The organism is Pseudomonas fluorescens (assembly GCF_902497625.1).
GTDB lineage: Bacteria > Pseudomonadota > Gammaproteobacteria > Pseudomonadales > Pseudomonadaceae > Aquipseudomonas > Aquipseudomonas fluorescens_BQ.
In genome coordinates, this window is sequence record NZ_CABVGX010000037.1 from 1 (window position 1) to 57,671 (window position 57,671).

Here is a 57,671-nt window from a genome sequence, read left to right on the forward strand (position 1 = left end):
GCTGCTACAGAGCGCGGGTTTTGTCTGACTGATTGGCATCAGGCTCAGAAACCCAGGCTCAAATGTTCAGCAATCGGACCGAGCGCCAGTGCCGGCAGGAAGGTCAAACCGCCCACCAGCAAAATGGTCACGGTCAGCAACGTCACGAACAACGGGCCATGGGTGGGGAAACTGTTCGGGCTGATCGGCGCGGCTTTCTTCATCGCCAGGCTGCCGGCCAGCGCCAGCACCGGCAGGATGTAGCCGAAACGGCCGAGCAACATGCCGAACCCGAGCATCAGGTTGTGAAACGCGGTGTTGGCACCGAAGCCGCCGAACGCCGAGCCGTTGTTGGCGCTGGCCGAGGTGTAGGCGTACAGCAACTGACTGAAACCGTGCGCGCCGGGGTTGCTCACCGATGCCACCGGGCCCGGCAGGCTGGCGGCAATTGCGCCGAATACCAATACGCCCATGGGCATCACCAGCAGCGTCACCACGAGCAACTGCACTTCCCTGGCCTGGAGTTTCTTGCCGAGGTATTCCGGGGTGCGGCCGATCATCAAGCCGGCGAGGAACACCGCGATCAGCACATTGAGCAACATGCCGTAGAGCCCCGCGCCGACGCCGCCGAAGATCACTTCGCCAACCATCATGTTGACCATCGCCACCATGCCGCTCAGCGGATTAAGGCTGTCGTGCATGGCGTTGACCGAGCCGTTCGATGCAGCGGTGGTAGTCACCGACCAGAGCACGGTGGCCGTGGTGCCGAAGCGCACTTCCTTGCCTTCCAGCGGCGCGGTCTGTTCGACGGCGGCGTTGTTCAGGGTCGGGTTCGGTTGATATTCGGCCCACAACGAAGTGGCGCCGCCGATCAGGAACAGCGCGAGCATGCAGGCGATGATCGCGCGGCTCTGACGCAGGTCTTTGACGTAATGACCAAAAGTGAACACCAGCGCGGCCGGGATCAGAATGATCGAAGCCATCTCGAACAGATTGCTCCAGGCAGTCGGGTTCTCGAACGGGTGCGCCGAGTTGACGCCGAAGAAACCGCCACCGTTGGTGCCCAGTTGCTTGATCGCAATCTGGCTGGCAGCCGGGCCTAGCGGGATCACCTGATCGACACCTTGCATCGTCACGGCATTCACATACTGCGCGAAAGTTTGCGGCACGCCCTGCCAGACGAGGTACAGCGCCAGCAACAGGCACAGCGGCAACAATCCGTAGAGTGTGGCGCGGGTCATGTCGACCCAGAAGTTGCCGAGGGTGCGGCTGGATTTGCGCCCGATGCCGCGACACAGCGCGACCAGCACGGCCAGGCCGGTGGCGGCGCTGACGAAGTTCTGCACGGTCAGGCCGACCATTTGGCTGAGGTAGCTGAGCGTGGCTTCGCCGCTGTACGACTGCCAGTTGGTGTTGGTCATGAAGCTGACGGCGGTGTTGAACGCTTGCGTCCACTCCTGGCCCGGCAGGTTCTGCGGGTTGAGCGGCAGGTAGTTCTGCAACAGCAGGATCGCGAACAACAACACAAAACCGGCGAGGTTGAAGGCGAGCAACGCCAGGGCGTATTTCTGCCAGCTCTGTTCGCTCTGCGGATCGACACCGGCGACGCGATAACAACCGCGCTCGACCGGTCCGAGCACCGGTGACAGCCAAGTGCGCTGGCCTTCCATCACCTTGTAGTAGAACCGTCCAAGAAAGGGAGCCGGAATCAATACCAAACCGAAGAAGGCCAGAATCAGCCAATAGTCATAACTGTGCATTAGCCGCCCCTAGTTCCGGTCCGCGCGCAACAGCGCCACCAACAGATAAATGAACAGCCCCGCTGCCAGCATCAGCGACACCCCGTCCAGAATGCTCATGGGTCAATCTCCGTGTTACGGCGTATTGCCGCGTGTGGAGGTATTGTCGGGAGGGAGGGTGTAAAGGCGCGAGATCGAGGGGGTGGGCGGGGTATAAAGAATGTGTAAAGAGTGTTGCGGTGTCTGGGCGGGCGAATTTCAACTGTGGGAGCGAGCCTGGCGGCGATGGCGGTGGGTCAGCTGATGTACATATCGCCTGACACGGCCTCATCGCGGGCAAGCCACGCTCCCACAGGGGAACGCGGTCAGTTCAATGACGGCGATCCACTGTGGGAGCGAGCCTGCTCGCGATGCGGTCTTCGATTCAGCCTGATCCGCCCGAATGTACTCGGTCCACTGTGGGAGCTGGCCTGCCGGCGATGGCGGTGGGTCAGCTGATGTACATATCGCCTGACACGGCCTCATCGCGTGCAAGCCACGCTCCCACAGGGGAACGCGTTCAGTTCAATGACGGCGATCCACTGTGGGAGCTGGCCTGCCAGCGATGGCTTTGTCTCAGGTGATTAGATTTTTGCCAGTGAAAGTATCCGCTTCTGACTACTCTTGCAGCTCGACAAATTCCAAATCGGATCAACACTTCTATTGCACTCCCCCGCCGCTGCCGACAAGCTATGCCCATTTGCGTTATCGACTTCCGAAAAAGGCTGGCCAACATGCGTATCCTCATCACCGGCGGTGCCGGTTTCATTGGCTCTGCGCTCATCCGCGAGCTGATCCAACACACCAGCCATGAAGTGCTGAACCTGGACAAGCTGACCTACGCCGGCAATCTTGAATCGTTGACCAGCATTGCCAACGACACGCGCTATGAATTCGTCCAGGCCGACATCATCGATCAGGCGACTGTCAGCGCCGTGCTCGCGCGGTTCCAGCCACACGCGATCATGCACCTGGCGGCTGAATCCCACGTCGACCGTTCCATCGACGGTCCGTCGGATTTCATCCAGACCAATATCGTCGGTACCTACAGCCTGCTCGAAGCCGCCCGAGGCTACTGGCAGACCCTCGCCGAGCCGGAAAAAAGCGCGTTCCGTTTCCACCACATCTCCACCGATGAAGTCTACGGCGACCTGCACGGCGTCGATGACCTGTTCACCGAAACCACGCCTTACGCGCCAAGTTCGCCCTACTCCGCCAGCAAAGCCGCGTCCGACCACCTGGTACGCGCCTGGCACCGCACCTACGGCTTGCCGGTGCTGCTGACCAACTGCTCGAACAACTACGGCCCGTTTCACTTCCCTGAGAAGCTGATTCCGCTGGTCATCCTCAACGCCTTGGCAGGCAAACCGCTGCCGGTCTATGGCAACGGCCTGCAAGTGCGCGACTGGCTGTTCGTCGAAGACCACGCCCGCGCCCTGTTGAAAGTCGTCACCGAAGGCCAGATTGCCGAAACCTACAACATCGGCGGTCACAACGAACAAACCAACATCGACGTGGTACGCGGCATCTGCGCGCTGCTCGAAGAACTGGCGCCGCAGAAACCTGCAGGCATCGCGCACTACGCCGACCTGATCACCTTCGTCCAGGACCGCCCGGGCCACGACCTGCGCTACGCCATCGATGCCAGCAAGATCGAACGCGAACTCGGCTGGGTGCCGCAAGAAACCTTCGAAACCGGCCTGCGTAAAACCGTGCAGTGGTACCTCGACAATCTGCAATGGTGCCGTCGGGTTCAGGACGGCAGCTATCAGGGCGAACGACTGGGCGCCATCAATCCAAAGGAGTTGCTCGCATGATCAAGGGAATAGTTCTGGCGGGCGGTTCGGGCACGCGTCTGCATCCAATCACGCTCGGCGTGTCGAAACAGCTGCTGCCGGTGTACGACAAACCGATGATCTACTACCCGATCTCGGTGCTGATGCTGGCCGGCATCAAAGACATTCTGGTGATCTCGACACCACAGGATCTGCCGCAATACCGCAATCTGCTGGGCGATGGCAGCCAGTTCGGCGTGAGCTTCAGCTACGCCGAACAGCCGACCCCGGATGGCCTGGCCCAAGCGTTTCTGATCGGCGAAGCATTCATCGGCAATGACCCGGTGTGCCTGATCCTTGGCGATAACATCTTCCATGGCCAGCACTTCGGCGAGCAGCTGCAAAGTGCGGCGAAACGCGCGTCCGGCGCGACCGTGTTCGGCTATTGGGTCAAAGACCCCGAGCGCTTCGGCGTGATCGACTTCGACAGCGATGGCCGCGCCCTCTCCATCGAAGAAAAACCGAAAACGCCGAAATCCAGCTACGCCGTTACCGGCCTGTATTTCTACGACAACGACGTGATCAAGATCGCCAAAGCGGTCAAGCCTTCGCCGCGCGGCGAGCTGGAGATCACCGACGTCAACAATGCCTACCTCGAACGCGGCGATCTGCAGGTTGAACGCTTCGGCCGCGGCTTCGCCTGGCTCGACACCGGCACCCACGACAGCCTGCTCGAAGCCTCGCAATACGTGCAGACCATCGAGCATCGGCAAGGCCTGAAAGTCGCCTGCCTCGAAGAAATCGCTTACGAAAACAAATGGATCAACCGCGGGCAATTGCTGGAGCGCGCGCGCTACTTTGGCAAGACGGGATACGGTCAATACCTCGCGAAGCTGGCGGGCGAAGACCAATGATCCTTCTGTGCGCGGATGACACTCCTAAAGCGGAAAACCTGAGCGTATGAGAATTTTGATCAGCGGCCAGCACGGCCAGGTCTCCCGCGAATTGCAGCGCCGACTGGGCAGCATCGGCGAAGTGATCGTGCCCGGCCGCGAGCAGCTCGATCTGCTGCAACCCGAGCAGATTCGCCAGCAGGTGCGCACGATTCGCCCCGATCTGATCATCAACGCGGCGGCTTACACCGCCGTAGATCTTGCGGAAAGCGAAGCGGACGCAGCCTTTGCCATCAACGCCACGGCGCCCGGTATTTTCGCCGAAGAAGCGCTGGCGCTGGACATTCCGCTGATTCATTACTCCACCGATTATGTGTTTGATGGCACCAAGGTGGGCGCGTACACCGAAGACGATCTGCCTAATCCGCTAGGGGTTTATGGTGCAAGCAAACTCGCGGGCGAACGGGCCATCACCGATGTACGGGGCAAGCATTTGATCCTGCGCACCAGCTGGGTTTACTCGACCCATGGGCGCAATTTTCTGCTGACGATGCAGCGGTTGCTGCAGGAGAAGCCTGAGTTGCGGGTTGTTGCGGATCAGATCGGCGCGCCAACCTGGGCGGGTACGATTGCCGAGAACACTTTGGCGCTGATCGAACGCTGGCAATCGGGCTCGTCCTCCTGGGGCACCTATCACATGACGGCTCAGGGCCAGACTTCATGGTTCGGTTTTGCCCAGGCGATTGGCGAGGCGTTACGTGAGCAGGGGAAACCCTGTGCGCAGTTGCTGCCGATTCCGTCCAGCGACTACCCGACGCCTGCTGCTCGGCCGCTGAATTCGTGTCTGGATTGCGGTCGGTTAGTGCGGGATTGGGGGGTACGTCAGCCGGACTGGCAAACCGCGTTGCGTGAGTGTCTGACCGAACAAAAGTAGACGTCGAGTTCAATCTGTAGCCAATCATTGAAACACCACTGATCCTGTAGGAGCCGGGCTTGCCCGCGATAGGGCCGTGCCTGCCACCATCCGTGCTGACTGAACCACCGCCATCGCGGGCAAGCCCGGCTCCCACAGGGATTGGTGGTGTCAGAACCTGCGCGTTTTGTAGGAGTGAGCCTGCTCGCGATAGGGCCATGCCAGCCAAAATCCGTGCTGACTGAACCACCGCCATCGCGGGCAAGCCCGGCTCCCATAGGGATCGGTGGTGTTAAGGCCGCGCATTCCCTGTGGGAGCGGGCTTGCTCGCGAAGGCGGCATCACGGCCAACACTGCCCTCAACTGACGCACAAAATCTCCTCATCCCACACAAATCATCCCCGATACGACCCCTTCCAGCGCTTTACGACCTCCTCCAGCACACTGGCACGCCCACTGCACGCGCCCTTCCCCGAGCTTTCCAACCGTTCAGGGAGCAAACGCATGAACACACAACTCAAACCCACGCTGGGCACGTTGCACCTGTGGGGCATTGCGGTCGGGCTGGTGATTTCCGGTGAATACTTTGGCTGGAGCTATGGCTGGGGGGTGGCCGGTACACTCGGTTTTCTGGTCACGTCGTTCATGGTCGCAACGATGTACACCTGCTTCATCTTCAGTTTCACCGAGCTGACCACTGCGATTCCCCATGCCGGCGGGCCGTTTGCCTACAGCCGGCGCGCCTTCGGCGAGAAAGGCGGCCTGATCGCCGGCCTCGCGACGCTGATCGAATTCGTCTTCGCCCCGCCCGCCATTGCCCTCGCAATCGGTGCCTACCTGAACGTGCAATTTCCTGCACTCGATCCCAAACATGCAGCGGTCGGCGCGTACATCGTGTTCATGGGTTTGAACATCCTCGGGGTCAAGCTCGCAGCGACGTTCGAACTGGTGGTCTGCGTGCTCGCCGTCGCTGAATTGCTGGTGTTCATGGGCGTCGTTGCGCCAGCGTTCAGCTTCAGCAACTTCGCCCTGAACGGCTGGGCCGGTTCCAACGAGTTTGGCGCCCCGGCGATTGCCGGAATGTTTGCGGCGATTCCGTTCGCGATCTGGTTTTTCCTCGCCATCGAAGGCGCGGCCATGGCGGCCGAGGAAGCCAAAGATCCGAAACGCACAATCCCCAAGGCTTACATCAGCGGCATTCTGACCCTGGTGGTGCTGGCGATGGGCGTGATGTTCTTTGCCGGTGGCGTCGGTGACTGGCGCACGCTGTCGAACATTAACGATCCGCTGCCGCAAGCGATGAAAACCGTGGTCGGGGAAAACTCCGGCTGGTTGCACATGCTGGTGTGGATCGGCCTGTTCGGGCTGGTAGCGAGTTTCCACGGGATCATTCTCGGCTACTCGCGACAGTTCTTCGCGCTTGCCCGCGCCGGTTACTTGCCGGCATCACTGGCCAAACTGTCGCGTTTCCAGACGCCACATCGCGCAATCCTCGCGGGCGGCGTGATCGGCATCGCGGCGATCTATAGCGACGGTCTGATCAATCTTGGCGGCATGACGCTGACGGCGGCGATGATCACCATGGCCGTATTCGGTGCCATCGTGATGTACATCATGAGCATGCTCAGCCTGTTCAAGCTGCGCAAAACCGAGCCGAACCTGGAGCGCACCTTCCGCGCGCCTTGCTACCCCCTGGTGCCCATCATCGCGCTGGTGCTGGCGACGGTCTGCCTGGTGGCGATGGCATGGTTCAACACGCTGATCGGGCTGATCTTTCTCGGCTTCATGGCGGTGGGTTTTGTGTATTTCATGCTGACCGCACAACTGCGTGCAGATGCGCCGGCTGATGCGATGCTGACCGGTTTATAAAAACACCGCCGCGTCCGAAGCGGCCAGGCATAGAATGGAACCACTGCGACCATCAATCGCTCATAAGTGATATGCACGATCGGCTGGCGAATTGCGCCAGCCGGCCTGCCCTCAAGGAGAGCCCTATGCCCTGGTATGCCTGGTTAATTTTGGTTGTTGCAATCGGTTCGATAGTGGGTGGTCTGATGATGTTGCGCGACACCGCCAACAAGGTCGATCTGACCGATGAGCAACGCAAACGGGTTGCTGAACGCAATGCGCAAGCGGATGCCAAGGACGCCCAGGACCGCTGAAGCACCCGCAACGATTAATTTGTAGCAGCTGGCGAAGCCTGCGTCCGGCTGCGCAGCAGTCGTAACCAATCAACTTGTAGCAGCTGGCGCAGCCTGCGTCCGGCTGCAAAGCAGTCGTAACCAATCAACTTGTAGCAGCTGGCGAAGCCTGCGTCCGGCTGCAAAGCAGTCGTAAACGATCAACTTGTAGCAGCTGGCGCAGCCTGCGTCCGGCTGCGCAGCAGTCGTAAACCCAGCGAACACTGTTTATCTGACAAACCGCGGGAGCTAACTTTCTACGACTGCTACGCAGCCGGACGCAGGCTGCGCCAGCTGCTACATGTTCCTGCGCGCAGCTGACGTTGTGGTTATTTTTCCCAATCCGCCTTCTCAATCTTCAACCCATGCATCCCGGCATACGCCGCACGCTCCGGCTGGCTCCAGCCCTCCAGCAATGAATCCTCCAACCGATAAATCTCCACCCCCAGCGGACGACAAACGCTTAGCGGGTCCTGCGCCTCCGGCCCCCACATCGCCAGCGACAAATCCCCTCCCGGGCACGTCGAAAGCGCACACAACAGATCAATCTCGGCAAAAAACTCCAGGTAATCGCCCTTCTTCGCCGGACACGCCTTCATGAAATACATGTCGTCATGATTCAAACCAGTGCATTGGAAGATATTCAAAACATCATGCACATCAAACTCAGTCAGACCATGCGGCAATACCGCGCGCGTCAGGTTCGAGTGACAGTGATGATGAAAATCTTCACCGGTGAGCATCTTGTTCACATACGGGTCACAGCGAGTGCCGAGCAAATCGTGCAACCGTCCGCCATGCTCATCGATGCCGTAACTCGCCAGGCTGTCATCGGTAATCGTTACCAGCGGCCGCAGGAAAGGCAGATTCGACCACAGCCGGTCATGAGTGCTCACATGCGCGCCCTGCAACTGCCGGGTGCGCGCCGCCCATAACCGTTCCCGCGGATCGTTGGCATTCCATACGTTGAAATCACCAACCTGAGGGCCAACCGGTGTGGTCACGCGAAACACATGCCCGGCCGGAACCTTCCAGGCGCGGCCCGTACGGATCGGAACTTCGAACTGCTCGATCAGCGTACGATCTTCTTTATTGTCGCGAATCCTTTCATAAAAAGCCTTGTCCACCTGCAACGCAGAGCCTTTGCTGACTTGATAGGCCGCCGGATAGTCTTTGTACATGGCACAAGATCCTTGATCAGTGACGGGTAAACGCTGTTACACAGCGAACGCTGTCCGAACAGGTAACCACTATTCGTGCCACCCGCAATCATTGCCCCAGATCAGCATCGACGTATCTGCGTAGTTTTTTAGAAGTAAAAGTACAATCACCATGCAATTTTCATTGGTTAAAATGGAGCATTGTTGCGGAGAGGAGCTTGGCCTGCGTGGGCAACAAAGCCCGACCAGCGATGCCGTGCTCAACACCAGGCTGGAACAAGTGGAAGGCACGCTCAAAGGCGACGATATCAGCGAACGTGCACTCGTCATCATGTCGACATTGATTGGTGCGCTGACGCTGTCACGCAGCGTCAAGAATCCCGTGCTGGCTCAGAAGATTCTCGACGTTGCGCGTGACTTCCTCAAAAAGCAGCAGAGCTGAAAATCAGTGATGTTTTGGGGCATGTGCAATTGTTGCTCATCAAGCCGGCACCAGTGCCTGTAACAACACCAACTTTCTTTCCAGCTGTTCAACGTGTGCTTTTTCAGCTCGGAGCGCCGAACGTAGTTCTTTGTTTTCCTGCTCCCAAATCCGCGCCCAACGCGTTGTGATCCTGCAAGCAACCGCCATTTCCCAAATTTCCCGCAACCTCAAGTATTGAAACAGCAGCACCAAAGCAATCGCGCTCAATACCAATAGAGCTATTGCCGAAATCGCATCCGTCATCGTCATTTCCATATCCTTTACGTAGGTTCGGGTGGCCCCGAAGACAGCCGAAGAATATGTAGTCTTTTACGACACGTATAGAATGTATACTTGCACAGGTAAACAAATCACTCATATGGAAATGGCATGAAACGCGATCAAGACATCACCACAGTCAGGTGGGATCTGGCACTTCGCTACCGCTTAATAGAGACAGTAGCCTGGTGGGAAGGCCGGCTGACAACGGGCCACTTGATCCAGAGCTTCGGCATCAGCCGGCAGCAGGCGTCGAAGGACATCAACGCTTACATCAACGACCATGCGCCCGAAAACCTTACATATGACAAGCAGATCAAGGGCTATGTACCCAGCCCCAAGTTCAAGCCTCGCTTTATTGATGACAGCGCGAACGCTTACCTGCACCTGCTGAATCAAACTCACTCCCGCGCCGAACACGTCGAAGGATTAGCGCTGGCTTATGCGCACACACTGGTACTGGAAGTGCCCGACAGGACGATCCGTCCGGAAATCCTGCGCCCGCTGCTCAAGGCTTGCCGGGATGGTTTGAGGCTGGAGGTGGAGTACGTCTCGCTGGCAAATCCCATCACGGAGATTAGGCTAATCGCGCCGCACACGCTGATTTATACCGGGATGCGGTGGCACGTTCGGGCGTACTGCGAGAAGAACGGCCAATACCGCGATTTCGTCCTGAGTCGCCTGCGCGGCGTTCCGGAGTTGCTCGGCCAATCCCCTAATCTCATCGTGGACGATATCGACTGGAATACTGAAGTGTCGGTGATCATCGAACCCGACTCGCGTCTCAGACCAGAACAGAAAGAGATTATTGAAGCGGACTACGGCATGAAGAATGGCGCACTGATAATTCCCACCCGCAGGGCGCTGATGGGGTATGTGCTGCAAAGATTTCAAATCGATCCGAAAAAACTTGACCCAAAACCGGCTGCACAGCAGATCGTGGTCAAGAATCTGGATGAATTAAAGCCGTGGCTGTACGAGTGATACGACAGTGCTGACACGCCCGCGCGTCGGCACTGTCGTCAGAGAGCGCGCCTCAGCGCGCGGCCAGTCCAGTCAGATGATCCCGGCGATGTTCAAACTCAGCGCAACACTGGATATCACGGCGATGCCAGCAACAACTGCCACCGTACGCACGAGTTTAGAGTATTGGCTCGCACTCAACGCCGCCTGTTCCTGCAACTGGGCAAGTTGAGTCCCTGAGGCTTGCTTGAATTCCTTGAGCTCCGCGACACGCTGCAAGTCCAGTTGCTGGGTCATTTGCAAGGTTGCCAGAATTTCCTGAATCGCCTGATTCTGGTTTTGATCCGTAATCGCCTTTTCCTGCAGCCGCTCGTCGATCGATGCCAGACGCTCGGACTTGCTCTGCAACAACTTGTCGATGGAAGCCAGACGTTCGGTCTTGGTCTCCAGCAATTTGTCGATGGACGCAAGTCGCTCGGTCTTGGTCTCCAGCACCGAATGAATCTGGCCGATGTCCTTACCCTGCCGCGCGACGATCTCAGCCTTGTGGTTCAATACTGTTTTGATACTGGCGATATCGTTACGGCTTTGCTGGACGACTTCAGCCTTGGCGGAAAACTCCAGCTTGAGACTGTCAATATCCTGTTTGTTGAGATCGATGCGAGTCTGAGTCGACTTCGACCCTTCGGCAATCTTGCAGAAAATGCCATGAGCCCTGTCGGCAAACGCCTTACCCGTTGCGCTCAGTTCCTGAGTACGGCCTTCGGAGTCTAGCCAACCGTTTCTAGCACTGGTCTCAAGCTCACTGATGACCGCCGCGAGAAAGGAATAGCTCATCGTGTTAAGCGTGATGATTTCCTGAATTAGCCCCAGCATGAGCTCATTGATTTTGTTCTGGGATTTGGAGATATCTACCAGATCGCTCTTGGAACTGCTGAAAATGCTCTTGAGCGCTCCCCGCCCCTCTACGCGCTCAATATTGCTATTCGAATCCTCAATGCTGCGCTCAATGTCTTTGATGACATTGAGCAGATCCGACGCAATGGTCGTGGGCGTCATGTTGGTCTGGGTGATCAGTTCCTTGGTACTCATGAAAACAGCTCCATCAAATCATCGAGTTTGTTAACCGCGTCGCGGTAATCCTTGACCTGAACGTCGGTCACGGCTTTCTTTTCCTGCACTTCGTTCCAGCTATCGGAGAACTGCACGCGCAGTACTTCGGCGGTCACGGTCATGTTCTGGTAGGCGTTATCGAGCAACAGTACCGATTGCTTGATTTTCAACAGCCCCACCGTCTGACCACGATGAATATCCGCGACCTGCTTGTTCTGGAAACTGATCGAGTCACGCATACGATCAAACGCCATGACCGTGAAGAGCGTGAGAGTGCCGGTCAGGATGCCCGTGATAACCGGGGCAAGCGTCGCAGCAAAGGGCAAGAACACCGGGATGGCCTCCAAAGCCTTCTGAATCACTTCCTCCAGCGCCAGGCCGACGCACAGGGCAACCGATGCGCCAAATATCTTCATGACCTCAAGCGCGATCTCGCCCGCAGGCGTGCCTTGCGGAGGAAACATGATCAACTTGGCAGCGCGAACGAGCGAGAGAACGACCTCACGAATGATGCGAACCAGATTCTTGGCGGTGGTGATGAAAGAGTTGATGACCAACGTTACCAAGGTCGAAATGAACCCGCTCAAACCTGCGCTGAGACCTTCTTTGAGATATTCGGACCACTTCTTTTTAACCCGTTCGAATGTGGCGTGGATGCGATCTTTAACCAATTCCATCAACGACTTTGCGCCGTTGAATCCTTCGCGAACCAGATAACGCACATCGTCAACTAGGTCAGTGATCAGGTCTTTGAGCAGTAAGCCGAGTATTTGTCTGGCAATCAGTTTGGACGATGTTTTCGCACCTTCGACCATGAACTCACCGGCTTGCTTGTAGAACACAGCCTTGTTCTGCGTACTGTCGACCGCACGCGTTGCCGTGCGGTGTCTTTCGATCAACGTGTCGGGATCGACTTCGTAGTATTGAGCGTTAGTCTTGCTAGGATCTTTGGTGCTGGGCTCGGCCGCCCACTTCAGCAAGTCTTTCTCCCCCTTCGAGGAGTTCATATTGAAACCGGTCAGCACGACGTTGTCGTCCAACGTCGCCGTGTCTACGCGCTCCTCGCGAGTCTGCCCGAGATGTCCTTTGGCGGAACGCTCGATGCTACTGGCGCTGACGACGTGGTCTCGAGCGGAAATGCGCGGACCTTCCGGAAACTCAGCATCAACTTTATAGCCGTCGTAGAACTTGCCATCGGCGCTGCGCATGTCGTCATGCTGGCGGTCGAGCGCCTTGTCATAATCATCTCGGTTGAAGGTCGATTGATTGGCTTGCTGCCACGCTGTGTGGCGGGCGCCATCGGCATCGTTGGCGACCACACCCTTATCGAAGTTGTGCAACGTGGTGATATCGCCACCGTCACGGTCCGCGAACATCGCCCGAGTCAAACCGAACGGCCCCATCAACTGGTCGATCATCATGCTTTGAAAAGCGTCGACAAATTGCGCCTGCTGCTGCGCATTGGGAGCAGCGTTGATCTGTCGAATCATCTCTTCGACCTGATCATCAATATGGACTATCAGATCATTGGAGCTGGTGTGCATAGCGTTCCCTTGCGGTGTGTCGTCGAGCATCTTCGCGCACGCCGTCCCTTCCGAGAGAAACAGGGGCACAAATGCGTTAGCGCGAAGCCTCGATCCTTGATGGCAGAAATGACGCTGTAGCCGTGACGGTTATGCAGATAACGGCAGCCTGGAGGGAAACTTTAGAGGGTAGTGCGGCAAAAAGCTATCACCGCACCCGTCGAGGTATTTGCAGGGGGGGAGGAACATTCAGACTCGTACTAACCCGCCCAACGCTTGAACAACACGCTGGCATTCACCCCGCCAAAACCGAAGCCATTGGACAGTGCATACTCGATCGCCATCGGCCGCGCCTGCCCTTGCACAATGTCCACCCCATCCGCCGCCGGGTCCGGGTTATCCAGATTCAGCGTTGCCGGTACAATCTGGTCACGAATCGCCAACAGCGTAAAGATCGCCTCCAGCCCGCCCGCTGCACCAAGCAAATGGCCCGTGGCCGATTTGGTCGACGTCACCGCGATTTTCTTCTCCGCACCAAACAACGCCTTGATCGCCGCCAGCTCGCCCAAATCGCCAACCGGCGTCGACGTCGCATGCGCGTTCAGATGCTGAACCTGCGCCGGTAAAACGCCCGCCTGAGCCAACGCCAGCGACATCGCCCGACGCGCGCCACTGCCGTCTTCCGGCCCCGCTGTCAGATGATAAGCATCGGCGCTGGTGCCATAACCCACCAGTTCCGCCAACGGTTGCGCGCCGCGGGCCAATGCATGCTCCAGAGACTCAATCACCAGAAGCCCGGCGCCCTCGCCCATCACAAAACCGTCACGATCACGATCAAACGGTCGCGAAGCGCGCTCCGGCGTGTCGTTGAAGCCACTGGACAACGCACGCGCCGCGGCAAAACCGGCCAGACTGACGCGATCAATTGCCGCCTCCGCCCCGCCGCACACCGCAATGTCCGCCTCGCCGCAACGAATCAACCGCGCCGCATCGCCAATCGCCTGAACACCCGCCGCGCACGCCGTCACCGGGGCGCCCAACGGACCTCTGAAACCGTGCTGGATCGATACATGCCCCGCCGCCAGATTCACCAAAAACGAAGGGATGGTGAACGGCGATAACCGTCGCGGGCCACGGCTGTCGGTAGTGCGCACCGCATCGGCAATCGCGCCAAAACCGCCGACGCCAGAACCGATGATGGTCGCCGTGCGTTGTTGGCCTTCATCGTCTTGTGGTTGCCAGCCGGCCTGCGCCAGCGCCTGACGCGCCGCCTCCATGGCGAACATGATGAAGCGGTCCATTTTTTTCTGCTCTTTAGGCGGCGTCGCCAGGTCCGGATCAAATCCAGCCTCGGCATCTTCCGCGATCGTTGGCACCGTACCGCCAACCTTGGCCGGCAAATCCGCCACGACCTCATCCGGCAGTTTGCGCAAGCCAGACTGCCCGGCCAACAACCGCGCCCACACCGCCTCGACTCCGCTACCCAGCGGAGAAACCAGGCCCATTCCTGTTACAACCACACGACGATCACTCATACCGCAATACCCTCAAGCCAATGGAGAACACCTCACTTGTAACGCGAGGCGGCTTTGCTTTTGGACAGGTTCGGCGCCATCACAAAACGTGCCGCGACAAATGCATCCCAATCTGCAGCATCGGGCAGCGACGGAATGGTGATCAGTTCACCCTGGTCCAGACCGGCCAGTGAGGCATCAACCATCTCATCCACGTCCATCACCATGTCCGCCGGGATCTGCGTCGCATCAACGCCCGACCGCTCCCAGATCTCAGTGCGCGTCACACCCGGCAACACCGCCTGCACCTTCACGCCGGTACCGTTCAATTCCGCATTCAGCGACTGAGTCAGACTCAGAACATACGCCTTACTGGCGCTGTAGGTGGCGTTGAAACGCTCCGGAAAAAGCGCCACTACCGAGCCAATGTTGATAATCGTGCCCCTCCCTGCCTTGGCAAAACTTGCGGCGGCTGCCGAGGCCAGGCGCGTGACGGTGGTGACGTTGAGTTGGATCAGACGGTCGAGCTGGTCTAGATCTGCGTTGGCCAGCAGACCGTCGGCGGCGACACCGGCGTTGTTGAGTAAGAGCGTGATGCTGGAGTCGCTGCGCAGGCGTTGTTCGAGTTTGAGTACGTCGTCTTTTTGGGTGAGGTCGGCTTTTAAGACTTCGACCTGGATGTTGTGATCTGCCCGGAGTTTGGTGGCTGCGGTCTGCAGGCGGGGTTCGTCGCGGGCTACGAGGAGAAGGTCGAAACCGCGTGCGGCCAGGCGTTGGGCGTAGATTGCGCCGATGCCGGAGGATGCGCCGGTGATAAGCGCTGTGCCTTGGGGTTGGTGGGAGTTCATTTAGGTGGCCCTATGAGTTAACCGGTATAGGTGAAAAAGATGTGCGGAAATATTATAGGCGTAATTTTGTGTTAATATGACAGTCATAATTTTTCATTTCTGACGAACGGTCTCAAGGGCAGGTCTGTTCGGCCGTAACAACGCATACAACGGGGTCGAGGCTACCGGATCACGTACACCGAAACCTTTATGCGATAAGCGTAGCCATTAAGTCATTTTCGGTAAGATTATTTACTGGATGATGATGTTTAAGGGAATACGGGTATCAGCAGCTCAAAGGAATTTTTCGCTAGGAAGCGTCTATTTCAACTGTTTCAGCCCTTTCCGCGCTTGCGATTTTGCTACCAATGCGCAAAAATGAAATGGTAACCATCTACACTTTTCTTACCGTAAGGCCAAAACTTCCAATATTTATTGGAGGCAAAGTCATTGATTTTGAGCGCGCAATGAATACTCCAGCAACCGTACTGTACAACAACAAACTCGAAGAAATTGAAATAACGGAGATTGTAAAAAGCATTTGGAAGCAGCGAGCCATTGTTCTACTGTTTACTGGGATCGGATTTGCTGCTGCCGCCACGTACGCAACTTTTGTCACCCCGGAATACGAAGTTAGCACTACAATAAAACCAGTTGGTATTACAGTTCTAGACCAGCTTAACGAATCTGGCCTTTATAATCTCTCGCCTCAGGATGCATTGAAGCGTGTCGGTTCCGCTATGGAATCCTACGACGTTCGGGTGAGATTTTTCACAGCCTATCCACAGTATCTGGATCCTATACGCGGCGCGGGCCAGTCTATCGAACAAGCGGTAGAATCATTCAACAGAAATGCTTTCTCGCTCGCGCAAATCGATCCAATCAAAAGTGGAAGTCTATCGCCGGCCATTAATCTAACCCTACGCTATCCACAAGGTGTAGACGGTGTAGGCATCGTTAAAGATTTCACATCTTTTGTGGTTGAAGGAGAAAAAAACCGAATCGAATCCAACTTGAAGACATTGATCGTTAACAGGGTCGACAAGATCGAGAAAGAGTTAAAATCCTCGGAAGCTGCTTATGAAGCGAATACCAGCTCTAGCATCGCAGGCCTTCTAGAGAAAGACAGAATCAAGAAACAGAACCTCCAGGACGAATTGAAAGCGTTGCGACAGCAACTGCAAACTCGTAAACAGAACCGCGTCAAAGAGCTTGACGAAGCTATCAGCATTGCCAAACAACTCGGTATCACGAAGCCTTCAACACCCTCCTCTCTGGGTGATTCCGGGAATGCCCGTGAAGGGAATTCGATTCGTACCGAAGTCAACAACCGCCAAATCCCACTCTATTTCATGGGGCAGTTGGCGCTAGAAGCGGAACGGTCAACACTGCTTTCCCGTCGCTCGGACGACTTTACTGAGCCCCGGATTGATGACATTCAAAAAGAACTGAGCATGCTCAACTCCAATCGTGAAGTTGATGCCTTGAATGCGCGTGAGAATAAAGAACTATTTCTTAAAGGATTTGCGGAAAGCCAAGGAAACCTTACGCGGCTAAAAAATCTCAATATAGATTTGGACCAGTTTCAGCTAGTGCGCATCGATAAGCCAGCTTCCGAGCCACAATCGCCGGTAAAGCCGAAGAAGGCGCTGATAGTCGGTTTAGGTCTACTGTTGGGCTTCACTCTTGGCGTTGCTCTGGCGCTAATTCGCAGAATGGTTCGACCCGCTTGAGCATTCTTTAACACAGCTCGGGAATGAAAGGCCAAACGGGCGGCCTTTCATTCCATTCTCCCCTCAGTTCGCTTCGAGCTTCCCGCGATTCCTGTCAAGGATGGCTTTGCCGATTCCTTTGACTTCCAGTAGCTCGTCTACTGACGCAAAAGGCCCGTTAATGTCGCGATACGCGACAATGGCCTTAGCCTTCGCTTCCCCCACTCCCGCCAGTTCGCGTTGTATGGTTTCCGAATCAGCGCCGTTAAGGTCGACCTTGGCACCAGGCGTCGAAGCCACCATGGATTGAGCGCTAGATACCGCGCCAGCCGGCGTAGTCGCAGGCGCGGAGTAAGCAAAGCCCGTAAAGCTGGACAGCGCTGCGAAAATCAGAGAGTTGAACAGGGTTGTTCGCATAGTTGAAGCTCCATCACATGTTGAGAAAGCAGCTTTTCCGAAGCTGCCTCTCAAATTTAGGTGATGTGTGGAGCCTGTCAAAAGTGTGTCTATTGCTGGATGTGAAGTACTCAGGGCTCCAGTCGGCGCTGCTGGTAAATCCAGTCAACAATCTCACCATCGGGAGAGTACCCACTGACTGTCTCGCGCAGTAGCTGGCGAACACGCGCGTAATCATCCTGATCAACGGCGCTCAACAATTCCTTGAGTTTCCCTTTGAGGACATCCCATGCGAGCAGGTCTTCATTGGCACTCATGATCATTGGATGCCGGGTGACTGCCACGTTGTCGCCGATGAGTAATTCTTCATAGAGCTTCTCGCCAGGGCGCAGACCGGTGAACTCAATTGAAATATCTCCATGTAGATTCTTTTCAGATCTGACGCTTAATCCGGAGAGGTGGATCATTTTTTCGGCAAGCTCGACGATCTTCACGGGCTCGCCCATGTCGAGCACGAACACATCGCCCCCTTGCCCCATCGAGCCCGCTTGAATCACCAACTGCGCGGCCTCGGGTATGGTCATGAAATAGCGGGTAATCTTCGGATGGGTAACGGTCAGTGGCCCACCAGACTTGATTTGCTTGTGGAACAACGGGATCACTGAGCCAGAAGAACCCAATACGTTGCCGAAACGCACCATGGTAAAGCGTGTTTTGTTCACGTGGGCAACGTTGGTTTTATCGCCGAATAATACGGGAGCGAGCTCGCGACTGAGCGCCTGAAGTGTCATCTCAGCGAGCCGTTTGGTGCTCCCCATGACGTTGGTTGGGCGAACGGCCTTGTCCGTAGAGATCAAAACAAAGTTAGAAACATTTGCTTTCAGCGCTGCTTGCGCAGTGTTGAGCGTGCCAATCACATTGTTCAGCACACCCTCTGCGATGTTGTGTTCGACCATGGGCACATGCTTGTAGGCCGCAGCGTGATAGACGGTATCTACACGCCAAGTTTTCATTACGTCCAGCAACTTCTCTGGGTTACGCACCGACCCAAGAATCGGCAAGAGCCGAACCGACAGGGACTCGCGGACGACGCGCTGCTCCAATTCCGAGAGGATTGAATACAGGTTGAACTCGCTGTGTTCAAACAATATGAGCGTGGTCGGATGCAGAGTGAGAATCTGCCTACACAATTCCGAGCCGATGGATCCACCCGCCCCCGTGACCATGACGGATTGGCTCTGAATGCAATGCTCTAGCAAGTCGGCTTGTGCCGGTACAGCATCGCGACCCAACAGGTCAGCGATATCGACCTCTTGGATGTCATCGACTTTGACTCGGCCACTTGCAAGATCCATGAAGCCTGGAACGCTTCGGACATGGAGCGGATAGCCTTCCAGAAAGCCGAGTATTTCACGACGACGACCGCGGGTAGCGGAGGGAATCGCCAGCAATATCTCTTGCGCTCCCGTTTGGTCAATCATCTGCTGAATGTGCTTCGGCTTGTATACCTGGAGCCCGGAGATAATTCGGCCGGCAATACTGTTATCGTCGTCGATAAAAGCAACCGGACGCATAATTCGTCCCATGCGGAGCGCAGCGACAAGCTGGTTGCCGGCTGCCCCGGCCCCGAAGATAGCAACCCTCGGCAGTCCGTCATCGCGGTTCGTGAACGGTACGTGCTGGGCCGCCGCGAACCAATCACCCAGGAAATACTGCCGCATGGCCAGTCGCAGACCACCAACCATAATGAGGCTCAGCCACCAGTAGTTGAAGATAATCGAACGGGGGACGATGTTCTGGTGGTTGCTGTACCAGTAGACGATGACGCCAAGTATCAGCGAAGACAAGCTGACAGCCTTGATGATGGCAATCAGCGCGTCATTGCCAAAATAGCGCATGACAGCACGATACATGCCAAAGCGTACGAATAACGGAATCGCGACAATTGGAGCACTGATAAACAACCATGTGTGCGCGAGGAGCGGATTGACCATGTCATCGATGCCGAGCCGGACCAGAAAGGCCAGCCACAAAGCAATCCAGACCAGAACAATGTCAGTCGAAACTTGAATCAACCGTTTTTGGCGGCGCGGCAACCCCAGCAAAAAAGCTCGTAATCTGTCCATTAATCCTTCAAACACCTTCCCCGCTCCTAAACTGGATTTGACTTGGTCATTGTACCTACTCGAACAGCACAGACACCTGCTAAATCGCCAATCACACCTCAACTGCCTGAAGTAGAAACGGCGCGCTCGAGTTGCCCAGCATGGAATTTCACCGCGAGTATGATCAACGGCACATATGCAACTACGAGTCCGAGAGCGCCATCAAGCCCCCAAACAGCCACACAATAAGCGATAGGCAGCAGCCAGAACAAATTGATAGCGGCGACGGCCAGCGTGACGGGCAAATGCTTGCCAAACTGCCGAGAGGCGAACTGGTAGGCGTGGCTGCGATGGGCTTCATACACCTTATCACCCCGGATCAACCGACGTAGCAGAGTGAATGTCGCATCGACGATGAACGCGCCCAAAAGAATCAACCAGCCCCAAAATAGCTGTGATGATTGCCAGGCAGCCTGCAGAGAGAGTACGCCCAAGGCAACGCCGAGGAACCCGCTTCCCGCATCCCCCATGAAAATGCGTGCTGGCGGGAAATTCCAGTAGAGGAAACCTAGAACCGCCATTGCCAGAATCAGCGGCCCCCAGATCAGCGCTGGCACACCAGTAATCCAGTACAGTAAACAGGCGCTAAGGCAGACGCACAGCGCCTCTACACTGGCAATGCCGTCTATCCCGTCCATGAAATTATAGAGATTCAGTAACCAGACCAAATAGACGGCAGCAAGAATGTGGCCAAACCAGTGCAGATCCAAGCTTAGCCCGAAGACCACGAGCGGCGGAAATCCCCCTATCCAGAATAATGCCCACAGCGCAGCACTGAAATGGCCAAGCAATCGCCAGCGGGCAGCTATGTGACCGTGATCATCCATAAACCCGACTACGGCTACTAAAGCTCCCGCCCCGCCTATACCAATCAAATGGAGCCATGGAACCAAACCGGAGAATCCGAGAATGGGGAGAGCGATGAGGAAGGCAATCACGATCGCCACGCCCCCGCCGCGCGGAGTCGGGATGGAGTGAGAGCTACGCGCATTGGGAATATCGATAATGCTACGGCTTATCGCATAACGGCGTAACACTGCCGTCAAAACCAAGGAAAGCACCGCAACAGCTGCTACTAGCCACAGATAAATCATTGTTATTGATTTTCCCGAAAATGTAATGCGGTGGCTGCCAACGCTTCATCCACGCTAACTGGGGGTTCCCAGCCTAAGAGTGTGCGCGTTTTTTTAATATCCACTTGTAGCGACCCGCATAGCCGTTGGGAGAGAGCCTTTTTGCCCAATAACAGCGCTCCGCGCTCCAGTATCCAACTGGGCACCGGAATGAGGCGAGCAGGCTTGTGAAGCGCGCAGGCCATCCTGCTCAGCAACGCGGTGGTGGACAAATCTTCCCCATCGCTTACCAAGAAGGTCTGATTGGCGGCAGCAGGGTGACCGATACAGGTGATGACCAGGTCAACCAAATTATCCAGTGCAACAAGACTGCGATTATTGTGGATCGCACCGAAAGGCAGTGGAACGCCCTTATCCAACCAGCGCATCATGCTGAGAAAATTCGCTTTGACCCCAGGCCCGTACACCAGAACCGGACGGATGATGACGATCTCCATCGCCGTTTCTTTGGCTAATTGACGAAGCGCTTGCTCCGCTTCCATTTTTGAAACGCCATATGGATCTGCAGGCGCGGGTTCGTCATCGCCAGTGTAAGCGGTACCTGGAGCGGTCCCCTCCCCGTTCACCTTGATTGAACTAATGAAGATAAAACGTCTTGCACCTGCGGCTTCCGCTTGGCGCGCGAGGTTCAAAGTGCCTTCAACGTTGACCTTCCGAAATGCTGCTAGAGGGTCAACCTCGGCGTCATTCATGACATGTACCCGGGCCGCAGAATGGATTATTACGTCAGTCGAGGAGATCTGGCCTTGCCACTGGGTCTCGCCATCAAAACTATTGATGCGCACCGTGGGAACGTCTTGCGCATCGAGTTGGGATTCACCGCGAACAACAGCAACAACGGAGTGCTGTTTGTCTTTTTGCAGGCGCTTGAGAACCGCACCACCCACGAAGCCCGTCGCACCAGTCAACAAAATAGAATAATTCATGAGTGACTGGACTTCCTCAAGGTAGCGGTTCGAAATAGTTGTTCAAGTCGGGCTAAAAGTAGAGGTTTCGAGTAGTTGCTCAAATAGTATTGGCGACCGGACTCACCCATTGCTCTTAAACCTTCAGAGTCGGTTCTGGCCAAAGCCAACGTTATGTCCGCCAAACCTTTTGCATCACCGGAGGAGCAGTTGAGACCCGCGCCTGACTCCTCGATCACTCTCGCTGCCTCTCCATTGATCATGCCCAGCAGAGGCCTGCCGGATGCAAGGTAGGCCTGCACCTTGCCCGGTATTGTTTTCTCAAACACGTCGTTGGTTTTCAGCGAAACCAGCAGCGCGTCCGCACAAGCAAACAGAGCCGGCATCTCATCCAGGGGATGTCTTCCCAGCAGCAACACGTTCGTAAGCCCGCGGGAAATGACTTGCTGGCCCAGCCAGTCGCTCATACGTCCATCACCAACAATTACCCAGCGCACATCCACGACGCCAACGAGTGCTTCGGCGGCATCCAACACTGCCGGAAAATCTTGGGCTTCTCCGAGATTACCTGCGAAGACAACTGTGAATACTGAACTGTCACGCGCCAGCAAAGTGGAGTCAGCGGGCGTAGCCCCGGAAAAATCATCTTCAGCCCAACTCGGGAAATAAACAATTCGCTCCGGCGCAATCTCTTTCGTGCAATAGTTTTTGACGTTTTCGAAAAAACCGTGCGATTGCACTAGGAGATAGTCAGTGCGATTATAAATCCATGAGACCATCTTGCCGACTACCGATAACAGTGCCGGATTCTTTAAAACGCCTACCGCCCTAAGCGTCTCGGGCCAGAGATCAAGAACCCAGACAAACACCGGCGCTTTTTTCAAGCGGCCGATCAGCAACGCCGGAATTGCGGCCATTATTGGTGATACCGCGTATACGAAAATCGCGTCAAATTGCTCGCCACGAAGCTTGCAAGCACCAACAACAGTTGCGCTGGTAAAAAAACTCAGATAATTCAGTATCAAATTCAAACTGCGTTTGTGCCGAGGAAGCATGGGCACCCGCACAACTTGGGCACCATGATAATGATCAAAATGATCTGGCGCTGCTTTGAACTCCTCGAATACTTCGCCTTCTGGGTAATTAGGCAGGCCAGTTAGAACCGTGACCGAGTGTCCCTTGTCGGTGAAATCACGAACCAAATCATTGATACGCATATTTTCGGGCCAAAAATATTGCGTTACCACAAGGATCCTTAACTTTCTCTCAGGCATGATCACAACTCGAATTAGTAGCGTTTCCAGACGATCCGATTTACATAGTCTGTATAGCTATGAACGATCCGGGCTACTTTTTCAGACACATTAGGCATACTGTAATCGGCAACCAGACGCAATGTACGCTCTGCACCAGACGCTTGCGAATCCAAGATCATCAGTCCTTGCAATACTCGCTCTACTTCGAGGCCCACCATCATTACTGCGGCTTCTTCCATTCCTTCTGGACGTTCGTGAGCCTCACGAATGTTCAGCGCAGGAAAGTTGAGTATTGAAGACTCCTCATTAATGGTGCCACTGTCGGAAAGCACTGCCTTCGATGCTAACTGCAGTTTATTGTAGTCTTTGAAGCCCAAGGGCTTAAGCAGCTTCACATTTTCGTGAAAAACAATACCCATGGCATCGACACGCTTTTGCGTACGTGGATGAGTAGAAACGATAACCGGGAAGCCAAAAGCGGTTGCTACAGTATTGAGAACATCGACCAACTTCAGCAGATTTTTGTCCGAGTCGATATTCTCTTCCCGGTGGGCGCTCACCACAAAAAATTTGCCTGCTTCTAGTCCCAGGCGCGTCAACACATCTGAAGATTCGATGCCATCACGATAATGGGTCAAGACTTCGAACATGGGGCTGCCTGTTTTGATCACCATGTCAGGTGAAAGCCCTTCCTTGAGCAAATAATCGCGCGCAATGGTGCTGTACGTGAGGTTGATGTCAGCAGTATGGTCCACAATCCGACGATTGATTTCTTCAGGAACACGCATATCGAAGCAGCGATTGCCCGCTTCCATGTGAAAGGTCGGAATTTTACGGCGCTTGGCAGGAATGACCGCCATGCAGCTGTTGGTGTCGCCCAGTACCAGAAGGGCCTCGGGTTGAACTGAGGCAAGTACGCGATCCACCGCGATGATCACATTTCCGATCGTTTCCGCGCCACTGCTACCAGCCGCGTTTAGAAAGTGATCCGGTTTGCGAATGCCAAGATCCTGGAAAAAAATCTCGTTCAGCTCGTAGTCGTAGTTCTGCCCGGTGTGGACCAGTACGTGCTCGCAATACTTATCGAGCGCTGCGATAACCCGCGACAAACGAATGATCTCGGGGCGAGTGCCTACGACTGTGACAATCTTCAACTTTTTCATGGTAATGCTCATTCCTTATGCGATTAGGCCTGGCTGCCCACAGCCATCGTGTAAGTGTCCGGAAGCTCTCGATCGAAAATTTCGTTCGCCCACAACATGACGACCATTTCCTCGTCACCAACATTGGTGATGTCATGGCTCCAGCCGGGCACGGTTTCTACAACCTCTGGTGTGGCGCCATCCGTGAACAACTCATAAAATTCACCCGTTACGATCTGACGAAAGCGAAAGCAGGCCTTGCCCTTGATGACGAGAAACTTTTCTGTCTTCGAGTGATGGTAATGGCCACCTCGAGTGATACCCGGATGCGCAGTAAAATACGAAAACTGGCCCGAGTCCCTGGTTTTGAGCATCTCTACGAATACGCCGCGATTATCCTCATGCTTAGGAAGCTTGTAGGTGAACGCATGAGGGGGCACATAGCTAAGATAGGTAGAGTACAGTGCCCGAACGAGGCCGGTACCTACTCGCTCGGTGATCATCGACTCCCTGCTTTCCTTGAATGCGTACAGCACTGCCGACAATTCGCCGACGGAAATCGAATAATTAGGCTCTACAACAGCCGAAGTATTGACCGAGCGCTTGCCATCCATAACTTCAACAAAGCTAGCTACAACATCATCAATATAAACTAGTGAAATTTTTGCATTAGCGTCATTTATACTGATAGGTAGGTCGTGCACTATGTTGTAGCAGAATGTAGCGACAGCTGAGTTGTAGTTCGGACGTGCCCACTTGCCAAAAACATTGGGCAATCGGAAGACATACACGTCGACTCCATGTTCTGCTGAGAGTGCATTGAGGGCCTCCTCGGCACTGCGTTTGCTAGAGCCATAAGCATTATCGAGTTCAGCCTGAATGGAAGATGTGTAAACAATTGGAACGTTTCGACCGCTTATAGCTATTGCGGCACATAAGGCTTTGGTCAAATCTGTGTTGCCGGTCTTGAACTCTTCTACATTTTGAGGACGATTGACCCCCGCCAAGTGGAAAATAAAATCCACTTCTTTGGCATATACATCCAGAGTAGCTATGTCATCCTCGTGAGAAAATTTTATTATCTCAACATCTTTTCTTTCTTTTAAATGAGCAACAAGGTTCCTGCCAATGAAGCCATTAGCACCAGTGATCAATACTTTCATGCCTTACTCCTCAGGCACCGCATGCTCACCACGTTGGATCGCTTTCATAAAATCCAGCTTGAGAAGTAAGCGCTGCATACCTTCAACATCCAGGCGATCAGTGTTGTGGGAGTTATAATCTTCCGTATGGGAAATTTTCTCTTCGCCCTGCTCTACAAACTTGCTGTAATTCAAGTCACGCAAGTCCGGTGGGACGCGGAAGTACTGCCCCATATCTTCTGCGCAGGCCATTTCCTCGCGACTTAACAGCGCTTCATAAAGTTTTTCGCCATGACGAGTGCCGATGATCTGAATTGGGTGCTCTGGCTTACCGACCATCGCGGTCAGCGCTCGTGCCAGGGTCTCAACCGTGGCGGCAGGCGCCTTTTGGACAAAAAGATCACCATTATTACCGTGTTCGAACGCATACAGCACCAAATCCACTGCGTCCGCGAGGGTCATCATGAAGCGAGTCATGTTCGGATCGGTAATGGACAGCGGCTTCCCTTCGCGTATCTGCTCAATGAACAAAGGTATTACGGAGCCTCTCGACGCCATTACGTTTCCGTAGCGAGTACCGCAGATCACCGTCTTGCGCTCATCAACGTTTCGGGATTTGGCGACCATGACCTTTTCCATCATCGCCTTCGAAATACCCATCGCATTGATCGGGTAAACAGCTTTATCTGTACTCAGGCAGACAACGCGCTTTACGCCGTTATGGATCGCGGCCTCGAGAACGTTGTCGGTACCAATGACGTTAGTCTTGACAGCCTCCATCGGATGGAATTCGCAGGAGGGTACTTGCTTAAGTGCTGCTGCGTGGAAGATGTAGTCCACACCGCGGGTAGCGGTCAAAATACTTTGATAATCTCTTACATCGCCGATGTAAAACTTGAGCTTTGGACTGGAATAGCGCTTCCGCATATCGTCCTGCTTCTTTTCATCACGGCTAAAAATGCGGATTTCAGCGATTTCACTATCAAGGAATCGCTTCAACACCGCATTTCCAAAAGAACCCGTACCGCCACTAATTAACAGCACTTTATTAGTAAAATGTCCCACGCAGCCCTTCCCAAAAAAGAAAAATAATTTAACGTAAAGCCATGCTAGGCGCTCGGCAACCTAGGTGTCGCCAATGGCTCGACCAGATGTGATCAATTTTGCACCATTCGGCCGCGTTTCAGCAATTCATAAGCTTGATCCCGTCAAAAGGCACCACCCAAATCTGCCACTTTCCAACGATTTCCTCACCAGTTCGACCTAGTGTGAAACATTAGCGCGACAAATGGTCATGCCCCAAGCAGAGGTGATTGAGCCAGAGAGGCACGTCAATCGAAAGTTCGTATCCCATTGCATCAAGCACCTGCTTAGCGCTAATGGCGGGCCACGGCAAGCGTGCGCTCATTGAAAACAGCACGACCTAATCCTTGCGTCACCAGACTCGAATGCCGAATCGGCAAGCTCAAGTCGGGCCATTGGACCTCCCGTACGCCTAATGCGGTTCGATCAAGGATAACCGTCGTTTTTTTGGGGATATTCAAAAATCTACTCAGCTACGCCTTCCCCCCATAAGAGCGCAGCGAGGCATGCTCTGCGCCAGCACCTATGTAGCTCGTACAGACTTAATAAGCCCAGTGTGAAAGCGGCTGCGAATGACTCTGCCACTTTTGACCGTTATTAAGAAAAATCTCGGCTCAAACGCCGCGATGTCTCTGCTAGAAACACCTACCCATCGGACCCGCGATGCAGCGAGGAACGCGCCAAAATAACGGCACAGCGACGCCCTGACAGGACTTTAACTCACAGCTACCACCTAGTTCAGCCCTGACCAGAAGGTCAAAGCGATCGTTCGGCTGGCGCCGACGCCACGTCTGTTTCTGCTGGCTTGAAACTGCCTTATGACTGTGAATCTTTTTGGACTCCAGCCAAGCCCTCTAGCCTCTAAATCATCTGCGCAAATAGCAATGCTGTGAGCGTCACTGAGACCCGGTAGAATCAGCGGTCACCAGCGCGCTAGCGAACAGGGTTTTTTCCTCAAACAACATGTTTCTGCCCCTGCGTCGCACGTTATGGACAATCACAGATAGCAGAGATGCCCGCAATGAGCTTAAAATTCAGGGCAAATCGCAACTCGCTGTGAGAAAATAAAGGTCAAAATTCTGTTTTGCTAAGGAGACAAAATGAGCTTGGTGCAATGTGTAAATTTTCCACTGCTTGGGGATGACCGCGGCTCGCTCGTTGTCATGGAAGGTAGCAAAACGGTGCCCTTTGACATCAAACGCGCGTACTACATTTTTGGCACTTCCCAAGGCGTATCCCGAGGTTTCCACGCGCACAAAAAACTCCAGCAATTGGCTGTGTGTGTGAAAGGCAAGTGCCGAATGGTCTTAGACGACGGTGCCAACCGTCAGGACGTTTGGCTGGATGCTCCGACTAAGGGGGTACTCATTGATGCTCAGGTGTGGCATGAGATGCACGAGTTTAGCGAAGATTGCGTAATGCTCGTTTTGGCAAGTGAACATTACGACGAAGATGATTACATCCGTAATTATGACAAATTTAAGTTGGGGGTTTGAGTTGGAGAGGTCCTATATTACTTTAGCAAACTATAAAGCCATACTGCGGCTGGCCCTACCCTGGTAATAATGTTGTGTCGCCGCACTGAACAGTTGAGACACAGGTCTCTATATTAGTACAAAATACAATTAATTAGACTTCCAAGAGTTGAAAAAATGATCTCCTTTCTAGACCTGAAATCAATGAATGCGATCACGCGTGACGAGTTGATTGAAGCTTGCACCAGAGTTATTGACTCGGGGTGGTACATTGCTGGCAATGAGCTAGCTCGTTTTGAGAGCGAGTTTGCGAGTTATTGTGGAAGCAAACATTGCGTCGGCGTGGCTAACGGCCTAGACGCATTGATATTGACACTCCGCGCTTGGAAGCACATGGGAAAACTGAAAGACGGCGACGAAGTTATTGTCCCGGCCAACACTTATATTGCCAGCATTCTTGCAATTACTGAGAATAGGCTCGTTCCAGTATTAGTAGAGCCAGAGCAAAATAGTTTTAATATTTGCCCCGGCAACGTTCAGGCAGCTATTACTTCTAAAACACGCGCTATTCTGCCGGTCCATCTTTATGGGCAACTAGCAGACATGCCTGCGCTGCTTGAAATCGCACGAAAGCATGACTTGCTTGTATTAGAGGACTCAGCTCAAGCGCACGGCGCAAGCATGGACTCTCGTAAAGCCGGAAACTGGGGCGATGCATCCGGTTTTAGCTTCTATCCAGGTAAAAATCTGGGCGCTCTGGGGGACGCAGGAGCGATCACAACCAACGACGATCAGTTGGCGCAAACACTGCGAGCGCTTCGTAATTACGGATCTCACGAAAAGTACAAAAATTTATATCAAGGAGTGAACAGTCGACTTGATGAGATCCAAGCAGCGATGCTCAGTGTCAAGCTCAAAGCGTTGGACCAACAGACTGTTCATCGCCGTTTGATAGCTAAAATGTATGTTAACGGTATTAAAAATCCAGCAATAATACTCCCTGTCGCTACGGATACCTCCCCGGTTGATTTTCCTAACCACGTTTGGCATCTCTTTGTAGTGCGCTGCAGCCAGCGCGACGCCCTTCAAGCGCATCTTGCCAGCAACGATATACAAACTCTTATTCATTACCCTATACCACCTCACCAGCAACAGGCGTACCCACAATGGAACACGCTTCGTTTTCCTGTGACAGAAAGCATTCATCAACAAGTATTGAGCCTGCCCATCGGACCTGCGCTATCAGTGGCTGAAGCAAAACAGGTCATCGATGCTTGCAATAGCTTTGTCGTATAGGCCGGCTGGGTATGACCCTAATTAAAACCAGTCTGCTCAATGGCATAGCAGTCATCATCAAAATGCTGACGCTACTCGGCATCAATAAGATCTTGGCTATTTATGTCGGTCCGTCAGGCTACGCCGCAATAGGCCAGTTTCAAAACGCCGTTCAGATGATCACTACATTTGCGAGCGGTGCCATTAATACCGGCGTAACTAGATACACCGCCGAGCATTTCGATGACGAGCTAAAGCAGCGCCTTGTATGGAGGACTGCAGGTACTATCGCACTCATTGGCTCAGTGCTGACTGGGTTGGCAATTGCTTTTTTTAATCAGTCCTTAGCGAGCTGGTTTCTTAAAGACGCAAGTTATGGCGGTGTATTCTTGTGGTTTGCTGCTACATTAGTACTGTTCACATTCAACACGCTGCTGCTTGCAATACTTAACGGCAAAAAAGAAATTGCTAGATACGTGGTCGCTAATATTGCAGGTAGTGTTTTCGCACTGCTCGTAACAACCGCAATGGCAATAAAATTCGGGCTCTACGGCTCACTGGTTGCGCTAGCAATATACCAGTCGATCAGTTTTTTTGTGACGCTGGCACTGTGCTATAGAGCTTCTTGGTTTAGATTTAGTTATCTGATTGGCGCCCCCGATAAGCAAACTGCCATCAATCTCAGCAAATATACAGCCATGGCTCTCACGTCCGCTGTGTGCGTCCCAGTTAGCCACATATTAGTGCGCAACCACATTGGTGAAACTCTCGGTTGGGCTGAGGCAGGGTATTGGGAAGCTATCTGGCGCCTTAGCGCGGCCTATCTGATGTTAATAACAACCACGCTCAGCGTTTATTATCTGCCTCGGCTGGCCGAACTTAAGGACGCCAAAGATATACAAAAAGAGATTACTCAAGGATATAAAATCGTCTTGCCTGTAGCAGCGCTTGGCGGCCTTATAATTTATGTATTCAGAGACGTCATTATATCGTTACTTTTTACAACTGACTTTGCACCAATGCGCGAACTGTTCGCTTGGCAGATGCTAGGGGATACTCTAAAAATCGGAAGCTGGATTTTAGCGTACCTTATGCTTGGTAAAGCGATGTACAAACTATTTATCGTAACTGAACTTGTTTTTGCGGGTAGTTTTGTCGTATTAACTTGGGCGCTAACAAATCAGATTGGTCTTGAAGGGGTAGCTGTAGCGCATGCAGTTAATTACGCACTTTACTGGCTAGTGATGGCATATTATGTTAAGCGTTATCTTAAAAGCACTCCTAACCAAATTTAATATTGTAAATGGGTTTAAATATGAGTAATCGACTTCCAAAAGTTAGTATCTTTATGATCTCTTACAATCAGGCAGCCCTCATTGAAGAGGCGGTATTGTCGTGCCTAAACCAGGATTACAGCAATTTTGAAATAGTAATCTCAGATGATGGATCGACTGATGGAACGGCTGAGATTCTTAGAGATTTTAAAACAAAAAACCCTGAGAAAATTAAACTAATACTTAACCCAATAAATCAGGGAATTTTAAAAAATTCTAATATCGCGCTGGATAACTGCTCGGGCGAACTGGTAGCTTTCATGGGCGGGGATGACATCCTCTATCCGAACAAAATAAGTACGCAAGTTAGAGCTTTTGAATCGAATCCAAAACTTGTCTTTTGTTATCATCCTTGCCATATATTAAGAAACGGGATAATTACAGAAACCGTCGGCAACCGGAGCAAAGATCTGGTACAAAATTTTCATCAGATGATTTCAAACTATGGTGCGCAAATACCAGGCCCCGTGCCAATGTTGGCTAGGAGCGCGCTACCAGAAGGCGGCTTTAACGAAAAAATTTCAACGGCCTGTGATTGGCTGTTGTTTATTGAAATATGCTCCAAAGGGGAAGTGGTACGATTGGACGAAGTGCTTTCCATCTATCGGAAACACGACAATAATATTGGCCGTAAAGTATTCTCATACGCGGACAATTTCTTGCAGACCTTAGATCTTGTTGAGCAGAAATATGGCAGTGACCCAGAGGTACTTAAGGCAAGTAGCAAGGGTAGAAAGCGATTTCTATTGGGCATCATTTATAACGCGATAATGGTTGGCAACAAAGAGGCGCTACATAAATACATCGAAATCTATCGGAACGCAGGCGGTAGCATGGCCACAGTGATAGACTTAATTGGAAGTTTACCCTTTTCAGGAATGCTCTTTAGATCCATCAAGCACTCCTTGAAGAAGATTGTTTGAGGTTCTGTTTTGCTAATTTTATTGCTAACAGTACCAAAACGAAGTTGACGTGTACTGATAACGCGAGAGGTTTCAGTAACAGTTCGACATGCTAGAGAGGCCTATAGCACATCTTCGCGCCTGCTTCCGATACAATTGTTAAGATCGGAGGAGTTTATCTGCACAGTCAGCACGTAAGATGCAACGTTTTTTTTGAATTAGCATAAATGAGCTGCTTTAGACTACACAATTAATTTCGGATGCTAGTAACATGGATAATACATTGCATAACGGGCAGGATCAAAGGCTAACCAAAGATTACATCTTGGTGACCGTTGCAGCAGCGGCATACCTGCTACATATGCTACGAAATATAACTGAACTCTACGCAGTTATCCCACTGGTAATATCAGCAACATGCTGTCTATTTTATCTATCAAAAAAGATAAAGGTTGATAGCACTGGATGTTGCGCGCTCATTATATTTATATTGATCTATTTTTTGCCTATATTTTATTCTTTTCTGTGGTACCCGAATGAAAGTTATATGGTCTCATTTGGCCGTTACCTGTACATAATACCGTTTGTCTTTTTATGCATTTATGCTATTTCAAACATAGCGGTATTTTTATACTTATTAAAACTATATTCAGCATTCATTGTGCTAGGAGGATTTTCGATATTTTATCAGATTGTGTTTGGACCAATATCTTGGTTCCCAGACGCATCCGAGCGTGAGGGTTTGGTCCGATTTTCATCACTCGCAGGAAGTCTCACAGCGTATGGAATTTTCGCGGGCCTAGCACTTCCTATTATTTACTTCATATTTGAAAATAAGTTTATTCGGCTATTCTCACTTTTCACCGTGCTAATTGCAATGCTCTGTACACTCCAGAAAGCCGCGATAGTGAACATTGCACTATTCCTCATTTTCTTGTTTTTGAGTGGCGCTGTTATAAACAAGCTAAAAATCATTGGTTTTGTGGTGTTTATCTTACCGATAGCCGTATTTACATTTTACTATCTTGACGTCAGTTATGTAGTCGCAACAGTCGATAATATACTAAGGTTGAAAGAAGGATCGGGCGCCTCAGATGTGTCATTTTCACAGAGCATACTCGATAGAATGTGGCTTCTCCCATCACAGCTCTATAATCTGCACGGCCTAGAGGGAATGATTTATGGGGTTGGAATGGTTGGCGGATCTGGGACCTTAGGCTTCCCAGAATATCCTATGGCTCACAACGGAGTATTCGATCTACTATTCATCGGCGGGATACTGAACCTCCTTGCCTTTTCCGCGATGGTCTTTTTTGTACTGTTTAGGCTTAAAAAATTAAAAAGATATTGCAGTCCTTACGGTTTCCCTCTCAAAGTTCTGAAAGTATCACTCTTCGTGTATTTGTTATTGTTGGTGAACATGATTTTCGCAGGCCCTCTACACGTGCAACCCTATGGAGGAGTCATGTTTTATGCCATTACGGTATTCATATGTCTCAGACGTGAGGAAATAAAAAAATTTGCGCTAGGTACCCATACATAGCTTGAAGATCACTCAGAATCGTTACCCACTAAAGTTGAAGTTCAAGACAAATATTGCGTGACGACGAAATCAGCAATATTGGCGCCGCCGGATGACAATTTTTATTGACGCCACGCTTACCTTGCTAAAAGCGGTGCAAGGTTAGCTAGCTGATGCCGCGGGTAAACTAAGCCTGAATGTGACTATTATTTTTCGTTTGTATTACCTGTTAGCTAGCATCTTTCCAAAACGCTTGAGCTTAATACATTTAACTTGGAACAACCAATGTCAGCGATCAGTACCAGCCGCTTAATCTTTCTTGACTATATGAGAGTTTTCGCATTTGTAAGCGTTCTATGTGGGCACAAATTTGCGGCTGATATTGAAGGCGCAATCAGCAACACGGAACTTCATATTACTATTCGATACTTGTTTGAAGCGATATTACCATTATGCGCTGGCGGCGCTGCTGGCGTCGTGGTTTTTTTTCTTACTTCGGGCTACATCATCACCCACGTTTTACAAAAAGAGACGACCCTCGACTTTGTCGTCAAACGGTTTTTTCGCATTTATCCGCTTTACGTTTTTGCAGTTACGGTTGAAACATTTATGGCGTGGTATTTTCAGGCCACTCCAGTCCCACCTCTCGCAGTAATGCTACCTAGATTGTTATTGATCGGAGATTTTTTTGATGTTCCAAATTCACTGGCCGGAGTCGAATGGACACTTCGCATTGAAATACTCTTTTATAGTGCAATGGCAATATTTAAAATTACTGGGCTTTTTAGAAACCAAAGATCACTACCTTTCGTATATTTAGCCCTGTCCACTTTTCTATACCTGATTCCAGCATTCCCTGGAGTAGGCCGCTGGAACGCGGGATATGTTAACACCTACACAGTTTTTCTTTTTATAGGGTCATTGATCTATTTAAGCCATCATAAACGTACCAGCAACACAATATGCGCGACGGTCGCATCTATATTAGGCTTAATGTTCCTAATAAAAATCTCCGCAATCCAGCCGTTCTGGAAGGAAAGTAATTACGCCATCATCGCGACGGGTTTATTTCTCATTGCACATCACTACGGTCCGACACTTCGCGACGGGCGTGTTCTAAGAGTGGCCTCGGACCTGACATTCTCCGTTTACCTCTTCCATAATTGGCTGTGGGGTTACCTTGAAACTCCGGTATCGAACATGGGATTGTCGGGACTGACTTCAAAACTATTTATAGCTACGCTTCTGTTTCTCATTTGTTATGTCTTTCACATTACTATCGAAAAACTAGGTTTATTCACCGGACAGCTGGTAATTAATAAATTGCCTAGGCGTCGCTCGTTTGTGAATTAATATCAGCGAAGCTAAGCTTTGCGGCGAGAGGCGGCAATCAAGACCAACTCCACAGCACCCTTACTGTCCCAAATACCTAGCGTGAACTCAAATAGGCGCACACCCCTTGAGCAATAAAATTTGAGGGTCGTCGATTTCGCCTCTTCTATTGAATATAAATAGAAGCTTAAAGGTTCGAGCACTTGTGGCGTACATAAAGCTGCTTCTAGATAATGTCTGCGTATTAGCTTGTAGCGCCTGAGTCAGAATTTATGCTATCTAAATGACCTGGAAGTCTCACGTAGGCGAAAGCTTCCCAAATTAGCCGTAATATTAAGCGTCGTTTGAATCTCAACACTTGTAGCCTTTGCTTCCGCTATTCCTCGACGTACCATGTCGCCATTGGCGACCAAGCCACGATGAAGTTGTAACTTTAAAAGTTGTGGTAATTACGTATCGGCATTCATGGCCTTAGAATTCATTAATAACGAGTGAAGGCAACGCGCGGGAGACTAGCGTATTGCCTGCGAGGATTATTTCAGTATAGGAAGAGATGCAGCAACCTGCTTCTTCGCACGCCTCTGCAACAGTATTACCACAGCGATAAAACCCAACGCCATGATTAGGCTGATTTGGTAAACGGTCATCGACATCCAAGGCCCATGTCGACCAAAATAGAACTGCCATTGGTAGCTTTGAAAACTCATTCCATTTTTTGCAGCAATTCCTATGTAATCCTTCATCCACAAGGAGGGCGCAAATACCACAGCCGAAATTGCTAAGCACCATACTCGTGTTAGCCACGCAAAATCCGCAACCGCAAAAATAACCACCGCGATTGGCAGTACACCGATCCACTGGCGAGTTTCTGATCCATAGGCCAGTAATGGGAGAAATGCAAAGCAGATAATAATCAGCGCCTTGGGAATAGAGCAATCGCGACCGAACGCCCAAGCTAAGCAAGCAGATATCGCGAGCAATATAACAGGTCCAAAACTGATGAAGTGCGCAATGATCGGCTTAAAAGGAGCGGCCAGCGACTGGAAAAACATATAATCGATTAACGGGGGCCCTTTGAACCCTCCATTCCAATCGACGCACGTCGTCATTAAAACCGCAGACACTGCAACAGACAAACCTCCCGCTATAAGTCCTCTGAAACTAATCGAGCGCCAAGTCGACGGATCCAATAATAATTTGACTCCCAGCCAAATTATCAACAGCAGGGAGATCAGCATCGCGGTGACCGACAGCAGGAACATATCAGCGCTGGCTGTGGTACCTATCTCGCTGGCTCCATGAGCAATCACGGATGATAAAGGAACGCTATAAATTTTGACTAACAAGATAGCGGACGTTGGCATTGCGACCAGTGCAAATAACCACAGTGAAAGCTTAGAATTTGCATGGTTGCTCTCGGGCTTTAAAGGGTGTTCATGGGGAAGCGCGGAAAGTATGAATGGGATTAAAAATAGGCCTGGCATTACCCAAGTAAAATATGCGCAGAAGGCATATACGGCCCACCTATATGAACAAACCCAGCACCATAGACAGATGCAAACCATCGCTAACGCAACGTTATCGCTGAGGACCGGATAAAACATAGGCATGCACAAAAATACCCAGCTACAGGTAAGTACTGCAACGGCTATTGTGGCAACCATTTGTTTAACGTTAAGCCGTAACATCGTGTCGTGGAGCAATGCAGCACCTGTTGAAAGCATGACCACATTTAGGAATAGCTGAATCCAAATTAGGCCCGCCGTAGGCGCACCTATTGACGAGGCTAGTATGAGAGGAAGAAAACCCGACATACGAATAGTCCGATAAGGGTCATTAAGTATAGGATCTCCTTGACCCAGTGTGTGAATATATTGAAGATACAGCTGCCCGTCCCACCCTGCTCCGTCGCCAACTGGCACAAAACCAACTATTAGATGCACTAGCAGAAGCAGACCTGCAACGATCAACCCACAAAATAAAGAAACCTTATTCAAGTTATAGCTCCAAGCGATCAAATGTTGCGACTGAATATTTTTTTTGAAAGTAGATAGTTCACGGGCACCATCAGTACGATACCCACGAGCAAGGCTAACCGCTCGCTGATGCGCAACTGGTCAACGAGGATCCATAGCAGGCTACCTGTCAACATATATTGCACGATATAGATGAGCGGAAACAAGAGAATGGATCGCAAACCACGATGACTTTTAAACACCAATGCCCTATTTAAGTAATACGCCAACACCACACCTAACGTATAAGAAATCGTGTAACTTATCTGGTAGGAGAAGCAGTGCAACAGGAAAAGATAAAGCAAATATGTGACTGACGTGTTAAAGGCGCCAGATAAAATAAAACGCCCAAACATACCCGGCCCAGCTAATGATTTAAGCACCAGAATTTTCCGCATGCGCACTTATACGAACCAAGTAATCCTCGCTGCCCGTGGGCTGAAAATCACTCAGCGAGACACCGTTTAGGTTTTCGTTTACCTTAAACTGCAGGATTCCGATCACCATCGTGTTTGGTGTATCACATTCACTCACGCTGAGCTCCAAACTTCTCAACTCGCATGGGGATCGCGTGTGGTCTGCTTTTCGTATTTTCGTAAGTACGCCATGCGTATGACCCTACTACTCCCAAGCCCATTAGATTTAAACTACCCAGCAGGGTGATCATTAGCATGGTTACGGCATAACCAGGCACGAGGATTTCACCGCCAAGTTTAGCCGCAATTACGATCACGCCAAAGAACAACGCCAGTACCGAACCTGCCCCGCCTACGCGTATTAACAGGCGGATTGGCAGATCAGTAAATGCAAATACACTATCCATCATGTAATTTATTTTTTTGCGCAATGTCCACGCGGACAAGCCATGCTCTCGTTTTTTTCGCAAATATTTTACCGAAGTCCGTCGAAATCCTAGCCAAAAAATTTGTGCAATCAGCGAGCTGTGCCGCTCCTCGAGCGTCAGCAAAGTGTCGCGAAAACTCTTGTTGCAGGCGAACATGTCTACGCCGCCTAAAGGTATTTCAGGCACTACATAGCGCCGGTACAATCCCCAGAAAATTTTTGAGGCCAGCTGGCTCAGTACTGGATCGTCTCGTCCTTCGCGAACCCCAACGACGACGTCCATGTTCTGGGTCATCAAAAGCGCGTTCATTTCCAGAACTAATTCGGGCGGTTCTTGAAGATCAGCCGCCATTACAGCAAATCGTTCGCCTAAGCCAAGTTGCAAGCCGGTACGAATGGCCATAAAGGATCCGAAGTTTCGCGACAGTAGAACCAGCTGGGACCGACAAGCTGTGTTCGGCAGATCGCGCCTTAAAATGTCATAACAGTTGTCCGGGCTGCCGTCCACTACAAAAACGACCTCGAGATCATTCTGTAAATGTGCGTTAAGTTGGTCAATCGCCGAGAGTAACTGCGGAATTGATCCTTCATTTCGATAAACGGGAATGACCAAGGTTAGCAATACAGACACCCCTATAGATGGCAGAAAGCCCTGAAAACGGGCGAGGTAGATTAGAGTAACACTATCATTTTTTCATAAGACAGAGGCGCTTACGGAAAATTCGTAGCTTAAAAGACTGCGAACACCCCCGAGCTAAGAACTACATACTGCTTTAGTAATGCGTAGAGCCCGATTCGAACAAAGCCAAGCGAGCCCACCCACCATGCAATCACACGCGGTGGGAAGCTACTCATCTCGCGGGCGAAAAACTGCACTACGGCGGAACCCAGCTGTCCACTGCGAATTAGATCACGTCGGTCGGCAAATCGCACGGTAGTGCGACATTTACGCTGCATTCGTATAGAATCCGAGCGCGCAACAGCATATACCAATTAGGCCCATAAACAAGAACAAAGGATGAACATGAGTCCCCCTCTCCATGCTTTGACGTCTCTCAGGTTCATAGCCGCCATAATGGTGTTGTTTAGTCATCTTGGATTTGCGGCGAGTAGCGAATCTGACACCATTCGATGGCTTTATGTCAGATTCTTTTATGAGGGTTACATAGGGGTTACGTTTTTCTTTATTCTTTCTGGTTTTATTCTTTCATACTCTTATGACCAGAAATCCAAGGCGAACAAAATCGACTTTATCGACTTCATGTCTGCGCGCATCGCACGGATTTACCCGCTCCATATACTAACCCTTCTATTGGCAGTGCCTATTTCAGTGATGGTTAGTCTGAAAATGACGCCGCTTAGCAACGCCATCGACACGTTTCTTTTAAACGCATCGCTTACGCAATCGTTCTCTTACTCACAAGAAACCTATTTTTCATTCAACGCACCGTCTTGGAGCCTTTCAGTAGAAATGTTTTTCTATCTACTGTTTCCAGTCTTTATAAGGATGAAAACAACACATATTATCTTTATAGCTCTTTTTATATTAGCCCTAAAGTACTGCACTGACAGAGACGCCGGATCGACCCCCATCCACTATATTATGTATATAGCACCAGGCTTAAGAGTCCCGGACTTTATTCTTGGATTAATTTTGTTCAGAATCTTCGATAAATACAATAAGCCTGATGTGATGTTGGCTACAGCGCTTCAGTTTTCATCCCTTATATTACTGGCAGTAGCGTTCTACTTCGGAAAATATGTAGATCAAAACTACAAATATGATACTTATTACATGATCCCCATGGGCCTTACAGTTTTGGCGTTCAGTTACCAGAACGGCTGCCTCGCTCGGGGATTATCGAACAAAGCTCTGGTGACGCTTGGAGAGGCAAGTTTCGCGCTTTACCTGATCCATCAGTTAGTCATCCGCCACGGCGAGCTCTTAAGGTTGAGCGTGTTTGATATGACGGGCCCAACCAGTGAGATTTTCTTTATCGTAATTTATGCGGCTTCAAGCATTGGGCTGAGCTATTTCTTATTCACTCGTTTCGAGATGCGGGCAAAAACGAAAACGTTGAACTTCTTACGGGCAATGAGAAATCCCAAAAGCGATGAACTGAGTTCACACGAGCGGGTTTTAGAAAGACTTGAAAATAACAATTCGAAAAATCCGGATCTTATTGTTCCACTTCCCGTTCCTACGAGCTGATGCTTATGGTCTCCAGGTAATCAACAAACAGCCCCGGTTGTACTACCGGGGATGTAAAATCCCTAAGCCGAGAAGCATGCAAAAATTACTTGTTGCGTTTAGCGGGTTCAAGAATTTTCGCTGGGTTACCGACCACTGTTACGTTAGGTGGTATTGAACGAGTTACTACCGCACCAGCTCCGATCATCGCATTTTCCCCAATTGTGATCCCGGGAAGTATCGTGCAGTTGGCGCCAAGTGAGGCACCCTTGCAGATCACAGTTCTATCAAATTTTTCCGGGTATATTTTACTTCTTGGAAACCGATCGTTAGTGAAAGTTACATTGGGCCCGATGAAGACATCATCAGATATGGTAATTCCGTCCCACACTTGCACGCCACATTTGATAGTGACTCGATCACCGATGACAACATCATTTTCGATGAAAACGTGATCGCACACGTTACAATCCTCGCCTATCTTGGCAAGTGGTAAAATATGTGTGAAAGCCCATATACGTGAGCCTTTTCCTATATTAGACGACTCACAAAGACCATGTGAGTGTACAAAGTAATTTTTGGGTTCGTTCATTTATAGCTATATCCCTAAAGTATGGCGTGGAACACTTTACTGGTTATATTTAGATCTTTATTACCATTTAACAGTAAGAAATTAGTGAGTATTTTTAGGCCGGGCCTTGACACAGAATTCTGTGTGCAGCTTCTTTATTTTATAAGCCCAATTCGCATTAACGGACTGGTTAAACGTTGTTTCGGGGTATTCGATTAATCACTCAGACTCAGCCATCGCATTATCTAGATCATACGCCGGACAAATGACTGCAGGTATGATTGTAAATTCCGATTAGAGCATGGTTTTAGTGAATCTTGAGTAATTGTGCACGACCGGGGACGGCAAGTTGATGTCATCAAAGGCAAACTGACTGCACAATAACTCAAGATTGTGTATTCAAAGGGATATCTTGGACTCCCGCGCGATGCTTAACAGATATTGCCCGTAGCTATTTTTGCTCAACTCAGATCCTATGTTAACTAGCTGCTCTGCTGTTAGCCAACCGTTGTTAAAAGCAATCTCTTCCAAACACGCAATCTTATACCCCTGACGTTTTTCGATTGTCTCCACGAAATGCGAGGCTTCCAATAGGCTTTCGTGAGTTCCGGTATCCAGCCAGGCAAACCCGCGCCCTAATAGCTCAACGTGTAAATTGCCACGCTCTAAATAAGCTTGATTGATACTAGTAATCTCAAGTTCTCCCCGGGAAGAGGGTTTAACCTGCTTGGCGATATTAACTACTTCATTATCGTAAAAATAGAGGCCCGTCACTGCAAAGTTGGATTTTGGCTCAACTGGTTTTTCTTCAATAGAGATAGCACATCGGTTTTCACCGAATTCCACCACACCAAATCGTTCTGGATCCTTGACTTGATAACCGAAGACTGTAGCCCCCTTTGTGCGATTGACGGCTGCGCGGAGCAGTGGAGTGAAACCTTGTCCGTAAAAAATGTTATCGCCAAGTACGAGACATACCTGGTCATTACCAATAAATTCTTCGCCTATAATGAATGCTTGAGCTAGTCCTTCTGGTTTATCTTGAATTGCATAACTCAGGTTGACACCGATGTTACTTCCATCACCTAGTAGTCGCTTAAATCCATTAACGTCTTCAGCGGTAGTTATGATCAATATATCTCTAATCCCCGCCAGCATTAGCACTGAAAGGGGATAGAAGATCATAGGTTTATCGTAAATCGGAAGCAGCTGTTTAGATACACCCTTTGTAATTGGATAGAGGCGTGTTCCGGAGCCACCCGCCAAAATAATCCCTTTCATGTATTATCCCCTGACAAAGTCTGACTTTTGCAATTTAATTAAATTTAATGAGACAAAAGGTATCTCCCCCTATCTCGTTAACTCGCTCATTCCAACGCTATGATTTTTACGTAAAAATATTCGTAAAAAAGCAATCACCATGCCTATTATTAGGCCTAGTACAGCGGCCAAAACTATAATTATAGTCTTTTTAGGATAGACCGGGTTTTCCGGAAGAATAATTTCACCGTCCATCCTAAACACTTGAACATTTCTAATATTCGATTCTAGCTCCGTATAAAATCTTGATTTTGTTTGTAAGGTTCTGAGTTTATTGATGAATGGGTCATCTGACTTCCGGGTATCAAGATTATTGATTTCAGCTCTCAGCGCGATAGATCCGCGCATATACAACGGCTGCTCGTCCAAGCTGCCGGCAAATTTAACAGCTGCGTCTCCCGTAACAATCGGCGGTCTCTCCAAGCCAATAGCTTCCGCGACAACGAGTGCTTCTTGCAATTTGGCGACTGAATCCTGGCGCTCACGCTGTCCCACTTCACGGAACAATATGATCTGCTGCTGGAGATTCCGAGCGAGAACATCAGCCTCACTTGAAATATTTTTTACCATCTCATTCTTCGCAAGTTCACTCGCGCGCGCGATAAACTTGCCGATTAACATTGCAGCTTGTTCAGCGCTCCCATCTTTGGCCGCGACTAGATAACGATCAGGATTATCCTTAGCGGCAGGAGAAACCGTTAAGGCCTTCGAGTAATCTTCGTACAGATTCTCTATAGATTTCGAGCGCTCTTCTTCCGATAAAGCCGGAAGATAGACAGTATTAAAAAACTCTCGACGAAGTGAATCCGCCTGCAAGTTCCGCATGAAAACACCATAGACATCCTTTACCGAAAAAGGGGCCAAATGGTTTTCTGCAGTTCGGCCATAATTGTAGTTTGCAATATCATTTTGCGTAGGAGGCACAACAACGACTTTCGCCGCATAGATAGGACTGCTCAAAAAAGCAAATGCCGCCCCCACGACCATTACTGCAATCATAGCGCCGAGAATGAGCAATCGCTGTTGCCAGAGAGCGATCATCAATATCCTCAGATCGACCTCATTGCCATTAGAGGATATATCTGAATAATTCTGCATACTAAATTAGCCCTCTGAAGTAACTATCCTGTCTATCTCAGAGAAGACAGGCCCAATAGATCATTGATCAAAATTTCTAGAACCTTGAAACTGTGAATTCTCTTACATAAGTACGATGGTTTTCTTTAATGCGGCTCGCGATGCTAAAATCATCCATGAAGATAATTTTCAGCATTGACACAATCACTTACTTGACCGAGCAGAGTAATTCTCATCAAGCCATTTTTGATAGCTACCACTCTTCACATGAGCTATCCACTCTGTATTCGTGAGATACCACTCAACTGTTTTCCTGATTCCGCTTTCAAAAGTTTCTTCAGGCACCCAGCCCAATTTGCTTTGAATCTTGCCCGCATCAATAGCGTAGCGTTGATCGTGCCCTGGTCGATCCTGCACATAGGTGATTAAACCAGCGTGCGGGCAATAAGGAGAGTCCGGACGCATTTCATCTAGCAGTCCGCAGAGAGTCCGTACAACCTCAATATTTTGCTTCTCGTTGTGACCGCCAACGTTGTAGGTCTCACCGATCTCACCTGAGCTAATAACTTGGAATAAGGCGCGAGCATGGTCCTCGACATACAGCCAATCTCGGACTTGATTACCCTGTCCGTAGACTGGCAGTGACTTACCTTCAAGCGCATTAAGAATGATCAGCGGAATTAGTTTTTCAGGAAAGTGGTACGGACCGTAGTTATTTGAACAGTTGGTGATCAAGAATGGCAGTCCATAGGTACGACCCCATGCTCGGACTAGGTGATCGGAACTGGCTTTACTTGCGGAATAGGGAGAGCTTGGCTGATAAGGCGTGGTTTCTGTGAAAAGATCATCTGGCCCCTCTAGGTCACCATAAACTTCATCTGTAGACACATGATGGAACCGGAATGTTGCCTTACGCTCGTCGCTCAGAGCTTTCCAATAATGGCGAGCCGCTTCAAGTAAAGTATAGGTACCGATGATGTTGGTCTGGATGAATTCCGAAGGCCCCGAAATCGAGCGATCTACATGAGACTCGGCAGCCAGGTGCATGATCGCGTCGGGCTGATGCTCTCGAAAAACACGATCAACTTCTTCACGATCACAAATGTCAACATGCTCAAATGCGTAGCGGGTGTTGTCGCACACTTCTATTAATGATTCAAGGTTGCCCGCGTAGGTAAGTTTATCGACGTTCACGACAGAATCAGTCGAATCGGAAATGATATGTCGGATTACAGCCGAGCCGATAAAGCCGGCTCCGCCGGTTACAAGAATTTTCACTCTAATGCACACCTTTGAGTAACTGACAGAGCTACTAACGCTGCCAAATCCATAAATGCCAGAGTCCGCAATGGTCGATCCTGCTAACGAAGTACTCCGCCCGCCCAAGTATTTCGACCATCGGACAAACGCTGCATTTTACAGTTTAATGAGCGTTTTACTAATGGATATGCGCGGGCTGTATACCATCGACGCGCAGCTAATCGGGCGTTTTCAAGCTAGACGTTTACGAGGTGCTCTCGGTAGGCGCCTTATAAGCCAGCCAAGAGTCGGACCAAGCACCATGCCGGCTAACATAGCAATCACTACGACGAGTGAAATCCTCAATTCGGGCCCCGTCCAACCTAGGAACACCAAAGACACCGGCTGTTGGTTCTCTAGGACGAAAGCTAGGATTGCCAAAACAATAAGCAGGCATAAAACAGCAAGCAGCACTCGTTGAACATTACGCATTTACGGTTCCTTGCTCTGGGGAGGCCCTACACAAGCCCCTCTTCCTCTTCCTCATTCACCCGATCCCGCAACTCCTTCCCCGGCTTGAAATGAGGCACAAACTTCCCGTCAAGGCTCACCGACTGCCCAGTCTTAGGATTCCGCCCAACCCGCGGCGCGCGATAGTGTAACGAAAAACTCCCAAACCCCCGAATCTCAATCCGATCACCGGTGGCCAGGCACTGAGACATTTGTTCAAGCATGGTCTTGATGGCCAGCTCCACATCCTTGGATGAGAGCAGCCCTTGATGGGTGACAATTCGTTCGATCAACTCCGACTTCGTCATATTTTTCCCTTCTTTTTCAAGCAGCTAGGAAAATCGCTACCAAGGTTTTAGCATGACCGGATGAATTTGAACAGTCCGACTTTCTCCACGCTACCGCCAGCAGTGCGCTGCCCGACTACGGGGCATTGCTCCACCGTTTCTTTGCCCGATTTATTTGCAAATCACCAACATGGTTCGGGTTACCAGGCCTGCGGGATTGAAGCCGAATGGGTATTGGTCTTCATCCTTGGCGTCATCGGATCGCGTTACTACTTTGTAGCCTGCGCCTTTGCACTCCTTGGCTGCGCGCTTTTGGCACTTTTCCCAGTTTGAGCCCAGGCCGGAGCAGTCAATTTCGATGCCGCTCACCCCGCGCACTGAGTGAGTTTTGGCGTTTGTGGAGCAGCCTGCCAATGTCAGTAAAGCCAATATGACAATGAGCTTGTTCATTCACTTCCTTATCGGACGCTCTGCCCGACTGGCGTTTGTTTCAGGCTATAGAGTAGCTGCAAATAAGCATTTGATCCTGTTAAAGAAAGGGACCGTTTTTTTGGGGGGATGGTTCAGTGTTTGGGGTGGTTGTGAGGACTGGAGTTGAATGGGGGATCGGCGGATTTGACGATCAACGATTAAGATCAAAAGATCGCAGGCTGCGCCAGCTCCTACAGGGGGTGGAATTGCGGGCATGAAAAAGGGCGACCGAAGTCGCCCTTTTTATGGTCTGACAGAACTTAGTTCTGTTTTTCCATTTGTGCACGCAACAGGTCGCCCAGAGTGGTAGGACCAGGAGCAGCAGTGTCCGAAGCTGGCTTGTCGCGCAGGCTCTGGATTGCTTCTTTCTCTTCAGCATCGTCTTTCGACTTGATGGAGAGCTGGATTACGCGGCTCTTGCGGTCAACGCTGATGATCTTGGCTTCTACTTCCTGGCCTTCTTTCAGAACGTTGCGCGCGTCTTCAACGCGGTCACGGCTGATTTCGGAGGCTTTCAGAGTCGCTTCGATATCGTCGGCCAGAGTGATGATGGCGCCTTTAGCGTCAACTTCTTTCACAGTGCCTTTAACGATTGCGCCTTTGTCGTTCTCTTGAACGTACTCGGAGAACGGATCGCTTTCCAGTTGCTTGATACCCAGGGAGATGCGCTCGCGCTCTGGGTCAACCGACAGGATAACGGTGTCAAGCTCGTCGCCCTTCTTGAAGCGGCGAACGGCTTCTTCGCCCACTTCGTTCCAGGAGATGTCGGACAGGTGAACCAGACCGTCGATGCCGCCGTCCAGACCAATGAAGATACCGAAATCGGTGATCGACTTGATGGTGCCGGAGATTTTATCGCCCTTGTTGAACTGGCCAGAGAAATCTTCCCATGGGTTAGATTTGCACTGCTTGATGCCGAGGGAGATACGACGACGCTCTTCGTCGATGTCCAGAACCATAACTTCCACTTCGTCGCCGACTTGTACGACTTTCGAAGGGTGGATGTTCTTGTTGGTCCAGTCCATTTCGGAAACGTGTACCAGGCCTTCAACGCCTTCTTCCAGCTCAGCGAAGCAGCCGTAGTCGGTCAGGTTGGTTACACGAGCGGTAACGCGAGTGCTTTCTGGGTAACGGGCTTTGATAGCAACCCATGGATCTTCGCCCAGTTGCTTGAGGCCCAGAGAAACACGGTTGCGTTCGCGATCGTATTTCAGAACCTTGACATCGATCTCGTCGCCAACGTTGACGATTTCCGATGGATGCTTGATACGCTTCCAAGCCATGTCGGTAATGTGCAGCAGGCCATCGACGCCACCCAGATCGACGAATGCGCCGTAATCGGTGAGGTTCTTGACGATACCTTTGACTTGTTGGCCTTCCTGCAGGGATTCCAGCAGAGCTTCACGCTCGGCGGAGTTCTCGGCTTCGAGGACGCTGCGACGGGAAACGACAACGTTGTTGCGCTTCTGATCCAGCTTGATGACCTTGAATTCCAGCTCTTTGCCTTCCAGGTGCGTGGTGTCGCGCACTGGACGGACGTCAACCAGAGAACCTGGCAGGAACGCACGGATGCCGTTAACGTCGACTGTGAAGCCGCCTTTAACCTTACCGTTGATAACGCCCTTGACCACTTCTTCGGCTGCGAAGGCTGCTTCCAGAACAATCCAGCACTCGGCGCGCTTGGCTTTTTCACGGGACAGCTTGGTTTCACCAAAGCCGTCTTCAACCGAGTCCAGAGCAACGTGAACTTCGTCACCGACATTGATAGTCAGATCGCCAGCGTCGTTGTAGAACTGCTCAAGCGGGATGAGTGCTTCAGACTTCAGGCCAGCGTGAACGGTTACCCAACGTGCTTGGTAATCGATATCAACGATAACACCGGTGATGATGGAGCCTGCCTGAAGGTTCAGGGTTTTTAGGCTTTCTTCAAAGAGTTCCGCAAAGCTTTCGCTCATTTTAATTCCTGAGTATAAGGGCGAAGAATACGCCCATCTCCACATCCCAGACGACGTGGGTTACGTTCATTTAAAGAAGCACCGCAGGACTATGACTGGTCCCCTGAAACGCTTCTTGGTCACCCGGCGATATCGCGGAGTGCGATCTCGCTCATGATGCGTTGCAACACCTGATCGATGGATAATTCCGTGGAATCCAGCTGAATGGCGTCAGCCGCCGGCTTGAGCGGGGCTACCGCTCGCTGGGTGTCACGCTCATCGCGTGCACGTATCTCATCTAGCAGACTCGACAGACTAACACCATCGACTTTGCCCTTCAACTGCAAGTAACGACGGCGCGCACGCTCCTCGGCACTGGCAGTCAGGAAGATTTTCAGCGGCGCATCCGGGAAAACTACAGTGCCCATGTCGCGCCCATCAGCGACCAGACCCGGCATCTCCTGAAAGGCGCGCTGCCTCTGGAGCAAGGCTTCGCGGACCGCCGGCAGTGCGGCGACCTGCGACGCACCCGAGCCGACGCTCTCGGTGCGGATCACGTCGCTGACCTCGTCGCCTTCGAGAATGATGCGTTGCAGCTGACCGTCGGTCGCCGCGATGAACTGCACATCCAGATGAGCGGCAAGTTGCTTGAGCAGCTCTTCGTTGGTCAGGTCGACGCCGTGGTTGTGGGCGGCGAACGCCAGCAAGCGATAAAGCGCACCGGAATCGAGCAGGTTCCAGCCCAGACGTTTGGCCAGAATGCCGGCGACCGTGCCTTTGCCAGAGCCGCTTGGCCCATCAATGGTGATGACCGGTGCGATATTTTTCACGATTGAGCCTCTTGTGCCACACGAATGCCGACTTGGGCGCACAGCGCGAGGAAGTTCGGGAACGACGTTGCGACGTTGGCGCAGTCATGGATGCGGATCGGCGCCGTGGCGCGCAGCGAAGCAACACTGAAGGCCATGGCAATGCGGTGATCGCCGTGTCCATGCACTTCGCCGCCGCCGATCAGGCCGCCGTCGATGATGATGCCGTCCGGGGTCGGCTCGCATTTGACGCCCAGGGCCAGCAAGCCATCGGCCATGACCTGAATGCGGTCCGATTCCTTGACGCGCAGCTCTTCGGCGCCGCGCAACACGGTGCGCCCTTCGGCACAGGCAGCGGCGACGAACAGCACCGGGAATTCGTCGATGGCCAGTGGCACCAGCGCTTCGGGAATCTCGATGCCCTTGAGTTTAGCTGCACGTACGCGCAGATCCGCTACCGGTTCGCCACCGACTTCACGCTGGTTTTCCAGGGTGATGTCGGCGCCCATCAGACGCAGGATGTCGATGACGCCGGTGCGCGTCGGGTTAATGCCGACGTGCTCAAGCACCAGCTCGGAACCTTCGGCAATCGACGCCGCCACCAGGAAGAACGCCGAAGACGAGATATCGCCCGGCACTTCAATGTGGGTGGCAGTGAGCTTGTGCCCGGACTCGACCGACGCCGTCGCGCCGTCGACGCTGACCGGGTAGCCGAAGCCACGCAGCATGCGCTCGGTGTGATCGCGAGTCGGTGCTGGCTCGGTGACGGTGGTTTTGCCGTCGGCGTACAGACCGGCCAGCAACAGGCAGGATTTAACCTGGGCACTGGCCATCGGCATGGTGTAGGTCAGGCCTTTGAGCTTGTTGCCGCCACGGATGACCATCGGCGGACGACCTTCGGCAGCGGTCTCGATCACGGCGCCCATCTCACGCAGCGGATTGGCTACGCGGTTCATTGGGCGCTTGGACAGCGAGGCGTCGCCGGTCAGGGTGCTGTCGAAGTTCTGCGCCGCCAACAGGCCGGAAAGCAGACGCATCGAGGTGCCGGAGTTGCCCAGGTAGATCGGGCCCGGCGCCGGCTTCAAGCCATGCAGGCCGACGCCGTGAATGGTCACGCGACCGTGGTGCGGACCTTCGATCACGACGCCCATGTCACGGAAGGCTTGCAAGGTCGCCAGGGCATCTTCGCCCTCGAGGAAGCCTTCGACTTCGGTGACGCCTTCGGCAAGCGAACCGAGCATGATCGAACGGTGGGAAATCGATTTGTCGCCCGGTACACGAATCCGCCCAGTCAGGCGGCCACCAGGTTGTGCCAGGAAAATCAGGTCGTTGGAGTTCATAGCGTCCACATAAGCCCGGCGGGCCAGGATTTTACTGAAATGTTCGCGGGCAACCCGGGCGCGTGTAAACACGCCCAGCAATTGGTGCCCATCCCCTGCATCGACCGCGTCGCGCAAGGCGTCGAGGTCGCTGCGAAATGTATCGAGTGTGCGCAGGACAGCTTCGCGGTTGGCGAGGAAGATGTCGTGCCACATGACCGGGTCACTTCCCGCGATTCTTGTGAAATCACGGAAACCGCCGGCAGCGTAACGGAAGATCTCAAGGTTTTCATTGCGCTTGGCCAATGAATCGACCAAACCGAACGCCAACAGGTGCGGTAAATGGCTCGTCGCCGCCAGCACTTCGTCGTGACGCTCGACCTGCATGTGCTCGACGTCGGCGCCCAATTCGCGCCACAGACGGTCGACCACCGCAAGCGCGGCCGGATCGGTCTGGTCCAGCGGCGTCAAAATGACTTTGTGGCGACGGAACAGCTCGGCGTTGGAGGCTTCCACCCCGCTCTGCTCGGAACCGGCAATCGGATGGCCCGGGACAAAACGCGGCGGCATGCCACCAAAGGCTTCAGTCGCGGCGCGCACCACGTTGCCTTTGGCACTGCCGACATCGGTCAGAATCACCGAGCCCAGATCCATCGCTGCCAACCGGGCGAGCATTTTTTCCATGGCCAGAATCGGCACGGCGAGCTGGATCACGTCGGCGCCCTGGCACGCAACAGCCAGGTCTTCTTCGCAGCGATCCACCACGCCCAGCTCCACCGCCAGTTTGCGCGACTGTGGATCAAGGTCGACCCCGACCACTTCGCGGCACAGGCCACTCTCGCGCAAACCCTTGGCGAACGAACCGCCAATCAAGCCCAGACCGACCACCACCAGGCGACCGATCATAGGTGCAGCAGGTTGCAATGCAGTGACATCAACCACGGGCCAGAACCTTGGTCAGCGCCTCAAGGAAACGCGTGTTTTCCGAAGGCAAGCCGATGGTGATGCGCAAATGGTTCGGCATGCCGTAATTGGCCACCGGACGCACGATCACGCCTTCACGGAGCAAGCCCTGGAACACCGGCGCTGCCACCTGGCCGAGATCGACGCAGATGAAGTTGCCCTTGGACGGAATCCAGCTCAGGCCCAGCTCGCGGAAACCCGCTTGCAGCTGCTGCATGCCGGCTTCGTTGAGGCGACGGCTTTGTGCCAGGTAATCGGTGTCTTGCAGTGCGGCGCACGCAGCGGCGAGGGCCAGGCTGTTGACGTTGAACGGCTGACGCACGCGGTTGAGCACATCGGCCACGACAGCAGTCGACAGGCCATAACCGACGCGCAATGCCGCCAGACCGTAAGCCTTGGAGAACGTGCGCGAAACCAGCAGGTTCGGGTACGCCGCCAGGTAATCCAGACCGTCCGGCAAGTCGCTGCCTTCGGCGTATTCGATGTAGGCCTCGTCCAGCACGACCAGCACGTGGGCCGGAACGTCCTGCAGGAATTCGTCCAGCGCTTCGGCGCCGAACCAGGTGCCGGTCGGGTTGTTCGGGTTGGCGATGAACACCACACGGGTGTCGGCATCGATCGCGGCAAGCATGGCCGACATGTCGTGGCCCCAGTCTTTGGCCGGGATCACTTTTGCGGTAGCACCGACGGCTTGGGTGACGATCGGATAGACCGCGAAGGCGTGCTCGCTGAACACCGCGTTGAGGCCCGGCGCCAGATAGGCGCGCGCGACCAGCTCGAGAATGTCGTTGGAGCCGTTGCCCAGCGTCACCTGATTGAGTTCGACGCGGCACTGATCGGCCAGCAAGGTCTTCAGTGCAAAACCGTTGCCGTCGGGGTAACGGGTCAACTCAGCCAGTTCATCACGAATCGCGGCCAGGGCTTTTGGACTGGCGCCCAGCGGGTTTTCGTTGCTCGCCAGCTTGACGATGCTCGCCGGATCGAGGTCCAGTTCGCGCGCCAGTTCGTCCACGGGTTTGCCCGGAACGTAAGGCGAAAGTTGTTGCACGCCCGGCTGTGCCAGAGCGAGGAAGTCGCCACTCATTTGCTACCCCTTAGAGGACTGCTTTCGGGTAGGAACCCAGCACTTTGAGTGCTACTGCTTCCTGACTGATCTTTTCCAGCACACCTTTGATCAACGGATCGCGGTGGTGACCGACGAAATCGATAAAGAACACGTAGGTCCATTTACCGCTGCGCGACGGACGAGTCTCGATGCGCGTCAGGTCGATGCCGTTGTCGTGGAACGGCACGAGCAATTCGTGCAGGGCGCCGGGCTTGTTGCTCATGGAGACGATGATCGAGGTCTTGTCGTCGCCGGTCGGTGGCACTTCCTGGCTGCCGATCATCAAAAAGCGCGTGGAGTTGTCCGGGCGATCTTCAATCTTTTCGGCAAGACGGGTCAGCCCGTACAGGCCAGCCGCCATATCACCGGCAATCGCCGCCGAATTCCACTCCCCCTTGACCCGCTTGGCCGCTTCGGCGTTGCTCGATACCGCCACGCGCTCGACATTCGGGTAGTGTGCGTCAAGCCACTTGCGGCACTGGGCCAGCGACTGCGCGTGGGAATAGATGCGGCTGATGCTGTCGGTCTTGGTGTTTTCGCCAACCAGCAAGTGGTGGTGAATGCGCAGCTCGACTTCGCCACAGATGACCATGTCGTGTTCGAGGAAGCTGTCCAGCGTGTGGTTGACCGCGCCTTCGGTGGAGTTTTCCACCGGCACGACGCCGAAATTCACCGCACCGGCGGCCACTTCGCGGAACACTTCGTCGATCGCCGCCATCGGCTTGCTGATGACTGCGTGGCCGAAGTGTTTCATGGCCGCCGCCTGGGTGAACGTGCCTTCAGGGCCGAGATAGGCCACTTTCAGCGGCTGCTCGAGGGCGAGGCACGAGGACATGATTTCGCGGAACAGCCGCGCCATCTCTTCGTTGCCCAGCGGCCCCTGATTGCGCTCCATCACGCGCTTGAGTACCTGAGCTTCGCGCTCGGGACGATAGAACACCGGCACTTCGCCTTCGGCCAGCGAGGCCATTTTTACCCGCGCCACTTCCTGGGCGCAGCGCGCACGCTCACTGATCAGCTCGAGGACTTTGGTGTCCAGCGCATCAATGCGAACGCGCAGGGCCTTGAGTTCTTGCTCAGACATTAGCCGTGTTCCTTCTCGAACTCTGCCATGTACGAAACCAGCGCGTTGACCGCGCCGATGTCGACGGCGTTATAGATGGAGGCGCGCATGCCGCCTACGGAGCGGTGACCCTTGAGGTTCAACAGGCCACGCTCGTCGGCGCCGGCGAGGAACGGTTTGTCGAGACGGTCGTCCGCGAGGCGGAACGGCACGTTCATCCACGAACGGTCGGACGGGTTGATCGGGTTGCTGTAGAGGCCGCTTGCATCGATGAAGCTGTACAGTGTGCGCTGCTTCTGTTCATTGAGTTTGCCGATGGCTTCGACGCCGCCCTGCTCTTTGAGCCACTCGAACACCAGACCGGACAAGTACCAGGCCAGCGTCGGCGGGGTGTTGTACATGGAGCCGTTATCGGCCGCAACCTTGTAGTTGAGCATGGTCGGGCACAGGGAGCGGGCCTTGCCGAGCAAGTCTTCGCGGATGATGTTGACCACCAGACCGCTCGGCCCGATGTTTTTCTGTGCGCCGGCGTAGATCATGCCGAAACGCGAGATGTCGACCGGACGCGAAAGAATGTCCGAGGACATGTCGGCGACCAGCGGGACGTCACCGGTTTCCGGAATCCACTGGAATTCCAGGCCGCCGATGGTTTCGTTCGGCGCGTAGTGAACGTAGGCCGCGTCTTTCGACAGGTTCCATTCGTTCTGCCCGGGGATGGCGAAATAGTCGTAAGGCTTGGCAGTGGCGGCGACGTTGACGTGGCCGTAACGCGAGGCTTCTTCGATGGCTTTCTGTGACCAGATACCGGTATCGATGTAATCGGCGCTGCCGCTTTCCGGCAACAGGTTCAGCGGAATCTGCGCAAATTGCTGGCTGGCGCCACCTTGCAGGAACAGCACTTTGTAGTTCGAAGGGATATTGAGCAGATCACGCAGATCCTGCTCGGCCTTGGTCGCAATGGACACGAACTCGTCGCTGCGATGGCTCATTTCCATGACCGACAGGCCTTTGCCGTGCCAATCGAGGAGTTCACCCTGAGCGCGCTTCAGGACAGCTTCGGGAAGCGCCGCAGGACCGGCACAGAAGTTATAGGCTCTCTTGCTCACATCCAATCTCGCTCTGATTTGGTGGATCACATATCAGTCGACACCGATCCAATGCGGGAGCGGGCTTCCTGTGGCGAGGGGGTTTACCCCCGTTGGAGTGCGAAGCGCCCCCTAAACCAGCCACCGCCATCTCGCAAGAGGACGTGGTGACAGGTTTGCGATTGCTGCGCAATCGAACGGGGGCAAGCCCCCTCGCCACAAAAGCCCGGCACCCACACGGATCTCCATGGGTGTCGATATTTCATACCGGACAAACAACAAGGGGGCGAATTCTCATCCGCCCCCTGTGTGTCCGCTTACTCTTGCGGTTCTTCGTCTGCGGCGGCGTCGAGTTGCTGGTCTTCGACTGCGTCGTCGATCACGACCTCACCGTCGAACACTGCACCTTCTTCGCCCTCCTCGCCTTCGAGCTCTTCGCCCTCGACTTCCGACGGCTCCTGAACCCGTTCCAGACCGACCAGCGTTTCGTCACTGGCCAGTTTGATCAGGGTCACGCCCTGGGTGTTTCGACCCAGGCTGGAAACCTCGTCAACACGGGTACGCACCAGTGTGCCCTGGTCGGAAATCAGCATGATCTCCTCGCCGTCGAGCACCTGCACCGCGCCGACCAGACGGCCGTTGCGATCGTTGCTGACCATGGCGATGACGCCCTGACCGCCACGCTTGTACTCAGGGAACTCGGAGATCGCCGTACGCTTGCCGTAACCACGGGCCGAAGCAGTGAGGATCTCGCTGCCTTCTTCGGGGATCAGCATGGAAATCAGCTTCTGCCCTTCCGGCAGACGCATGCCGCGCACACCGCGAGCGGTACGGCCCATGGCACGAACGTCGGTTTCCTTGAAGCGCGTCACTTTACCGCCATCGGAGAACAACATGACTTCGCGGCTGCCATCGGTGATGGACGCGGAAATCAGTACGTCACCTTCGTCCAGCTCCAGCGCGATCAGACCGACGCTACGCTGACGGCTGAAGGATTCCAGCGGGGTCTTCTTCACGGTGCCTTTGGCGGTGGCCATGAAGATGAAGTGGCCTTCGGTGTATTCCTCGACCGGCAGCATGGTGGTGATGTATTCATCACTGTCGAGCGGCAGCAGGTTGACCAGCGGACGACCACGGGCAGCGCGGGACGCTTCCGGAATTTCGTAGGTTTTCAGCCAGTACACCTTGCCTTTGCTGGAGAACAGCAGCAGCGTGGTGTGGCTGTTGGCGACCAGCAGGTGCGCGATGTAGTCCTCGTCCTTGACGCCGGTAGCCGATTTGCCTTTGCCACCACGACGCTGAGCCTGATACGCAGCCAGTGGCTGGGTCTTGGCGTAGCCACCGTGGGAAATGGTCACGACGCGCTCTTCTTCCGGGATCATGTCGCCCAGGGTCAGGTCGAGACGGGCATCGAGAATCTCGGTGCGACGCACATCGCCGTATTCGGCGCGGATCACTTCCAGTTCTTCGCGAATCACTTCCATCAGGCGCGTGGCGCTGCTGAGGATGCGGATCAACTCGCCGATCTGGTTGAGAATCTCTTGATACTCGGCCAGCAGCTTCTCGTGTTCCAGACCGGTCAGACGGTGCAGGCGCAGCTCGAGAATGGCCTGCGCCTGTTCCGGCGACAGGAAGTACTTGCCTTCGCGCAGACCGTATTGCGGGTCCAGGGTCTCGGGACGGCACGAATCGGCACCGGCGCGCTCGACCATCGCGACCACGGCGGAAGATTCCCACGCGGTCTTGATCAGCGCTTCCTTGGCTTCCGAAGGCGTTGGCGACGCCTTGATCAGGGCGATGACCGGGTCGATGTTCGACAGGGCAACCGCTTGACCTTCCAGAATGTGACCACGTTCGCGGGCTTTACGCAGTTCGAACACGGTACGGCGGGTAACGACTTCGCGACGGTGGCGCACGAAGGCTTCCAGCAGGTCCTTGAGGTTGAGGATCCGCGGACGGCCGTCGATCAGCGCGACGATGTTGATGCCGAACACCGCTTGCAGCTGGGTCTGGGCGTAGAGGTTGTTGAGGATCACCTCAGGCACTTCGCCACGACGCAGTTCGATCACGACGCGCATACCGTCCTTGTCCGACTCGTCGCGCAGTTCGGTGATGCCTTCCAGCTTCTTCTCTTTGACCAGCTCGGCGATCTTCTCGATCAGACGGGCCTTGTTCAGCTGGTAAGGAAGTTCGGTGATGACGATCTGTTGACGGCCACCGACCTTGTCGATGTCTTCGATGGTCGAGCGGGCACGCATGTAAATGCGCCCGCGACCGGTGCGGTAGGCTTCGATGATGCCGGCGCGACCGTTGATGATCGCGGCGGTCGGGAAGTCCGGACCGGGGATGTATTGCATCAGCTCATCGATGGTCAACTCGGGGTTGTCGATGAGCGCCAGGCAACCGTCGATGACTTCACCGAGGTTGTGTGGCGGGATGTTGGTCGCCATGCCCACGGCGATACCGCTGGAGCCGTTGACCAGCAGGTTGGGAATACGGGTCGGCATGACCGCAGGGATCATTTCGGTGCCGTCGTAGTTCGGCACCCAGTCCACGGTTTCTTTATGCAGGTCAGCCAGCAGCTCGTGCGCCAGCTTGGTCATGCGCACTTCGGTGTATCGCATGGCGGCGGCGTTGTCGCCGTCAACCGAACCGAAGTTACCCTGACCGTCTACCAGCAGGTAGCGCAGCGAGAATGGCTGCGCCATCCGAACGATGGTGTCGTAAACAGCGGTATCACCGTGCGGGTGATACTTACCGATCACGTCACCGACAACACGGGCAGATTTCTTGTACGGCTTGTTGAAGTCGTTGCCCAGCTCGCTCATCGCGAACAGCACACGCCGGTGCACGGGCTTCAAGCCATCGCGCGCATCCGGCAGTGCCCGCCCGACAATTACGCTCATTGCGTAGTCGAGGTAGGACTGCTTCAGCTCGTCTTCGATATTGACCGGGAGGATTTCTTTGGCCAGTTCGCCCATGAGAAGCCTGATTCCTTTTTCTGGTGAAACTTCGTCACATCCATATGGGACGAACGAAGCTCGCCGCTGCAGGCTGAGTGCCATGCAACGACTTACGACAAATCAACGATTTATGCCACGGATCTGCGCAGTAAAGGCAGCCACATCGAGCTACCCTGGAAACCGCCGAATGTTATCACAAGAGCCGCCACGCACCTATCCCCCAGATGCGCATGGAGTGTAGTTAGTTGAGTGGTGAGGGGCTGATAGGGGATCAGAGGGGCTTAGAGCTGTGTTTGATACAGATTTTGGGGTCAGATGATAGGTATTTATGGTTTCAGGGCCCCTTCGCGAGCAGGCTCGCTCCCACATTGGGGCCGTGTCGTGTGCAAAATATGCGTTTGACTCGGTCAAATGTGGGAGCGAGCCTGCTCGCGAAGGCGATTTATCAGGCGCTGAAGACCATCAATGCAACCGCTTGCGACACATCAACTGTGCCATCTTCGCGGTATCCGGCCGCTCGACGATGCCTTTCTCGGTGACGATCACATCGATCAGATCCGCTGGCGTTACATCGAACACCGGGTTGAACGCATCGACATCCGCGCCGACCCGTTTGCCGCCGACTTCCAGCAACTCGCGGCCGTCGCGCTCTTCGATCGGGATGTCGTCACCGCTGGCAAGGTTCATGTCGATGGTCGAACTCGGCGCCACCACCATGAAGCGCACGCCGTGATGCATGGCGTTGACTGCCAGTTGATAGGTGCCGATCTTGTTCGCCACGTCGCCATTGGCGGTGATGCGGTCGGCGCCGACGATGACCCAGGTGATGCCTTTGGTCTTCATGATGTGCGCAGCGGCGGAGTCGGCGTTAAGCGTTACGGGAATGCCTTCGTTGGCCAGTTCCCACGCGGTCAGTCGCGAACCTTGCAGCCACGGACGGGTTTCATCGGCGTAAACCCGCTCGACCATGCCTTCGATAAAGGCACCGCGAATCACCCCCAGCGCCGTGCCGAAGCCGCCGGTGGCGAGTGCACCGGTGTTGCAGTGAGTCAGAATGGTCTGCGCGTTACCCTGATGCTTGCGGATCAGGTCAACACCGAGCTGCGCCATGGTCAGGTTGGCTTCGCGGTCACTGTCATGGATAGCGATGGCCTCGGCCTCCAGCACGGCCAGCGGATCGGCGTGATTTTTCAGACGGTCCAGCCGATCACGCATGCGAGCGAGCGCCCAGAACAGATTCACCGCCGTCGGCCGCGAGTCCGCCAGCAGCGCGAAGTCTTCTTCCAGCGCCGCATGCCAATCGCCACCCTCGGCGAAGCGGGCCCGGGCAGCCAGCACCACACCGTAAGCCGCACTGATGCCAATCGCCGGCGCGCCACGCACGACCATCGAGCGAATGGCCTCGGCAACGCCTGCCGCGCTGGTGTAGGCGATCCAGGTTTCTTCGAACGGCAAAATACGTTGGTCCAGCAGATACAGGGCGCCCTCACGCCAATCGATGGCCTTTACCTTCTCCGCAGCCAACAGTCGATCGCGCATCCCACACCCCGTATTCAGTAACAAAGCCGCCGATTATAGCGAGCCCCCCGCGAAGACGCTCGGGTATACTTCGCCCTCTTCACAAAAGCTCTGGAACCGACTCTCGATGCCAAACCCTGCCCCTGCTCTCGACCTGTTATTGCTGCCGACCTGGCTGGTACCCGTGGAACCTGCAGGTGTCGTCCTCAAGGAACACGGCGTGGGCATTCGCGACGGGCGCATTGTCTTCATCG

The 57,671-nt window shown here is 53.2% G+C and carries 49 protein-coding genes and 1 pseudogene (1 of these 50 running past the window's edge); 16 read left to right on the forward strand and 34 right to left on the reverse strand.

Translation table 11 applies throughout. The features are described 5' to 3' along the window. Positions 1-44: 44 nt before the first annotated feature. On the reverse strand, positions 45-1,739 hold the full coding sequence (gene kdpA / locus F8N12_RS20275; RefSeq protein ID WP_150581974.1) for a potassium-transporting ATPase subunit KdpA: 1,695 nt from the start codon (positions 1,737-1,739) through the stop codon (positions 45-47). A gap of 9 nt (positions 1,740-1,748) precedes the next feature. After that, the gene (gene kdpF / locus F8N12_RS20280; RefSeq protein WP_150581975.1) at positions 1,749-1,838 is read right to left on the reverse strand and encodes a K(+)-transporting ATPase subunit F; all 90 of its coding nucleotides are present in this window, start codon (positions 1,836-1,838) and stop codon (positions 1,749-1,751) included. 653 nt (positions 1,839-2,491) lie between these two features. On the opposite strand from kdpF, the gene rfbB (F8N12_RS20285) reads away from it, so the two are divergent. The 5 genes from rfbB (F8N12_RS20285) to F8N12_RS20305 all read left to right on the forward strand — a co-directional run bounded on the left by rfbB (F8N12_RS20285) (position 2,492) and on the right by F8N12_RS20305 (position 7,500). Continuing rightward, a complete protein-coding gene (gene rfbB / locus F8N12_RS20285) occupies positions 2,492-3,574 on the forward strand; it encodes a dTDP-glucose 4,6-dehydratase (RefSeq protein WP_150581976.1) in 1,083 nt (360 codons plus the stop codon). After that, on the forward strand, positions 3,571-4,446 hold the full coding sequence (gene rfbA / locus F8N12_RS20290; RefSeq protein WP_150581977.1) for a glucose-1-phosphate thymidylyltransferase RfbA: 876 nt from the start codon (positions 3,571-3,573) through the stop codon (positions 4,444-4,446). The genes rfbB (F8N12_RS20285) and rfbA (F8N12_RS20290) overlap by 4 nt, the downstream gene beginning before the upstream one ends. A 46-nt stretch (positions 4,447-4,492) precedes the next feature. Beyond that, positions 4,493-5,359: a dTDP-4-dehydrorhamnose reductase gene (rfbD, locus tag F8N12_RS20295; protein ID WP_150581978.1), complete on the forward strand. Its 867-nt coding sequence runs from the start codon at positions 4,493-4,495 to the stop codon at positions 5,357-5,359. Between the two features lie 483 nt (positions 5,360-5,842). Then, on the forward strand, positions 5,843-7,207 hold the full coding sequence (eat, locus tag F8N12_RS20300; RefSeq protein ID WP_150581979.1) for an ethanolamine permease: 1,365 nt from the start codon (positions 5,843-5,845) through the stop codon (positions 7,205-7,207). Between the two features lie 125 nt (positions 7,208-7,332). Next, positions 7,333-7,500, forward strand: a complete 168-nt coding sequence (locus F8N12_RS20305; RefSeq protein WP_081832539.1) for a DUF2897 family protein — start codon at positions 7,333-7,335, stop codon at positions 7,498-7,500. A gap of 347 nt (positions 7,501-7,847) precedes the next feature. On the opposite strand, the gene F8N12_RS20310 is transcribed toward F8N12_RS20305, so the two are convergent. Then, positions 7,848-8,699 (reverse strand): urea carboxylase-associated family protein, encoded by an 852-nt coding sequence (locus tag F8N12_RS20310; protein ID WP_150581980.1) that lies wholly within the window; start codon positions 8,697-8,699, stop codon positions 7,848-7,850. A gap of 193 nt (positions 8,700-8,892) precedes the next feature. Here F8N12_RS20310 and F8N12_RS20315 point away from each other — a divergent pair. Further along, positions 8,893-9,120: pseudogene (locus F8N12_RS20315) on the forward strand (TetR/AcrR family transcriptional regulator); the annotation flags it as partial. A gap of 39 nt (positions 9,121-9,159) precedes the next feature. Here F8N12_RS20315 and F8N12_RS20320 read toward each other — a convergent pair. Then, positions 9,160-9,411 (reverse strand): hypothetical protein, encoded by a 252-nt coding sequence (locus tag F8N12_RS20320; RefSeq protein ID WP_150581981.1) that lies wholly within the window; start codon positions 9,409-9,411, stop codon positions 9,160-9,162. Between the two features lie 120 nt (positions 9,412-9,531). Here F8N12_RS20320 and F8N12_RS20325 point away from each other — a divergent pair, with 120 nt between their 5' ends. After that, the gene (locus F8N12_RS20325; protein WP_150581982.1) at positions 9,532-10,404 is read left to right on the forward strand and encodes a WYL domain-containing protein; all 873 of its coding nucleotides are present in this window, start codon (positions 9,532-9,534) and stop codon (positions 10,402-10,404) included. 72 nt (positions 10,405-10,476) lie between these two features. Here F8N12_RS20325 and F8N12_RS20330 read toward each other — a convergent pair whose 3' ends face one another. The 4 genes from F8N12_RS20330 to F8N12_RS20345 all read right to left on the reverse strand — a co-directional run bounded on the left by F8N12_RS20330 (position 10,477) and on the right by F8N12_RS20345 (position 15,381). After that, positions 10,477-11,475: a hypothetical protein gene (locus F8N12_RS20330; protein WP_150581983.1), complete on the reverse strand. Its 999-nt coding sequence runs from the start codon at positions 11,473-11,475 to the stop codon at positions 10,477-10,479. Beyond that, complete coding sequence (locus tag F8N12_RS20335; protein ID WP_224787730.1) at positions 11,472-13,040, reverse strand: hypothetical protein; 1,569 nt, start codon at positions 13,038-13,040, stop codon at positions 11,472-11,474. Before F8N12_RS20335 ends, F8N12_RS20330 begins: the two co-directional genes overlap by 4 nt. 239 nt (positions 13,041-13,279) lie before the next feature. Beyond that, the gene (gene fabF, locus F8N12_RS20340) at positions 13,280-14,554 is read right to left on the reverse strand and encodes a beta-ketoacyl-ACP synthase II (protein ID WP_150581984.1); all 1,275 of its coding nucleotides are present in this window, start codon (positions 14,552-14,554) and stop codon (positions 13,280-13,282) included. Positions 14,555-14,586: 32 nt separating this feature from the next. Then, entirely contained in the window at positions 14,587-15,381 is a 795-nt protein-coding gene (locus F8N12_RS20345) for an SDR family NAD(P)-dependent oxidoreductase (protein ID WP_150581985.1), read from the reverse strand. A 347-nt stretch (positions 15,382-15,728) separates the two neighbouring features. Between F8N12_RS20345 and F8N12_RS20350 the strand changes: the two genes are divergently transcribed. Then, positions 15,729-17,093, forward strand: coding sequence for a Wzz/FepE/Etk N-terminal domain-containing protein (locus F8N12_RS20350; RefSeq protein ID WP_224787731.1), 1,365 nt, complete (start codon positions 15,729-15,731; stop codon positions 17,091-17,093). Positions 17,094-17,156: 63 nt separating this feature from the next. Here the strand turns inward: F8N12_RS20350 and F8N12_RS20355 are convergent, their stop codons facing one another. The 8 genes from F8N12_RS20355 to F8N12_RS20390 form a co-directional block, all read right to left on the reverse strand. Next, positions 17,157-17,489, reverse strand: coding sequence for a ComEA family DNA-binding protein (locus F8N12_RS20355; protein WP_150581986.1), 333 nt, complete (start codon positions 17,487-17,489; stop codon positions 17,157-17,159). Between the two features lie 110 nt (positions 17,490-17,599). After that, the gene (locus F8N12_RS20360; RefSeq protein WP_150582021.1) at positions 17,600-19,594 is read right to left on the reverse strand and encodes a polysaccharide biosynthesis protein; all 1,995 of its coding nucleotides are present in this window, start codon (positions 19,592-19,594) and stop codon (positions 17,600-17,602) included. 98 nt (positions 19,595-19,692) lie between these two features. Then, positions 19,693-20,727, reverse strand: a complete 1,035-nt coding sequence (locus F8N12_RS20365; protein ID WP_150581987.1) for an MraY family glycosyltransferase — start codon at positions 20,725-20,727, stop codon at positions 19,693-19,695. Positions 20,728-20,729: 2 nt separating this feature from the next. Beyond that, positions 20,730-21,692 carry a UDP-glucose 4-epimerase family protein gene (locus F8N12_RS20370; RefSeq protein WP_150581988.1) on the reverse strand — a complete coding sequence of 321 codons (963 nt, stop codon included), beginning with the start codon at positions 21,690-21,692 and terminating at the stop codon, positions 20,730-20,732. After that, entirely contained in the window at positions 21,689-22,945 is a 1,257-nt protein-coding gene (locus tag F8N12_RS20375) for a glycosyltransferase family 4 protein (protein WP_150581989.1), read from the reverse strand. The genes F8N12_RS20370 and F8N12_RS20375 overlap by 4 nt, the downstream gene beginning before the upstream one ends. 14 nt (positions 22,946-22,959) lie before the next feature. After that, positions 22,960-24,090 carry a non-hydrolyzing UDP-N-acetylglucosamine 2-epimerase gene (gene wecB, locus F8N12_RS20380; RefSeq protein ID WP_150581990.1) on the reverse strand — a complete coding sequence of 377 codons (1,131 nt, stop codon included), beginning with the start codon at positions 24,088-24,090 and terminating at the stop codon, positions 22,960-22,962. Between the two features lie 23 nt (positions 24,091-24,113). Then, the gene (gene wbjC, locus F8N12_RS20385) at positions 24,114-25,232 is read right to left on the reverse strand and encodes a UDP-2-acetamido-2,6-beta-L-arabino-hexul-4-ose reductase (RefSeq protein WP_150581991.1); all 1,119 of its coding nucleotides are present in this window, start codon (positions 25,230-25,232) and stop codon (positions 24,114-24,116) included. 3 nt (positions 25,233-25,235) lie between these two features. After that, entirely contained in the window at positions 25,236-26,276 is a 1,041-nt protein-coding gene (locus tag F8N12_RS20390; RefSeq protein WP_150581992.1) for a polysaccharide biosynthesis protein, read from the reverse strand. Between the two features lie 1,118 nt (positions 26,277-27,394). Here F8N12_RS20390 and F8N12_RS20395 point away from each other — a divergent pair. From F8N12_RS20395 to F8N12_RS20420, 6 genes are all read left to right on the forward strand, one after another. After that, positions 27,395-27,790 carry a sugar 3,4-ketoisomerase gene (locus F8N12_RS20395; RefSeq protein ID WP_150581993.1) on the forward strand — a complete coding sequence of 132 codons (396 nt, stop codon included), beginning with the start codon at positions 27,395-27,397 and terminating at the stop codon, positions 27,788-27,790. Positions 27,791-27,946: 156 nt separating this feature from the next. Further along, entirely contained in the window at positions 27,947-29,065 is a 1,119-nt protein-coding gene (locus F8N12_RS20400) for a DegT/DnrJ/EryC1/StrS family aminotransferase (RefSeq protein WP_150581994.1), read from the forward strand. 11 nt (positions 29,066-29,076) lie between these two features. Continuing rightward, positions 29,077-30,339, forward strand: a complete 1,263-nt coding sequence (locus F8N12_RS20405) for an O-antigen translocase (protein WP_150581995.1) — start codon at positions 29,077-29,079, stop codon at positions 30,337-30,339. A gap of 20 nt (positions 30,340-30,359) precedes the next feature. Continuing rightward, positions 30,360-31,301, forward strand: coding sequence for a glycosyltransferase family 2 protein (locus F8N12_RS20410; RefSeq protein WP_191623193.1), 942 nt, complete (start codon positions 30,360-30,362; stop codon positions 31,299-31,301). A 250-nt stretch (positions 31,302-31,551) separates the two neighbouring features. Next, on the forward strand, positions 31,552-32,823 hold the full coding sequence (locus tag F8N12_RS20415) for a hypothetical protein (protein WP_150581997.1): 1,272 nt from the start codon (positions 31,552-31,554) through the stop codon (positions 32,821-32,823). A 264-nt stretch (positions 32,824-33,087) separates the two neighbouring features. After that, entirely contained in the window at positions 33,088-34,155 is a 1,068-nt protein-coding gene (locus F8N12_RS20420) for an acyltransferase family protein (RefSeq protein WP_150581998.1), read from the forward strand. 512 nt (positions 34,156-34,667) lie between these two features. Here the strand turns inward: F8N12_RS20420 and F8N12_RS20425 are convergent. The 3 genes from F8N12_RS20425 to F8N12_RS20435 all read right to left on the reverse strand — a co-directional run bounded on the left by F8N12_RS20425 (position 34,668) and on the right by F8N12_RS20435 (position 37,614). Next, positions 34,668-36,131, reverse strand: a complete 1,464-nt coding sequence (locus tag F8N12_RS20425) for a hypothetical protein (protein ID WP_150581999.1) — start codon at positions 36,129-36,131, stop codon at positions 34,668-34,670. Positions 36,132-36,148: 17 nt separating this feature from the next. Beyond that, positions 36,149-36,532, reverse strand: coding sequence for a GtrA family protein (locus tag F8N12_RS20430; RefSeq protein WP_318189653.1), 384 nt, complete (start codon positions 36,530-36,532; stop codon positions 36,149-36,151). A gap of 143 nt (positions 36,533-36,675) precedes the next feature. Next, on the reverse strand, positions 36,676-37,614 hold the full coding sequence (locus F8N12_RS20435) for a glycosyltransferase family 2 protein (protein ID WP_150582000.1): 939 nt from the start codon (positions 37,612-37,614) through the stop codon (positions 36,676-36,678). Between the two features lie 402 nt (positions 37,615-38,016). Here F8N12_RS20435 and F8N12_RS20440 point away from each other — a divergent pair, with 402 nt between their 5' ends. Next, positions 38,017-39,204 carry an acyltransferase family protein gene (locus tag F8N12_RS20440; RefSeq protein ID WP_191623194.1) on the forward strand — a complete coding sequence of 396 codons (1,188 nt, stop codon included), beginning with the start codon at positions 38,017-38,019 and terminating at the stop codon, positions 39,202-39,204. An 85-nt stretch (positions 39,205-39,289) separates the two neighbouring features. Here F8N12_RS20440 and F8N12_RS20445 read toward each other — a convergent pair whose 3' ends face one another. The 15 genes from F8N12_RS20445 to mtnA form a co-directional block, all read right to left on the reverse strand. Continuing rightward, positions 39,290-39,775 carry an acyltransferase gene (locus tag F8N12_RS20445; protein WP_150582002.1) on the reverse strand — a complete coding sequence of 162 codons (486 nt, stop codon included), beginning with the start codon at positions 39,773-39,775 and terminating at the stop codon, positions 39,290-39,292. Positions 39,776-40,153: 378 nt separating this feature from the next. Next, positions 40,154-41,035, reverse strand: coding sequence for a glucose-1-phosphate thymidylyltransferase RfbA (gene rfbA, locus F8N12_RS20450; protein WP_150582003.1), 882 nt, complete (start codon positions 41,033-41,035; stop codon positions 40,154-40,156). 69 nt (positions 41,036-41,104) lie between these two features. Further along, positions 41,105-42,172 (reverse strand): LPS O-antigen chain length determinant protein WzzB, encoded by a 1,068-nt coding sequence (locus F8N12_RS20455; RefSeq protein WP_150582004.1) that lies wholly within the window; start codon positions 42,170-42,172, stop codon positions 41,105-41,107. Positions 42,173-42,355: 183 nt separating this feature from the next. Then, positions 42,356-43,429: a dTDP-glucose 4,6-dehydratase gene (gene rfbB / locus F8N12_RS20460; RefSeq protein ID WP_150582005.1), complete on the reverse strand. Its 1,074-nt coding sequence runs from the start codon at positions 43,427-43,429 to the stop codon at positions 42,356-42,358. A gap of 213 nt (positions 43,430-43,642) precedes the next feature. Further along, positions 43,643-43,882 carry a lipopolysaccharide assembly protein LapA domain-containing protein gene (locus F8N12_RS20465; protein ID WP_150582006.1) on the reverse strand — a complete coding sequence of 80 codons (240 nt, stop codon included), beginning with the start codon at positions 43,880-43,882 and terminating at the stop codon, positions 43,643-43,645. 26 nt (positions 43,883-43,908) lie between these two features. Beyond that, positions 43,909-44,208, reverse strand: a complete 300-nt coding sequence (gene ihfB / locus F8N12_RS20470; RefSeq protein WP_150582007.1) for an integration host factor subunit beta — start codon at positions 44,206-44,208, stop codon at positions 43,909-43,911. A 150-nt stretch (positions 44,209-44,358) separates the two neighbouring features. Continuing rightward, the gene (locus F8N12_RS20475) at positions 44,359-44,637 is read right to left on the reverse strand and encodes a hypothetical protein (protein WP_150582008.1); all 279 of its coding nucleotides are present in this window, start codon (positions 44,635-44,637) and stop codon (positions 44,359-44,361) included. A 281-nt stretch (positions 44,638-44,918) separates the two neighbouring features. Continuing rightward, positions 44,919-46,613, reverse strand: coding sequence for a 30S ribosomal protein S1 (rpsA, locus tag F8N12_RS20480; RefSeq protein WP_150582009.1), 1,695 nt, complete (start codon positions 46,611-46,613; stop codon positions 44,919-44,921). Positions 46,614-46,732: 119 nt separating this feature from the next. Beyond that, a complete protein-coding gene (gene cmk / locus F8N12_RS20485) occupies positions 46,733-47,422 on the reverse strand; it encodes a (d)CMP kinase (RefSeq protein WP_150582010.1) in 690 nt (229 codons plus the stop codon). Next, positions 47,419-49,626 carry a bifunctional prephenate dehydrogenase/3-phosphoshikimate 1-carboxyvinyltransferase gene (locus F8N12_RS20490; protein WP_263596524.1) on the reverse strand — a complete coding sequence of 736 codons (2,208 nt, stop codon included), beginning with the start codon at positions 49,624-49,626 and terminating at the stop codon, positions 47,419-47,421. Before F8N12_RS20490 ends, cmk begins: the two co-directional genes overlap by 4 nt. A 28-nt stretch (positions 49,627-49,654) precedes the next feature. Next, on the reverse strand, positions 49,655-50,767 hold the full coding sequence (gene hisC, locus F8N12_RS20495; protein WP_150582012.1) for a histidinol-phosphate transaminase: 1,113 nt from the start codon (positions 50,765-50,767) through the stop codon (positions 49,655-49,657). Positions 50,768-50,777: 10 nt separating this feature from the next. Then, the gene (gene pheA, locus F8N12_RS20500; protein WP_028620536.1) at positions 50,778-51,872 is read right to left on the reverse strand and encodes a prephenate dehydratase; all 1,095 of its coding nucleotides are present in this window, start codon (positions 51,870-51,872) and stop codon (positions 50,778-50,780) included. Then, on the reverse strand, positions 51,872-52,957 hold the full coding sequence (gene serC / locus F8N12_RS20505; RefSeq protein WP_150582013.1) for a 3-phosphoserine/phosphohydroxythreonine transaminase: 1,086 nt from the start codon (positions 52,955-52,957) through the stop codon (positions 51,872-51,874). The genes pheA and serC overlap by 1 nt, the downstream gene beginning before the upstream one ends. Before the next feature lie 296 nt (positions 52,958-53,253). Beyond that, complete coding sequence (gyrA, locus tag F8N12_RS20510) at positions 53,254-55,917, reverse strand: DNA gyrase subunit A (RefSeq protein ID WP_150582014.1); 2,664 nt, start codon at positions 55,915-55,917, stop codon at positions 53,254-53,256. A 444-nt stretch (positions 55,918-56,361) separates the two neighbouring features. Next, the gene (gene mtnA / locus F8N12_RS20515) at positions 56,362-57,438 is read right to left on the reverse strand and encodes an S-methyl-5-thioribose-1-phosphate isomerase (protein WP_150582015.1); all 1,077 of its coding nucleotides are present in this window, start codon (positions 57,436-57,438) and stop codon (positions 56,362-56,364) included. Between the two features lie 106 nt (positions 57,439-57,544). Here mtnA and F8N12_RS20520 point away from each other — a divergent pair, with 106 nt between their 5' ends. After that, positions 57,545-57,671 carry the beginning of a TRZ/ATZ family hydrolase gene (locus tag F8N12_RS20520; RefSeq protein WP_150582016.1) on the forward strand. Its footprint extends 1,208 nt past the window's final position, so 127 of the gene's 1,335 nt are visible here — the first part of the coding sequence; its start codon is at positions 57,545-57,547; the stop codon falls past the right edge of the window.

Coding starts and splice junctions, on each gene's coding strand:
- F8N12_RS20330 (WP_150581983.1), bottom strand. CDS start 11,475: ATGAGTACCAAGGAACTGATCACCCAGACCAACATGACGCCCACGACC.
- F8N12_RS20310 (WP_150581980.1), bottom strand. CDS start 8,699: ATGTACAAAGACTATCCGGCGGCCTATCAAGTCAGCAAAGGCTCTGCG.
- F8N12_RS20375 (WP_150581989.1), bottom strand. CDS start 22,945: ATGCCTGAGAGAAAGTTAAGGATCCTTGTGGTAACGCAATATTTTTGG.
- F8N12_RS20400 (WP_150581994.1), top strand. CDS start 27,947: ATGATCTCCTTTCTAGACCTGAAATCAATGAATGCGATCACGCGTGAC.
- hisC (WP_150582012.1), bottom strand. CDS start 50,767: ATGAGTGGCGACTTCCTCGCTCTGGCACAGCCGGGCGTGCAACAACTT.
- F8N12_RS20395 (WP_150581993.1), top strand. CDS start 27,395: ATGAGCTTGGTGCAATGTGTAAATTTTCCACTGCTTGGGGATGACCGC.
- F8N12_RS20490 (WP_263596524.1), bottom strand. CDS start 49,626: ATGATCGGTCGCCTGGTGGTGGTCGGTCTGGGCTTGATTGGCGGTTCG.
- wbjC (WP_150581991.1), bottom strand. CDS start 25,232: ATGAAAGTATTGATCACTGGTGCTAATGGCTTCATTGGCAGGAACCTT.
- rfbA (WP_150582003.1), bottom strand. CDS start 41,035: ATGAAAGGGATTATTTTGGCGGGTGGCTCCGGAACACGCCTCTATCCA.
- rfbD (WP_150581978.1), top strand. CDS start 4,493: ATGAGAATTTTGATCAGCGGCCAGCACGGCCAGGTCTCCCGCGAATTG.
- kdpA (WP_150581974.1), bottom strand. CDS start 1,739: ATGCACAGTTATGACTATTGGCTGATTCTGGCCTTCTTCGGTTTGGTA.
- ihfB (WP_150582007.1), bottom strand. CDS start 44,208: ATGACGAAGTCGGAGTTGATCGAACGAATTGTCACCCATCAAGGGCTG.
- F8N12_RS20335 (WP_224787730.1), bottom strand. CDS start 13,040: ATGCACACCAGCTCCAATGATCTGATAGTCCATATTGATGATCAGGTC.
- gyrA (WP_150582014.1), bottom strand. CDS start 55,917: ATGGGCGAACTGGCCAAAGAAATCCTCCCGGTCAATATCGAAGACGAG.
- F8N12_RS20465 (WP_150582006.1), bottom strand. CDS start 43,882: ATGCGTAATGTTCAACGAGTGCTGCTTGCTGTTTTATGCCTGCTTATT.
- F8N12_RS20415 (WP_150581997.1), top strand. CDS start 31,552: ATGGATAATACATTGCATAACGGGCAGGATCAAAGGCTAACCAAAGAT.
- fabF (WP_150581984.1), bottom strand. CDS start 14,554: ATGAGTGATCGTCGTGTGGTTGTAACAGGAATGGGCCTGGTTTCTCCG.
- eat (WP_150581979.1), top strand. CDS start 5,843: ATGAACACACAACTCAAACCCACGCTGGGCACGTTGCACCTGTGGGGC.
- F8N12_RS20350 (WP_224787731.1), top strand. CDS start 15,729: ATGCGCAAAAATGAAATGGTAACCATCTACACTTTTCTTACCGTAAGG.
- F8N12_RS20320 (WP_150581981.1), bottom strand. CDS start 9,411: ATGACGATGACGGATGCGATTTCGGCAATAGCTCTATTGGTATTGAGC.
- F8N12_RS20345 (WP_150581985.1), bottom strand. CDS start 15,381: ATGAACTCCCACCAACCCCAAGGCACAGCGCTTATCACCGGCGCATCC.
- F8N12_RS20475 (WP_150582008.1), bottom strand. CDS start 44,637: ATGAACAAGCTCATTGTCATATTGGCTTTACTGACATTGGCAGGCTGC.
- rfbB (WP_150581976.1), top strand. CDS start 2,492: ATGCGTATCCTCATCACCGGCGGTGCCGGTTTCATTGGCTCTGCGCTC.
- F8N12_RS20420 (WP_150581998.1), top strand. CDS start 33,088: ATGTCAGCGATCAGTACCAGCCGCTTAATCTTTCTTGACTATATGAGA.
- F8N12_RS20365 (WP_150581987.1), bottom strand. CDS start 20,727: ATGATTTATCTGTGGCTAGTAGCAGCTGTTGCGGTGCTTTCCTTGGTT.
- F8N12_RS20370 (WP_150581988.1), bottom strand. CDS start 21,692: ATGAATTATTCTATTTTGTTGACTGGTGCGACGGGCTTCGTGGGTGGT.
- rpsA (WP_150582009.1), bottom strand. CDS start 46,613: ATGAGCGAAAGCTTTGCGGAACTCTTTGAAGAAAGCCTAAAAACCCTG.
- wecB (WP_150581990.1), bottom strand. CDS start 24,090: ATGAAAAAGTTGAAGATTGTCACAGTCGTAGGCACTCGCCCCGAGATC.
- F8N12_RS20405 (WP_150581995.1), top strand. CDS start 29,077: ATGACCCTAATTAAAACCAGTCTGCTCAATGGCATAGCAGTCATCATC.
- F8N12_RS20440 (WP_191623194.1), top strand. CDS start 38,017: ATGAGTCCCCCTCTCCATGCTTTGACGTCTCTCAGGTTCATAGCCGCC.
- F8N12_RS20355 (WP_150581986.1), bottom strand. CDS start 17,489: ATGCGAACAACCCTGTTCAACTCTCTGATTTTCGCAGCGCTGTCCAGC.
- F8N12_RS20360 (WP_150582021.1), bottom strand. CDS start 19,594: ATGGACAGATTACGAGCTTTTTTGCTGGGGTTGCCGCGCCGCCAAAAA.
- pheA (WP_028620536.1), bottom strand. CDS start 51,872: ATGTCTGAGCAAGAACTCAAGGCCCTGCGCGTTCGCATTGATGCGCTG.
- mtnA (WP_150582015.1), bottom strand. CDS start 57,438: ATGCGCGATCGACTGTTGGCTGCGGAGAAGGTAAAGGCCATCGATTGG.
- F8N12_RS20410 (WP_191623193.1), top strand. CDS start 30,360: ATGAGTAATCGACTTCCAAAAGTTAGTATCTTTATGATCTCTTACAAT.
- F8N12_RS20445 (WP_150582002.1), bottom strand. CDS start 39,775: ATGAACGAACCCAAAAATTACTTTGTACACTCACATGGTCTTTGTGAG.
- F8N12_RS20305 (WP_081832539.1), top strand. CDS start 7,333: ATGCCCTGGTATGCCTGGTTAATTTTGGTTGTTGCAATCGGTTCGATA.
- kdpF (WP_150581975.1), bottom strand. CDS start 1,838: ATGAGCATTCTGGACGGGGTGTCGCTGATGCTGGCAGCGGGGCTGTTC.
- F8N12_RS20325 (WP_150581982.1), top strand. CDS start 9,532: ATGAAACGCGATCAAGACATCACCACAGTCAGGTGGGATCTGGCACTT.
- rfbA (WP_150581977.1), top strand. CDS start 3,571: ATGATCAAGGGAATAGTTCTGGCGGGCGGTTCGGGCACGCGTCTGCAT.
- F8N12_RS20455 (WP_150582004.1), bottom strand. CDS start 42,172: ATGCAGAATTATTCAGATATATCCTCTAATGGCAATGAGGTCGATCTG.